Origin of the sequence: Candidatus Pelagibacter sp. (assembly GCF_052049575.1) — a bacterium.
GTDB lineage: Bacteria > Pseudomonadota > Alphaproteobacteria > Pelagibacterales > Pelagibacteraceae > Pelagibacter.
The window spans coordinates 341,321-397,537 of the sequence record NZ_JBNGZQ010000002.1; the positions used below are offsets into that span (position 1 = coordinate 341,321).

At 30.5% G+C, this 56,217-nt stretch carries 63 protein-coding genes and 1 pseudogene (1 of these 64 running past the window's edge); 19 read left to right on the plus strand and 45 right to left on the minus strand.

Going from position 1 to position 56,217, the window contains the following annotated elements; all coding sequences use genetic code 11:
• Positions 1-77 precede the first annotated feature (77 nt).
• From ACTT9C_RS05390 to ACTT9C_RS05420, 7 genes are all read right to left on the minus strand, one after another.
• The gene (locus ACTT9C_RS05390; RefSeq protein WP_085147542.1) at positions 78-353 is read right to left on the minus strand and encodes an HU family DNA-binding protein; all 276 of its coding nucleotides are present in this window, start codon (positions 351-353) and stop codon (positions 78-80) included.
• A 155-nt stretch (positions 354-508) separates the two neighbouring features.
• Positions 509-1,621, minus strand: a complete 1,113-nt coding sequence (gene rseP, locus ACTT9C_RS05395) for an RIP metalloprotease RseP (RefSeq protein ID WP_440923473.1) — start codon at positions 1,619-1,621, stop codon at positions 509-511.
• A gap of 7 nt (positions 1,622-1,628) precedes the next feature.
• Positions 1,629-2,417 carry a glutamine amidotransferase-related protein gene (locus tag ACTT9C_RS05400; RefSeq protein WP_440923474.1) on the minus strand — a complete coding sequence of 263 codons (789 nt, stop codon included), beginning with the start codon at positions 2,415-2,417 and terminating at the stop codon, positions 1,629-1,631.
• Positions 2,418-3,581 carry an iron-containing alcohol dehydrogenase gene (locus tag ACTT9C_RS05405; RefSeq protein WP_440923475.1) on the minus strand — a complete coding sequence of 388 codons (1,164 nt, stop codon included), beginning with the start codon at positions 3,579-3,581 and terminating at the stop codon, positions 2,418-2,420. It lies immediately after the preceding gene.
• Positions 3,582-3,587: 6 nt separating this feature from the next.
• On the minus strand, positions 3,588-4,586 hold the full coding sequence (locus tag ACTT9C_RS05410; RefSeq protein ID WP_440923476.1) for an MBL fold metallo-hydrolase: 999 nt from the start codon (positions 4,584-4,586) through the stop codon (positions 3,588-3,590).
• Between the two features lie 93 nt (positions 4,587-4,679).
• The gene (locus ACTT9C_RS05415) at positions 4,680-5,309 is read right to left on the minus strand and encodes a hypothetical protein (protein WP_440923477.1); all 630 of its coding nucleotides are present in this window, start codon (positions 5,307-5,309) and stop codon (positions 4,680-4,682) included.
• Positions 5,310-5,501: 192 nt separating this feature from the next.
• Positions 5,502-6,935 carry a helix-turn-helix domain-containing protein gene (locus tag ACTT9C_RS05420; protein ID WP_440923478.1) on the minus strand — a complete coding sequence of 478 codons (1,434 nt, stop codon included), beginning with the start codon at positions 6,933-6,935 and terminating at the stop codon, positions 5,502-5,504.
• A gap of 111 nt (positions 6,936-7,046) precedes the next feature.
• Between ACTT9C_RS05420 and ACTT9C_RS05425 the strand changes: the two genes are divergently transcribed.
• Both ACTT9C_RS05425 and aceA read left to right on the plus strand, forming a co-directional pair.
• On the plus strand, positions 7,047-7,208 hold the full coding sequence (locus ACTT9C_RS05425; protein ID WP_440923479.1) for a hypothetical protein: 162 nt from the start codon (positions 7,047-7,049) through the stop codon (positions 7,206-7,208).
• Positions 7,209-7,261: 53 nt separating this feature from the next.
• Complete coding sequence (aceA, locus tag ACTT9C_RS05430) at positions 7,262-8,536, plus strand: isocitrate lyase (RefSeq protein ID WP_440923480.1); 1,275 nt, start codon at positions 7,262-7,264, stop codon at positions 8,534-8,536.
• Positions 8,537-8,587: 51 nt separating this feature from the next.
• Here aceA and ACTT9C_RS05435 read toward each other — a convergent pair whose 3' ends face one another.
• The 5 genes from ACTT9C_RS05435 to ACTT9C_RS05455 all read right to left on the minus strand — a co-directional run bounded on the left by ACTT9C_RS05435 (position 8,588) and on the right by ACTT9C_RS05455 (position 12,829).
• Positions 8,588-9,355: an ABC transporter permease gene (locus tag ACTT9C_RS05435; RefSeq protein WP_440923481.1), complete on the minus strand. Its 768-nt coding sequence runs from the start codon at positions 9,353-9,355 to the stop codon at positions 8,588-8,590.
• Positions 9,345-10,280 carry an ABC transporter ATP-binding protein gene (locus ACTT9C_RS05440; RefSeq protein WP_440923482.1) on the minus strand — a complete coding sequence of 312 codons (936 nt, stop codon included), beginning with the start codon at positions 10,278-10,280 and terminating at the stop codon, positions 9,345-9,347. The genes ACTT9C_RS05435 and ACTT9C_RS05440 overlap by 11 nt, the downstream gene beginning before the upstream one ends.
• Positions 10,281-10,317: 37 nt before the next feature.
• Complete coding sequence (locus ACTT9C_RS05445) at positions 10,318-11,769, minus strand: sodium:solute symporter family transporter (protein WP_440923483.1); 1,452 nt, start codon at positions 11,767-11,769, stop codon at positions 10,318-10,320.
• Between the two features lie 127 nt (positions 11,770-11,896).
• Positions 11,897-12,076, minus strand: a complete 180-nt coding sequence (locus ACTT9C_RS05450) for a hypothetical protein (protein WP_440923484.1) — start codon at positions 12,074-12,076, stop codon at positions 11,897-11,899.
• Between the two features lie 354 nt (positions 12,077-12,430).
• Positions 12,431-12,829, minus strand: a complete 399-nt coding sequence (locus ACTT9C_RS05455; RefSeq protein ID WP_440923485.1) for a cytochrome c — start codon at positions 12,827-12,829, stop codon at positions 12,431-12,433.
• A 63-nt stretch (positions 12,830-12,892) separates the two neighbouring features.
• On the opposite strand from ACTT9C_RS05455, the gene ACTT9C_RS05460 reads away from it, so the two are divergent.
• Positions 12,893-13,420, plus strand: coding sequence for a cytochrome b (locus tag ACTT9C_RS05460; protein ID WP_440923486.1), 528 nt, complete (start codon positions 12,893-12,895; stop codon positions 13,418-13,420).
• Here ACTT9C_RS05460 and ACTT9C_RS05465 read toward each other — a convergent pair.
• Positions 13,415-14,125 carry a class I SAM-dependent methyltransferase gene (locus ACTT9C_RS05465; RefSeq protein ID WP_440923487.1) on the minus strand — a complete coding sequence of 237 codons (711 nt, stop codon included), beginning with the start codon at positions 14,123-14,125 and terminating at the stop codon, positions 13,415-13,417. The genes ACTT9C_RS05460 and ACTT9C_RS05465 overlap by 6 nt on opposite strands.
• A complete protein-coding gene (locus tag ACTT9C_RS05470) occupies positions 14,106-14,543 on the minus strand; it encodes a DUF4396 domain-containing protein (RefSeq protein WP_440923488.1) in 438 nt (145 codons plus the stop codon). Before ACTT9C_RS05470 ends, ACTT9C_RS05465 begins: the two co-directional genes overlap by 20 nt.
• 22 nt (positions 14,544-14,565) lie before the next feature.
• Here ACTT9C_RS05470 and ACTT9C_RS05475 point away from each other — a divergent pair.
• A pseudogene (locus ACTT9C_RS05475) lies at positions 14,566-15,240 on the plus strand (MBL fold metallo-hydrolase); the annotation flags it as partial.
• A gap of 8 nt (positions 15,241-15,248) precedes the next feature.
• On the opposite strand, the gene ACTT9C_RS05480 reads toward ACTT9C_RS05475, so the two are convergent.
• From ACTT9C_RS05480 to folE, 10 genes are all read right to left on the minus strand, one after another.
• On the minus strand, positions 15,249-15,638 hold the full coding sequence (locus ACTT9C_RS05480; protein ID WP_440923489.1) for a TlpA family protein disulfide reductase: 390 nt from the start codon (positions 15,636-15,638) through the stop codon (positions 15,249-15,251).
• A 6-nt stretch (positions 15,639-15,644) separates the two neighbouring features.
• On the minus strand, positions 15,645-15,959 hold the full coding sequence (locus ACTT9C_RS05485; RefSeq protein WP_440923490.1) for an AzlD domain-containing protein: 315 nt from the start codon (positions 15,957-15,959) through the stop codon (positions 15,645-15,647).
• Positions 15,952-16,644: an AzlC family ABC transporter permease gene (locus ACTT9C_RS05490; protein WP_440923491.1), complete on the minus strand. Its 693-nt coding sequence runs from the start codon at positions 16,642-16,644 to the stop codon at positions 15,952-15,954. Before ACTT9C_RS05490 ends, ACTT9C_RS05485 begins: the two co-directional genes overlap by 8 nt.
• Before the next feature lie 15 nt (positions 16,645-16,659).
• Positions 16,660-17,718 carry an ABC transporter ATP-binding protein gene (locus ACTT9C_RS05495; protein ID WP_440923492.1) on the minus strand — a complete coding sequence of 353 codons (1,059 nt, stop codon included), beginning with the start codon at positions 17,716-17,718 and terminating at the stop codon, positions 16,660-16,662.
• On the minus strand, positions 17,711-19,336 hold the full coding sequence (locus ACTT9C_RS05500) for an ABC transporter permease (protein WP_440923493.1): 1,626 nt from the start codon (positions 19,334-19,336) through the stop codon (positions 17,711-17,713). Before ACTT9C_RS05500 ends, ACTT9C_RS05495 begins: the two co-directional genes overlap by 8 nt.
• 118 nt (positions 19,337-19,454) lie before the next feature.
• Complete coding sequence (locus tag ACTT9C_RS05505) at positions 19,455-19,637, minus strand: hypothetical protein (protein WP_440923494.1); 183 nt, start codon at positions 19,635-19,637, stop codon at positions 19,455-19,457.
• Positions 19,628-20,656, minus strand: coding sequence for an extracellular solute-binding protein (locus tag ACTT9C_RS05510; RefSeq protein WP_440923495.1), 1,029 nt, complete (start codon positions 20,654-20,656; stop codon positions 19,628-19,630). The genes ACTT9C_RS05505 and ACTT9C_RS05510 overlap by 10 nt, the downstream gene beginning before the upstream one ends.
• 106 nt (positions 20,657-20,762) lie before the next feature.
• Positions 20,763-21,653 (minus strand): LysR family transcriptional regulator, encoded by an 891-nt coding sequence (locus ACTT9C_RS05515; protein ID WP_440923496.1) that lies wholly within the window; start codon positions 21,651-21,653, stop codon positions 20,763-20,765.
• Complete coding sequence (locus ACTT9C_RS05520; protein ID WP_440923497.1) at positions 21,653-22,654, minus strand: MDR family oxidoreductase; 1,002 nt, start codon at positions 22,652-22,654, stop codon at positions 21,653-21,655. Before ACTT9C_RS05520 ends, ACTT9C_RS05515 begins: the two co-directional genes overlap by 1 nt.
• A 2-nt stretch (positions 22,655-22,656) precedes the next feature.
• Complete coding sequence (gene folE / locus ACTT9C_RS05525) at positions 22,657-23,271, minus strand: GTP cyclohydrolase I FolE (protein WP_440923498.1); 615 nt, start codon at positions 23,269-23,271, stop codon at positions 22,657-22,659.
• A 76-nt stretch (positions 23,272-23,347) separates the two neighbouring features.
• On the opposite strand from folE, the gene hisI reads away from it, so the two are divergent.
• From hisI to ACTT9C_RS05540, 3 genes are read left to right on the plus strand one after another with little or no spacing between them, the layout of a single operon-like run.
• Positions 23,348-23,815 carry a phosphoribosyl-AMP cyclohydrolase gene (hisI, locus tag ACTT9C_RS05530; RefSeq protein WP_440923499.1) on the plus strand — a complete coding sequence of 156 codons (468 nt, stop codon included), beginning with the start codon at positions 23,348-23,350 and terminating at the stop codon, positions 23,813-23,815.
• Between the two features lie 4 nt (positions 23,816-23,819).
• Positions 23,820-24,458 carry a putative 2OG-Fe(II) oxygenase gene (locus tag ACTT9C_RS05535; RefSeq protein ID WP_440923500.1) on the plus strand — a complete coding sequence of 213 codons (639 nt, stop codon included), beginning with the start codon at positions 23,820-23,822 and terminating at the stop codon, positions 24,456-24,458.
• Entirely contained in the window at positions 24,448-24,825 is a 378-nt protein-coding gene (locus ACTT9C_RS05540) for a DUF2237 family protein (protein WP_440923501.1), read from the plus strand. Before ACTT9C_RS05535 ends, ACTT9C_RS05540 begins: the two co-directional genes overlap by 11 nt.
• Positions 24,826-25,008: 183 nt before the next feature.
• On the opposite strand, the gene ACTT9C_RS05545 is transcribed toward ACTT9C_RS05540, so the two are convergent.
• The 10 genes from ACTT9C_RS05545 to ACTT9C_RS05590 all read right to left on the minus strand — a co-directional run bounded on the left by ACTT9C_RS05545 (position 25,009) and on the right by ACTT9C_RS05590 (position 34,008).
• Positions 25,009-26,628 carry an electron transfer flavoprotein-ubiquinone oxidoreductase gene (locus tag ACTT9C_RS05545; RefSeq protein WP_440923502.1) on the minus strand — a complete coding sequence of 540 codons (1,620 nt, stop codon included), beginning with the start codon at positions 26,626-26,628 and terminating at the stop codon, positions 25,009-25,011.
• Between the two features lie 21 nt (positions 26,629-26,649).
• Positions 26,650-27,603: an electron transfer flavoprotein subunit alpha/FixB family protein gene (locus ACTT9C_RS05550; RefSeq protein WP_440923503.1), complete on the minus strand. Its 954-nt coding sequence runs from the start codon at positions 27,601-27,603 to the stop codon at positions 26,650-26,652.
• Positions 27,603-28,352, minus strand: a complete 750-nt coding sequence (locus ACTT9C_RS05555; protein WP_440923504.1) for an electron transfer flavoprotein subunit beta/FixA family protein — start codon at positions 28,350-28,352, stop codon at positions 27,603-27,605. The genes ACTT9C_RS05550 and ACTT9C_RS05555 overlap by 1 nt, the downstream gene beginning before the upstream one ends.
• Complete coding sequence (locus ACTT9C_RS05560; protein ID WP_440923505.1) at positions 28,352-30,784, minus strand: GcvT family protein; 2,433 nt, start codon at positions 30,782-30,784, stop codon at positions 28,352-28,354. Before ACTT9C_RS05560 ends, ACTT9C_RS05555 begins: the two co-directional genes overlap by 1 nt.
• 56 nt (positions 30,785-30,840) lie before the next feature.
• Complete coding sequence (locus ACTT9C_RS05565; RefSeq protein ID WP_440923506.1) at positions 30,841-31,314, minus strand: hypothetical protein; 474 nt, start codon at positions 31,312-31,314, stop codon at positions 30,841-30,843.
• Positions 31,286-31,855 (minus strand): NAD(P)H-dependent oxidoreductase, encoded by a 570-nt coding sequence (locus tag ACTT9C_RS05570; protein WP_440923507.1) that lies wholly within the window; start codon positions 31,853-31,855, stop codon positions 31,286-31,288. Before ACTT9C_RS05570 ends, ACTT9C_RS05565 begins: the two co-directional genes overlap by 29 nt.
• Complete coding sequence (locus ACTT9C_RS05575) at positions 31,855-32,256, minus strand: CoA-binding protein (RefSeq protein ID WP_440923508.1); 402 nt, start codon at positions 32,254-32,256, stop codon at positions 31,855-31,857. The genes ACTT9C_RS05570 and ACTT9C_RS05575 overlap by 1 nt, the downstream gene beginning before the upstream one ends.
• A 190-nt stretch (positions 32,257-32,446) precedes the next feature.
• On the minus strand, positions 32,447-33,220 hold the full coding sequence (locus tag ACTT9C_RS05580; protein WP_440923509.1) for an enoyl-CoA hydratase: 774 nt from the start codon (positions 33,218-33,220) through the stop codon (positions 32,447-32,449).
• Between the two features lie 6 nt (positions 33,221-33,226).
• Positions 33,227-33,601, minus strand: a complete 375-nt coding sequence (locus ACTT9C_RS05585) for a cytidyltransferase (RefSeq protein WP_440923510.1) — start codon at positions 33,599-33,601, stop codon at positions 33,227-33,229.
• The gene (locus tag ACTT9C_RS05590) at positions 33,601-34,008 is read right to left on the minus strand and encodes an AAA family ATPase (protein ID WP_440923511.1); all 408 of its coding nucleotides are present in this window, start codon (positions 34,006-34,008) and stop codon (positions 33,601-33,603) included. The genes ACTT9C_RS05585 and ACTT9C_RS05590 overlap by 1 nt, the downstream gene beginning before the upstream one ends.
• Before the next feature lie 105 nt (positions 34,009-34,113).
• On the opposite strand from ACTT9C_RS05590, the gene ACTT9C_RS05595 reads away from it, so the two are divergent.
• From ACTT9C_RS05595 to ACTT9C_RS05605, 3 genes are all read left to right on the plus strand, one after another.
• Positions 34,114-34,842 carry a methylenetetrahydrofolate reductase gene (locus tag ACTT9C_RS05595; protein WP_440923512.1) on the plus strand — a complete coding sequence of 243 codons (729 nt, stop codon included), beginning with the start codon at positions 34,114-34,116 and terminating at the stop codon, positions 34,840-34,842.
• Positions 34,835-36,193, plus strand: coding sequence for an aminomethyl transferase family protein (locus ACTT9C_RS05600; RefSeq protein ID WP_440923513.1), 1,359 nt, complete (start codon positions 34,835-34,837; stop codon positions 36,191-36,193). Before ACTT9C_RS05595 ends, ACTT9C_RS05600 begins: the two co-directional genes overlap by 8 nt.
• 146 nt (positions 36,194-36,339) lie before the next feature.
• Positions 36,340-36,882, plus strand: a complete 543-nt coding sequence (locus tag ACTT9C_RS05605) for a hypothetical protein (RefSeq protein WP_440923514.1) — start codon at positions 36,340-36,342, stop codon at positions 36,880-36,882.
• Here ACTT9C_RS05605 and ACTT9C_RS05610 read toward each other — a convergent pair.
• Genes ACTT9C_RS05610 through ACTT9C_RS05625 form a run of 4 tightly spaced genes read right to left on the minus strand, consistent with a single transcriptional unit; the run spans position 36,879 to position 40,284 of the window.
• Entirely contained in the window at positions 36,879-37,049 is a 171-nt protein-coding gene (locus ACTT9C_RS05610) for a hypothetical protein (RefSeq protein ID WP_440923515.1), read from the minus strand. The genes ACTT9C_RS05605 and ACTT9C_RS05610 overlap by 4 nt on opposite strands.
• A complete protein-coding gene (locus ACTT9C_RS05615; protein WP_440923516.1) occupies positions 37,042-37,653 on the minus strand; it encodes a DUF3726 domain-containing protein in 612 nt (203 codons plus the stop codon). The genes ACTT9C_RS05610 and ACTT9C_RS05615 overlap by 8 nt, the downstream gene beginning before the upstream one ends.
• Before the next feature lie 9 nt (positions 37,654-37,662).
• The gene (locus ACTT9C_RS05620) at positions 37,663-39,315 is read right to left on the minus strand and encodes a hypothetical protein (RefSeq protein WP_440923517.1); all 1,653 of its coding nucleotides are present in this window, start codon (positions 39,313-39,315) and stop codon (positions 37,663-37,665) included.
• A gap of 3 nt (positions 39,316-39,318) precedes the next feature.
• Positions 39,319-40,284, minus strand: a complete 966-nt coding sequence (locus ACTT9C_RS05625; protein ID WP_440923518.1) for a membrane dipeptidase — start codon at positions 40,282-40,284, stop codon at positions 39,319-39,321.
• 115 nt (positions 40,285-40,399) lie between these two features.
• Here ACTT9C_RS05625 and purE point away from each other — a divergent pair, with 115 nt between their 5' ends.
• From purE to ACTT9C_RS05655, 6 genes are all read left to right on the plus strand, one after another.
• Positions 40,400-40,873, plus strand: coding sequence for a 5-(carboxyamino)imidazole ribonucleotide mutase (gene purE / locus ACTT9C_RS05630; RefSeq protein WP_440923671.1), 474 nt, complete (start codon positions 40,400-40,402; stop codon positions 40,871-40,873).
• Positions 40,874-40,877: 4 nt separating this feature from the next.
• Positions 40,878-41,924: a 5-(carboxyamino)imidazole ribonucleotide synthase gene (locus tag ACTT9C_RS05635; protein WP_440923519.1), complete on the plus strand. Its 1,047-nt coding sequence runs from the start codon at positions 40,878-40,880 to the stop codon at positions 41,922-41,924.
• Positions 41,924-42,391, plus strand: a complete 468-nt coding sequence (locus tag ACTT9C_RS05640; protein WP_440923520.1) for a GNAT family N-acetyltransferase — start codon at positions 41,924-41,926, stop codon at positions 42,389-42,391. Before ACTT9C_RS05635 ends, ACTT9C_RS05640 begins: the two co-directional genes overlap by 1 nt.
• A gap of 118 nt (positions 42,392-42,509) precedes the next feature.
• Positions 42,510-42,716: a cold-shock protein gene (locus ACTT9C_RS05645; RefSeq protein ID WP_075519460.1), complete on the plus strand. Its 207-nt coding sequence runs from the start codon at positions 42,510-42,512 to the stop codon at positions 42,714-42,716.
• A 101-nt stretch (positions 42,717-42,817) separates the two neighbouring features.
• A complete protein-coding gene (locus tag ACTT9C_RS05650) occupies positions 42,818-43,564 on the plus strand; it encodes an aspartate/glutamate racemase family protein (protein WP_440923521.1) in 747 nt (248 codons plus the stop codon).
• Positions 43,564-43,980, plus strand: a complete 417-nt coding sequence (locus ACTT9C_RS05655) for a hypothetical protein (RefSeq protein ID WP_440923522.1) — start codon at positions 43,564-43,566, stop codon at positions 43,978-43,980. Before ACTT9C_RS05650 ends, ACTT9C_RS05655 begins: the two co-directional genes overlap by 1 nt.
• On the opposite strand, the gene ACTT9C_RS05660 is transcribed toward ACTT9C_RS05655, so the two are convergent.
• The gene (locus ACTT9C_RS05660; RefSeq protein ID WP_440923523.1) at positions 43,970-44,368 is read right to left on the minus strand and encodes a hypothetical protein; all 399 of its coding nucleotides are present in this window, start codon (positions 44,366-44,368) and stop codon (positions 43,970-43,972) included. The two genes, ACTT9C_RS05655 and ACTT9C_RS05660, sit on opposite strands and share 11 nt — an antisense overlap.
• 113 nt (positions 44,369-44,481) lie before the next feature.
• On the opposite strand from ACTT9C_RS05660, the gene ACTT9C_RS05665 reads away from it, so the two are divergent.
• Complete coding sequence (locus tag ACTT9C_RS05665) at positions 44,482-45,330, plus strand: DMT family transporter (RefSeq protein WP_440923524.1); 849 nt, start codon at positions 44,482-44,484, stop codon at positions 45,328-45,330.
• A gap of 6 nt (positions 45,331-45,336) precedes the next feature.
• Here the strand turns inward: ACTT9C_RS05665 and ACTT9C_RS05670 are convergent, their stop codons facing one another.
• From ACTT9C_RS05670 to ACTT9C_RS05685, 4 genes are read right to left on the minus strand one after another with little or no spacing between them, the layout of a single operon-like run.
• Positions 45,337-45,924, minus strand: coding sequence for a sarcosine oxidase (locus ACTT9C_RS05670; RefSeq protein ID WP_440923525.1), 588 nt, complete (start codon positions 45,922-45,924; stop codon positions 45,337-45,339).
• The gene (locus ACTT9C_RS05675) at positions 45,921-48,917 is read right to left on the minus strand and encodes a sarcosine oxidase subunit alpha family protein (RefSeq protein ID WP_440923526.1); all 2,997 of its coding nucleotides are present in this window, start codon (positions 48,915-48,917) and stop codon (positions 45,921-45,923) included. Before ACTT9C_RS05675 ends, ACTT9C_RS05670 begins: the two co-directional genes overlap by 4 nt.
• Positions 48,917-49,186 (minus strand): sarcosine oxidase subunit delta, encoded by a 270-nt coding sequence (locus ACTT9C_RS05680; RefSeq protein ID WP_440923527.1) that lies wholly within the window; start codon positions 49,184-49,186, stop codon positions 48,917-48,919. The genes ACTT9C_RS05675 and ACTT9C_RS05680 overlap by 1 nt, the downstream gene beginning before the upstream one ends.
• Complete coding sequence (locus ACTT9C_RS05685; RefSeq protein WP_440923528.1) at positions 49,187-50,443, minus strand: sarcosine oxidase subunit beta family protein; 1,257 nt, start codon at positions 50,441-50,443, stop codon at positions 49,187-49,189. It abuts the gene before it with no gap.
• A gap of 126 nt (positions 50,444-50,569) precedes the next feature.
• Here ACTT9C_RS05685 and ACTT9C_RS05690 point away from each other — a divergent pair, with 126 nt between their 5' ends.
• Positions 50,570-52,255: a formate--tetrahydrofolate ligase gene (locus ACTT9C_RS05690; protein ID WP_440923529.1), complete on the plus strand. Its 1,686-nt coding sequence runs from the start codon at positions 50,570-50,572 to the stop codon at positions 52,253-52,255.
• Here ACTT9C_RS05690 and ACTT9C_RS05695 read toward each other — a convergent pair.
• Positions 52,252-53,214 carry a glycerol-3-phosphate dehydrogenase gene (locus ACTT9C_RS05695; protein ID WP_440923530.1) on the minus strand — a complete coding sequence of 321 codons (963 nt, stop codon included), beginning with the start codon at positions 53,212-53,214 and terminating at the stop codon, positions 52,252-52,254. The genes ACTT9C_RS05690 and ACTT9C_RS05695 overlap by 4 nt on opposite strands.
• Positions 53,215-53,291: 77 nt before the next feature.
• Here ACTT9C_RS05695 and ACTT9C_RS05700 point away from each other — a divergent pair, with 77 nt between their 5' ends.
• The gene (locus ACTT9C_RS05700; protein ID WP_440923531.1) at positions 53,292-54,623 is read left to right on the plus strand and encodes an NAD(P)-binding domain-containing protein; all 1,332 of its coding nucleotides are present in this window, start codon (positions 53,292-53,294) and stop codon (positions 54,621-54,623) included.
• 7 nt (positions 54,624-54,630) lie between these two features.
• On the opposite strand, the gene ACTT9C_RS05705 is transcribed toward ACTT9C_RS05700, so the two are convergent.
• Positions 54,631-56,217 carry the 3' portion of an ABC transporter permease gene (locus ACTT9C_RS05705; RefSeq protein ID WP_440923532.1) on the minus strand. 567 nt of this gene lie beyond the right edge of the window, so the window shows 1,587 of its 2,154 coding nt (coding positions 568-2,154); its start codon lies off the right edge, out of view; its stop codon occupies positions 54,631-54,633.

Consider the following 56,217-nt stretch of genomic DNA (forward strand, 5'->3'; position numbering starts at 1 on the left):
ATTACGAAAATTGGGTATGCAGTATTTGCATATAGAAACAGCCTTAACGAGAGTTTCGTTAAGGCTGTAAAAAGACGTTATTTGTTGAATACTTCTTTTAAAGCTTTTGCTGGTAAAAACTTAACTTTTTGAGACGCAGCAATTTGGATCTGTTCTCCAGTTCTTGGGTTTCTTCCAACTCTAGCTTTTCTCTTAGCTACTTTATATGTACCAAAACCAGCAATTTTTACTGAATCGTCAGCTTTTAAAGCATCTAAAATTGTGTTGGTAATTGTATCAAAAGTTCTCTCAGCATCAGCTTTACTTAGATTTAATGCCCCAGAAATTTTGACTACTAGTTGTTTTTTATTCATTTTAGCTCCGGTTTTATTAGGTTAATTTCATTGTTGTCAAAAGTATTGATAAATCAAGACTTTTTTTAGTATAGTAAAAAAAGTTATACACAATATGTTGTGTAAATTTAAAAAATGTTGATTTTATTGAGTTTTTTAAACTTTTTTAAAAATTATTAATTGAACAATCCTAGGTCTTTAAGGTCGTTAAAAGTTGTGAAAAACATCAAAGATATTAGTAAAAATATTCCGATTCGAAAAAAACCCTCTTGCGTTTTTTGAGATAACGGACGACCTAAAACTTTTTCAAATGCATAAAACATTAAATGTCCCCCATCAAGCATTGGAATTGGAAACAAATTAACTAAACCAAGACTTATTGAAATATATGCCATCATGCTGATGAATGCCAAAACACCAAATTCTGCAACCTGTCCTGAAATTTTAGCTATTCTTATTGGCCCTCCAAGCTGAGAGGTATCAGCTTTACCGAAAATCATTGCACCAATATATTTCAATGAGGAAATTCCCACAAAATAAACTTCATGAGCGGCATGGTATATAGCTTGTGCAGGTCCTAATTTAACATGATTAATCTCATTATTATAAGCACCTAATTTTATACCAACTATTCTTTTGTTAAGTTTGTTTCCTAAATTATCCTCACCTGGAACAATGTTAGGTTTTACTTTTAAAATTAGCTCATCATATGAACGTTTCACTTTAAAATCTATAATTTCATCAGTGGACATAGTAATTAACTTAGAGACATCCATAATACTTTCAACTTTGTTGCCATCTATTTCTAAAATTACGTCATTTTGTTTTAATCCTCCAGCCATTGCAGGGCTATCTTTCTGAACTTCATTGATGACGGCTGGTGTAAAATCTTTACCAACAAAAGTATAAATTGAGAAGAAAATTACTAAAGCTAATACGAAGTTTGCTAAAGGACCACCAAAAACAATTAAGCTTCTTTGATATAGAGGTTTAAGAGTAAATAATTTTTTTTGGTCCTCTTCACTATATTTTTCTAAAATTTCTTTATGATCCGCTTGAGAATATACATTTCTATCTCCGAAAAATTTTACGTATCCTCCTAGAGGTATCCAGCATATTTTCCACCTTGTCCCAGATTTATCATTCCAACCAAAAATTTCCTTACCAAATCCTATAGAGAAATCAGTGACACCCACTCCAAATTTTTTAGCAAAGTAATAATGACCATATTCATGAATAAAGACGACAATTAAAATTAGAACAATAAAAGGTAAAATATAACTTAGCATTTTAAAATCAATTTATACTATCCATCCAATTTTTTAACTCAATCATTCTTTGAGACTTATTTGACACAGCAATTTCTTTTTTTATAAATAATATGTGATTTTTAATTTCTCTCTCATCTCTAAATACTTTTCTTGTTTGAATTAATCTGTCTTTCCTAAACTCAATTAAGCTTATCATTTTCTCATAAGTAATTTCAGGATGATACTGTAACCCATAAATTTTCGATTTTCCAACTGTGAAATATGAACTTTGTACTTTATTAATTTTATTTGATGCTAAACAAATTCCGTTTGTTGGTAATTTTACTACCTCATCAAAATTAAACGCTGGAGAATTAAAATTATTATTCTTATTCCTATAAATAGAATTATTTAATCCTTCATTATTAATTATAATCTCATTTGCTATTCCTATATGAGATTTTTCTGCTTTTTTTACCTCTCCTCCAGCAGCAGTTACTGCAACTTGCATTCCCCAACAAATCGCTAAAATATTTTTAACTTGTTTTTGGCATTCTCTCATAAATTCAATTTGTCTTTTTATCTCTGGTGTATTGTTATAGATGTTCAAACTACTTCCACCCCAAATTAATCCATCATATTTTGGAAGTTTATTTTTAACCTTATCTAAATTTTGATCCGAGGATGGATTAATAACATCAAAATGATAATTATTATTAAATACATTTAGACTATCTTTTAAACTCTCAGTATGTGTTTGAATGCCTACTTTTAAAAAATTTTGGTTTTCCTCTTTTAAATTTCCTTCAACTATTAAAATATTAAGATTTTTCATTTAAAACAAATTGCCAGACATGCTGTGTTGATACATTATTTTCATGTCTTCAATGCTCAATTTTTTTGGATTACCATTCGTTGATGGATCCTCTAAAGCCATTTTTGATAAACGATCAATTTGTAAATCTTTTTCATTTATGACACTTGATAATTTATGTGGAATTTCAAATTTTTCTCTTAAATCTAAAATCCATTTTAGAAAACCGTCAAAAGATTTATCTTTTAATTCAAGGTATTCTGAGATCTTTGCGACTTTACTCTCAATCACATCTCTGTTGAAAGTTAAAACATACGGCATGAAAATTGCGTTTGAGAGACCATGATGAAGGTTATTTAGAGCATTTACTGGATGGCTCAAAGAATGAATTGCACCTAAGCCTTTTTGAAATGCGGTTGAACCCATACTTGCAGCAGTAAGCATGTTCATTCTGGCTTCAAGGTTAGATCCATTTTTATATGCCTCTGGTAACCATTTAAAAATTAATTTCATACCTTCTAAAGCTATTCCATCAGCCATTGGATGATACCCTGGGGCACAAAATGCTTCTAAATTATGAGCTAACGCATCCATACCTGTTGCAGCTGTCATTTTTTTAGGTAAATCTTTTGTTAAAACTGGGTCTAAAATAACTATGGATGGTAAAAATTTTGGATGAAATATAATTTTCTTAACTCCTAGCTCTTCATTCAAAATAACAGATGCTCTCCCTGTTTCAGAACCAGTTCCAGCTGTAGTGGGCACTGCTATAATAGGAGCAACCTTATTTGTGTCAGCCTTGGTCCAATTATCACTAACATCCTCAAAGTCCCACAGTGATAAAGTTTGACCTACCATAAATGCAATTGCTTTTCCCACATCAAGACCACTTCCACCACCAAAAGCAATCACACCATCACAATTTTTTTCTTTATAATGTTTTACTCCATCACCTACATTTTTACCTGTTGGATTACCAATCACATCATGAAATAATTCAGCTGATAAATTATTACCTTTTAAATGTGATAAGGTATCTTTTACAATATTTGATTGTCTAAGTCCTTTGTCAGTCACCAATAAAGGTTTTTTTATATCTAAATTTTTACAAGCTAAGCTTAAATCTTTAATTCTATTTTCACCTACCCACATGGAAGTAGGATAATTCCAATTAAATTTTTCCATAAGTTTTTAGTTTATAATATCTGATATTTTTGAAATTTGACCAATCTTAAAAATAAGTGCATCCTCTTTATTAAACCCATATTTTTCAGCATTATCTTTAAATCTTATTGGTGGTTCCATAATTGGTTCTAATGATAATACAAATGTTCCCCAGTGCATCCCCAATACCTTTTTACTTTTCAAATCTCTGCCAATTTTAAGGGCCTCTTCTGGATTGGTATGATAAATAGATTTATCTTTATAAGGCATAATTGGATAAAAATTATATGCACCAATATTAATTATAGTTAAATCAATTGGTCCGTGTTCATTTCCTAAATCCTTATAAATATTTCCATATCCTGTATCGCAGGCAAATAATATTTTTTTTCCATTATATTCGATTAAAAAACTTCCCCACAAAGTTTTGTTGGTGTCTGTTAAACTTCTTTTTGACCAATGAACAGCTGGAAGAAAAGTAACTTTTAAATTTTTATTAATATTAATTTCATCATACCAATCCATCTCATTGATGTCTCTATAGCCATTAGTTTTAAAATATTTGCTAAGTTTTAGTGGAACTAAAACTTTGGAGTCCTTGAAAGGAAATCTTCTTATTGTCATCATGTCTTGATGATCATAATGATTATGGGTGAGTAAAAATAAATCTATGTTAGGTATCTCGCTTAATTTTAATGCTGGTTCAGTAAATCTTTTCGGTCCAAATATTAGTGGACCTGCATTTTTCGAAAAAACTGGATCAGTAATAATAGTAGTATCTCCTAATTTAATAATAAACGTGGCATGACCAATCCAAGCAATATAATCACTATCTTTATATTTTTCTAAGTTTCTCAATACTTCGTTTTTTTCTAAAACGTGCCCTTCGGAAATCGTCATATCAAGTTTCTTTTTCTCTTGATTAAAAATTTTATACGACCATTTTACATTTGGATCTCTTTTTGGTGAGCCTTCGGGATTCCTAAAAGTGCCGTCAGGGAGATGATGATAAGGTTTTTTTTCCATAGCAAATGTCAAATTGTTTAAACTTAAAACCAAAATTAGAAAATATAAAAAATTTATCATATATATTTTTATTTTATATGAATTTAAAATTTTTTATTCTTTTATAATCTCATACTCGAAATTTTGAGTAGTTTCATTAACCTGTAAAAGTTTCGCACCATTTTTGCTATGAAATTTTGTTGCCATTTCAGTTAGAGGAGAGAGCGTAACTAATCTATTTAAATGGTTAGATTTTTTAATCTTTTTGTAAACTTCCTTAACAATCAATTTTCCACCGCCTTTTTTTTTAGACCAAACTGTATAAGCAATGGCAATTTGGCCAACATTTTGACCTCTATGAGTGCTCTGTAAATGAGCATCTTGACTGAACTTGTCTAGTTCTTCAACATTCCTGGGTATTTCATTAGTATAGGCAAAACACATCACAGCATGAATTTCTTTTTTATATTTCACGCCATAAATTTTTCTTCCATAATTTCTTCTAAAAGAAACATCTAATTCAGGTCTAACTGGGTCTTCAGAGGTATTACAATCTTTTAGCTCTACTAATTCTGCACCTTTAACCCAACCAAAAAAATTATCAATATTTTTATTAATAATTTGTTTGTTTTTTCGGATCCTTGCTTTTATTCTTGGTTTAAATTTTTTTGAGTTTTTTAAATTATTATTATCTAAATACTTCTCTGCTAGTTTATTTCTTACATTTTTAAAAATTTCTTTCATTTTCTAATTTTTCTTAAATTTTAATTAAAAATATAGTAAAGCAAAAATTACCCCTAAAATTATTACTATAATCGTAGCAACAATATAGTTTATTTTAATATTAAATTTTTTATAAATTGTTTCATTTATTTTTTCCCAGAATAGAACTACCAAAAATATAGCAACTGCAGGTATGATAAATTTAATCATCGACTATGTGTTTTTGTCTCCAACGTAAACTGAGACACCTCTTGAATTAATATCAACATCAAATTTCTTGTGTAATGGAGGGAACGCCCTTTGTGAACAGTCTAATCTATCACACGTTCTACATGACACACCTATTGGTATTTCTGTAGACTTATCATTAATGTTTAAATTCTCCGAGTAGATGAATTCTTTTGCATATTTTGCTTCACATCCCAATCCGATAGACAAAATACTTTTTGATTGTCCAAATCTTCCAATCCCTTTTTCAACTGTTCTAGCAATACATACATACTTTTCACCATTAGACATTTTACTAACAGCAGCTTGAATTATACCAGGTCTTGTCAAAGCTGAATAAACGTTCCAACGCGGACAAGCACCACCATATCTTGGAATTTCTATTCCTGATAAGGAAAATCTTTTTGATATATTCCCAGCCATATCCACTCTTAAAAAATGAAAAGGTATCCCTGGTAATTTTGGATCTTGTAAACACGTTACTCTATGAGCTACCTGTTCAAAAGACGTAGCAAAAGTATTTTGTAATAACTCTAAATCATACTTAAGTTTTTTACATTCTGTATGAAAAAGTTTATAAGGCATTAAAATAGCAGCACCGCAGTAATTTAATAAAGCAATTTTTGTTAATTTTTTAGACTCATCAGATGGAAAAGTAAATTTTGACAAATATTCTTCGATTTCTTTATCAGCACCCTCTTGGGCAATTTGAGCAGCTGCATGAAGTTTTTTTGTTTCTAAAGAGCTGTAATCACTCAATAGTAGTTCTTTTTTATTTTTTTTGTAGAGCTTTGAAAAAGGTTTATTTTCCTCAGGAATAACATCTTTTACTTTTATGTCGTATTCTGATTTTAAATAGTCACAAAGAGCAATATATCTAGTCCTATTATTTTTTTGAACTTTCTCAAAAACATTATTTGCAAAATCTTCTAATTTTGGAAAATAGTTTTTATTTTCTTGTAAAAAATCTGAAATAACTTCACCAGGAAATGAATTCTTTCTATTATCGACAATTTTACCAGATATTGTTTCAATTTTGTTAATCATTTCATGATCCTTTTTTTTTAAAATATCCCCTAGTCTAACGATGGCTCTGCCAATTTTTGGATTAGTACCAACTAAATCTTTTACTTCTGGACCTAGAATATCTAAATCTTCGAACAATTTATCATCTAGTATTTCTGATAAAGTATTTTCTAAATTTATATCTGACTTTGAGGTTAATTGAGAAAGTTCAATATTCAATTTTTCACAAATTTTTAAAAGTAAATCTCCATCTATTTTTCTTTTTCCACCTTCAATAAGATTTAGATAACTAGGAGATATATTTAAATCCTCAGCCAATTTATTCGCTTGAAGCCCTAGCTGTCTCCTAAAAGCCTTGATTTTTGGTCCTATTTTTAGATTAAATTGACTCATATTTTCTATTTGTAAATTTTGTAAATTTATTTTTACAAGATTTTTCTTTAGTTTACAACAGTTTTATACTTTTTGATAGATTTTGTAAATTTTGTAAATTATAAAATTTACATGGACGAAAAATTAAAAAACAACGAAAATGAGGCTCAAATTATAAGACATGAGGACCTTGCAAGACATAATAGCAGAGGTATCTACATGAGAGATGATCATTGTGATTGGGGTTCAAGTGGAATGAAAGATTTGGTTGAGACACTTAACGACTCAAACTAATTTTCAAACTCTAAAATTCATTTTCAATTACTTGAACATTGCAAAGGTCAATTATGAGCGCAGAAAAGATTTCTTATGATTTAAAAAGATTTGCAGGAATTAAAAGAGATTATACTCCTGAAGAAGTTGAAAGACTTAGAGGCTCAATTAAAATTGAATATTCAATTTGTAAACAACAATCAACAAAACTTTGGAAATTATTAAATACAGAAAATTATGTTAATACTCTAGGATCTTTGTCAGGTAATCATGCGGTTCAACATGCAAAAGCTGGTTTGAAAGCAATTTATTTAAGTGGTTGGCAAGTAGCAGCTGATGCTAATAGTGCTGGAGAAATGTATCCTGATCAATCTTTATATCCTTATGATAGTGCTCCGAAATTAGTAGAATCTATGAATAACGCCTTAATTAGAGCTGATCAGATTCAGCACATGGAATTAAAAGATGGTGATATGAAAAAAGAGAAGAGAATTGATTACATGCTTCCAATCATTGCTGATGGAGAAGCCGGTTTTGGTGGACCTTTAAATGTATTTGAACTTGCAAAAAAATTTATTAAAGCAGGTGCTGCTGGTGTTCATTTTGAAGATCAATTAGCAAGTGAAAAAAAATGTGGACATATGGGAGGTAAAGTTTTGGTTCCAACTGGTACCATGATAAAAAATTTAAAAGCCGCTAGATTGGCAGCCGATATAGCAGATGTGCCGCTAATTATTTTAGCTAGAACAGACGCAAACGCTGCAAAATTAATTACAAATGATTACGATGAAAATGACAAACCTTTCTTAACAGGTGAAAGGTCTCCAGAAGGTTTCTATTATGTAAAAGCTGGAATTGAACAAGCTATATCAAGAGGCCTTGCTTATGCACCTTACTCAGATTTAATTTGGTGTGAAACGGCTACGCCAAATCTTGAGGAAGCAAAAAAATTCGCAGATGCAATTCATGAAAAATTTCCAGGAAAACTTTTAGCGTATAATTGTTCTCCATCATTTAATTGGAAAAAACATCTATCTGATGATGAGATAGCATCGTTTCAACAAAAAATTAGTCAAATGGGTTATAAATTTCAATTTATTACTTTAGCAGGATTTCATACACAAAATATTGCAATTTTTGAGCTAGCTGAAAAATATAAGAAAGAAGGTATGACGGCATACTCAAGAATTCAACAACAAGAATTTGCTCGTGAAAAAGATGGATATACTAGTGTTAAACATCAACGTGAAGTTGGTACATCTTATTTTGATGCTGTATCCAATACAATAAGTAGTGGAAAAAGTTCTACCACGGCAATGGCAGGTTCAACAGAGTCTGAACAATTCTAATAAAACTATCCTTCTTAATTAGAGTTATTAACTGGCCCAGAAATGGGTCAGTTAAGATTTGATTTTATAACCTTTTTTAAGAAGAACTGTAACTACTGTTATACAAATGGATAAAAATAAAAACATAGTTCCAATACTTATCCATATATTGAAATCAGAAACTCCATAAAAAGAAAATCTTAAACCATTTATTAAGTAAACAACTGGATTAAAATAAGTCACAGTTTGCCAAAATGATGGCAGCATATCTAATGAATATAAACTCCCACCTAAAAATACCATCGGTGTCACAAACAAAGTTGGAATTATAGACATTTGCTCAAAATCTGAGCTCATTAAACCTATTAAAAAACCAAATAAAGCAAAAGTAAATGCTACCAAAATTAATAAAAATATCATCAGCAATGGATATTTGACTTGGACATCGACGAAAAATAATGAAGTGATAAATATTATTATACTTACTATAAGTGTTTTTGTTGCACCAGCTCCTACAAAAGCAAGTACGACCTCTAATGTTGAAATTGGGGCAGCTAAAATTTCGTAAATTGTTCCGTTAAATTTGGGAAAGAAAATTCCAAAAGAAGTGTTACTGATTGATTGAGTTAATAAAGTAAGCATCAATAGACCTGGCACGATGTATGATCCGTAGCTTATTCCATCAATTTTTTCCACATACCCTCCAATTACTGAACCAAAAACTATGAAATATAGCGAAGTTGTTAATACTGGAGACAATACAGATTGAGTTAAAGTTCTTCTAAAACGATCCATTTCATGAAGATAAATTGCTCTAAACCCATAAAAATTAATTTTCATTTTTTTCCCTAACTAAGTTTACAAAAATTTTTTCCAAATTACTTTGTTCAGTTTTTAAATCTTTCAATTTTAGGCCTGCATCTTTTAAATCTTGTAATAAATTTGTAATTCCTGTCTGCTTTGTCTTAAGACTATAAGTATAATTCAAACTCATCAAGTCTGGTGCGAAAGATAAGTTGTATTTTTGAAGCGTTGTAGGTATTTGATTTATTTTTTCATGTAAATCGATTGTAAGTTTTTTATGGCCCATTTTTTTTAATAGTTCATTTGTTTCATCAACAATTACAATCTCTCCTTGATTTATAACTCCAACTCGATCAGCTATTGCTTCTGCTTCTTCGATATAATGAGTAGTTAAAATAATTGTAACACCAGTTTTTCTCAAATTTTCAACAACCTGCCACATTTCTTTTCTTAGTTCTACATCAACACCAGCTGTAGGCTCATCTAAAAATAAAATTGTTGGTTCATGAGATAAGGCTTTTGCTATTAAAACTCTTCTTTTCATTCCACCAGATAACTGCCGAAGTTTGAGATCTTTTTTATCCCATAAACTTAGTTGTTTTAAGACTTTCTCGATATGGTTTGGATCTGCTTTTTTCCCATATAGACCTCTTGAGTAAGAGACATTGTTAAAAACTGTCTCAAATTGCTCTAAAGTTAATTCCTGAGGAACTAAACCTATTCTTGATCGAGTTTCTCTGTAATTTTTTATGATATCATAATCATCTACAGTAACATTTCCTGAGGTTGGATTTACGATCCCACAAATAATACTTATCAAAGTAGTTTTACCTGCTCCATTAGGACCAAGCATTGCAAAAATTTCCCCTTTTCTAATTTTTAAATTTATGTTTTTTAAGGCATTAAAGCCATTGTCATAAACTTTAGATAGATTGTTTATTAAAATCTGATTATCCCGCATGGAAGCATTTATATAGTTATTAATTGATTTAATACAATCAACTTATATGAAGCTTTTTAGCTTTAATAATAAGCAAAGGCAGAAAGGTCGCTACAATAAAAGATAAAAAAAGCAAAGATTGTGACACTAAAGATGGAAATAAATCTTTTGGCATGAAAATTCCTACTAATAAACTTTTAGAGAAATCGGGTGAGGGAAACAGTAAAAATCCACCTATCAATCCAATCAAAATAGAAATATAAGCTAAATTTTCATTAATTGATTTATCATAAAAACTCAGAAAAACAGTTAATACAAAAGCACAACAAAACAGGTCTGCTAATAAAAAAAGATATAAAATATCAAATCCTTTTGATGCAATAATAAAAGAGATAAACGATAAAAATAAAATTATATATTTAGAAAAGTTTAAATAATTAGTTTTTTTACTCAAATTAAATACTGCTTTTCCATCTAAAATTACCAAACTCGAGATTGCATTAATTAATGTGTCCACAGTTGAAATTGTTAATGCCATCCCCAGTATAATTACAAATAAAGATAAAAAAATTGTTTGCTCTTTAAGTAACAATGAAAAAAATCCCAGATCTGGTCTAGTACTAGGGTCAATTGAGAAAGCTACCATTCCTGAAAAACCCATAAATAAAACAATAGGAATTATTATTAAAAAAGAAATAATTAAGCTTTTTTTTAAAGTTTGGTAATTTTTAGCTGCATACACACGTTGCCAATTACCTTGATGGAACAAATTAGTTGCAGCTACTGCTATAAAAAAAGTTAAGCCTGCAGTATAATTTGGAATGTAATTACTACTCAGAAGTTGAGGATTTTTTTTAATCACAAAATCAAAAGAAAATTTAGAACCTGTAAATGAAGTAATATATATAAACGAGATTATTAATAAAACTCCTATAACAATCATTTGAATATTATCAGTAAAAATTGAAGCCTTTAATCCACCATATAATGTATAAATTAGAGTGGACGAGAGAACTACTAAAGCTGTAATCCAAAATTCAGTACCAGATATATAATTAATCAAAACTGAAATTGCAGTTACCTCAGCGCACAAAAAAATGAACATATAAAATATGGTCATTAATAAAATTAACTTAAATAAACTTTTGGCAAATTTTCTTCTCATAAATTCTATTAAAGAAGATCCTTTGGGGAATTCATTCCTAATTTTTTTTCCTAAGTAAATTAAAAAAAATAGTGGAAATGCTGTTCCTAAAGAATAACCAATAACAGCTCCTATTCCTCCCCAGGTCGCAGCGGATGCAGGTCCAAATAAAATCCAAGCTCCTAATGCTGATGCTGTTAAACTGGTGGTTAATGAAAAGACACCAATATTCCTATTAGCAGTTAAATAATTATTTAACCCTTTGAATTTTTTAGTGTGATTAATTCCCAAAAAAGCAAATAACAAACTGATTGCAATTATTAAGATTAATGAAGTGGATTGATCTAAAAAAAAAGAATTATTCATTTATTTCCCTTTCTGAATTACCGGACAGGTTCTTAGGGTTTAATCTCAGTCTAAAAAGACACCCCTTAAAATATAATACTTTAATATTATTAAAAAAAAAGAGGAATAATGTTTAAAAATTAAATTTCTATTTTCTAAAACAGTTATTCACTAAAATTGCCATTAAAATCCACATCACAAATACCTCGCCATTTGTAAATGAATAATCAGCTCCAGCAAATCCAGCTATAAAATTTATTGCATAAATTATTACAGTTGAAATAACTAAACTAGTTACAAGATTTATAAGTCCGCTTAAGTAGTTCATAATTAATCTTAACTACAATTTGCTTGAATGCAAATCAAATTTCTATTTGAAGGGGAAGATTTTTTTGATGCTGGGATACTACAAAAGAGTCAGGTTGTATTCAAGAAATTAATTTTGATTTTTGTTAAATATATTCCTTGAATACAACCTATCTAAAATTTATCTTTTTTATACAAGGAGGTAGTTTTAATGAATCAAATGCCACCTGACACTTAGCTGGGTAGCTTTATATTTCATAAAAACATAAACGAAAAAAATAAAAGTCCATTAGGACTTAAATGCCAAAAAGGCGACTAAGGGGAGCTCTTTTGGTTGGAGAACGAAAGAGCGAACCCCTTCGTTTAATCTAAAAATTTAATGTGGTGCTCTAAACTTACTATGACAAGCTTTACAATTACTCCACATCATTTCTTTTAAGACAGCACTTACATCATCGGCATCTTCAAATAATGATGCTAATTTAATCATATCATCTGATGCTTTTTTCATTAAATTATTGAATTCTTTTTTATTTTCCCAAATAGATGGAAGAGCCTCAGTTTTAAAGCCTTCTTTTGTATTATCCGGAAAATATTCGATTAAAGTTTTATAATTTTCACTCATTTCTAACATTAAAGTTTTAGCTTTATCAAATTCTCCTTTACTAGCAAAAGTTTGAACCCTTTTTGCAGTACTATAATTCTTACTGAACAAAGCTTTTCTACCTTTTATAATCTCCTCTACTGACATTTCGGAATTTACTGGAGTCAACATCACGAAAAAAACTATAATGAAGAAAGTAATTTTTAATATATTTATGCTATATTTAAATGCCATATGGGATTAACAAACACTATAACAGAGTATGGAACTTTTTCCAAAATATTTCATTGGTTAAGCGCCGCGCTATTGATTGTTCAAATTCCACTAGGTTTTTACTTGGTTGACATGGATTTCAGTGAACTTAGATTAACAGTTGAAAGTCTACATGTAACGTTAGGCATAGGTATATTTTATCTGACTATATTAAGACTTATATATAAAACTTTAAATCCTACTCCGCCCTTGCAAAATAGTATTTTTACTGGGCAAAAATTAATAGCAAAATTAAATCATTATTTTTTATATATCTCAATTTTAACGATAACTATCTCAGGGGCTTTAAAAAAATTATATAATGGTGAGGAACTTGACATATTTTTTTTTAAACTTGAAATTAAAGACAATTTTGAGCTAGCAGATATATTTTATGAAATTCACATAATTGGAAACTTTACACTAATCGGATTGATAACATTACACATATCAGCTGTAATTATTCATAAATTATTTTTTAAAGAGAATTTACTCAAAAGAATTTTATAAAATAATACAAATTAATTTATCTTTAAATTTAAGTTTATTTTTATATTTTTGGTTAATTTCTTGTATTCCGCTATAAATTTGTTTTTCAGTTAAGGATATTAAAGTTGAAATATATCTATTTTTAATCATATCTAAATATTTTTTTTTATCTATCTTTACATTGTAAATAAATTTTTTTTTAATTCTACCTGGAAATATTTTTGTTATCAGCTTTAATATTTTCTTATCTCGTTCAAGAGATTTATTAAGTTTAATTTTCATTATTTTAAAAGTTGGAATTTCGTTTTTGCCAGTATCTAAAGTAAAAATTAAAATTTTACCTCCTGGATTTAATCTTTTTTTTAATTGGTGTAATATTTTTTTTATTTCTTTTAAATTGATTAAATGGATTGTTTGTTTAATCAAAATAAAATCAAATTTTTCTTTATTGATTTTAAAAAAATTTATCACATTAATTTTTCTAAATTTAATTCTTTTATCCTTGTCTTTATGACTAATTATATCTATTCCTAATGGTTTTTTTTTTAATCTTAATTTTGAACTCAAAGATCCTAAGATTTTACCTCTTCCACATCCAATATCTAAAATTTTTGACTTTGAATTAATATTCAGATTTTTAATTAAAAATTCATTAAACGAATTGATATAATTTTTCGATGAGAGCCAAGTTTTATTGTCCCAATTTTTAATGACAACTGATGCCATATTTTTTTAATCTCCAATAATTATATGGCCAAGGTGTTAAAAAACCAACGATAAGCATCAATGGTATGACCCACCACGTGAGTATCGCTCCACCAGTTAAAAAATAATCTGTTAAATTCATAGTTATTTCCATACTTATCATAGAAATAAAGCTCATACCTAAAGCTGTTTTTAAAGCTATTTTAAATGCTAAGTTTTGACGGATTAAAATAATCGTTTCAAGTATTATGCTTGTAATCAGTCCGTTGATTATTGCTAATATCATTATTGCTAAAACTGGGAACGGTATTTTGGTTAATTGAAAAAATAAAATTGTTCCAAAATCTCCAATTGAACATCCAAGCAAACACCATGCAGTATTTTTAGCACTTTGTTTCCATGTATGTGAGCAAGACCAATCAAATGTAGTGGATTTCATTCATATATGATAATATGTAGTTATGATTTTTAAACAACTATTTGATCAAAAATCTAGCACATACACATACTTAATTGCCTCATCTAAAGGAAGAGAAGCTTTGATAATTGATCCAGTTATAGAAAATGTAAGTGATTATATAATTTTATTGAAAGAATTAGATTTAAGATTAGTTAAAGTAATTGACACTCATATTCATGCTGATCATGTTACAGGTGCTTCAAAATTAAAAGATATTACTAAATGCTCCACAATAATGGGTGATCATACTCCGGCTAATGCTGTTGAAATTAAGGTAAAAGATGATGAATATATAAATTTAGAAAATTTAAAAATTAGAGCAATGTACACTCCAGGTCATACCTCTGATAGTTATAGTTTTTTGATGGATAATTATCTTTTTTCTGGTGATACATTGCTTATAAATGGAACAGGTCGAACAGATTTTCAGAATGGAAATTCGAAAGATGCATATAACTCAATTTTTAATAAACTACTTAAACTTCCTGATGAAACTTTTTTATACCCTGCTCACGATTATAAAGGTGAAAAAGTAAGCAGTATTGGTAAAGAAAAAAAACAAAATCCAAGACTTCAAGTAAATAGTGTAGATGAATATGTTGAGATGATGAGCAACTTAAACTTAAAAAAACCAGCTCAAATAGATTTTAACGTGAAAAGAAATATCAATTTAGGAAATTAACTTTAAATCGAAGCTTTTATAGCCTCGTATATTAAATTTTCGCTGGTTTCACCAATACTTCTGTAAACTTCTTTGTTTCCTTTAAATATTAAAAGTGTGGTTTGATACTGCACATTAAAAAAATTAGAAATTTCTTTATCTGTCACATCGAAGGCAAAATATTCAATATTGTCAAATTTAATATCAGATAACTCTCCATTTTTTTTTGCAGTGTTCAAAACTTTCATTTGACTTGCACAGGATGTGCAATACTTAATCCAAGAACTTACTATTACTATTTTTCCCTGTGATTGAGCTTTATCAAACAACTCTTTATTAAATGTTGTCTCTTTTTCTATTGAATAAACATTAGATGTAAAGAAAAGGAATAATAAAAATATAATTTTTTTCATATAATCTTATATCACAAATATCAAAAACCAATAAGAAGCTAATCCTGCAATAATTGTCGCAATTATATTTTTACTTATCAGTCCAATCAACATTGCAATTACTGCAGCCATAATTTTTGGATTATTTTCTAATTGAAAATCTCCTGTACTATCTAAAAAAATTGCAGGAAATATTATTGCTGGAAAAATTGCTGAAGGAACAAACGACAAAACTTCTCTAATTCTATCATTAAACATTTCTTTTTTTAATAATGCAATCATTGAAAATCTAGTTAAAAAAGTTATCAAACCACAGCTTATAATTAAAACCCAATTATTCATTTTTTTTAAAATTTGTTAAGATTGCTGCAACGATAAGTGCAGTTATACCAGCAACGATTACATATGCTTTATAGGGGATATAATTAAATCCAAATGTTGCTACTAGACCCGAAATAATAATTACAATTATATTTATAAATTTTCTAAGATCATTTACTAATAATGCCAAAAAAGTTAATGGCACTGCAAAACTTAAACCAAGTTTTTCAGGAATAAATGCTCCTAAAAAAATTCCTAAAAAAGTAGTTGATTGCCAAATAACCCAACAAGTAATACCACCACCAACTAAATGAAAATATCTATCTTTATCTTTATTTTTTTTTAAATATTCATTTGATCTTGCAAAAGCTTGATCAATTAAAAAATATGAAATTATTATTTTCCAAATAAGTTTCAAATCTGATAAATGCTCTGAAACAACGGCTCCGTACAAAAGATGTCTAGAATTAACTGCTCCAACTGAACTTATTATAACTAGAGAGGAGGCGCCTCCAGAAAATAGTTGAAGTAAAATAATTTGCGATGCTCCACCAAAAATTATTAATGACATTCCCATTGTCTCTATCGGGCTAAATCCTATATCAATTGAGAGAACTCCAAATATCAGACCGAAAGGAACAACTGGGATCATGAGAGGACTTACATCAAAAATCCCTTTAAAAAAAACTCTTGTTTTATTATTCATTTTAGAGAATTCTTATTAGAAGCAAACAATATGATCAATATGAATTGGTCTTTTGATACCAAATTTTTCATTCTCCTTATGTTGATGAATATGGTGTGAGTGAACAAAAACTGGGATTAACATTTTGGTACTTGATTTTAATGTATATATAAAACCTGCGCCTCTAAATTTTCTATCAACTATTTCTAATTGTAAGTTACTTTTGTCATCATGTTCAAGATCTTCAGGTTGAATTAATAGTTTTACCTTAGTACCAATAGGGAATGGTTTTATAAAGTTTCCAGTGATTGTGCCTAAATCAACATTATCAAGACTTTTTGGGCTTGTAACTTCTGCAGGAATGAGAATTCCTCTATTTAAGAAATTTACAACCTCAATTGAGTTTGGCAAATGATAAACATTATAAGGATCATCAAATTGTTTAAGTTCTTCATTTAATATTATTCCACATTTAGATCCTAGATAGAAAGCCTCGTATGAGTCGTGTGTTACAATTATTGTTGTGATTTTTGATTTTTTTAAAATTCTTTTAAGTTTTACTTGAATTTCTTCTTTGAAGCTCTGATCTACATTTGATAATGGTTCGTCAAGTAATAAAAGGTCGGGTTGAGTTATAAGAGATCTTGCTAGAGATGCTCTTTGTGATTCTCCAGCGCTGATTTCATGAGGAAATTTATTTAATATTAATGAAATATCTAATAAATCTATAATTTCCTTAAAACTCAGTTGTAAATTTTTTTTTCCTTTATTTCTCTCAGCACCTAATAATATGTTTTTTTTGACTGTATAATGAGGAAATAAACTATTTTCTTGAAAAGCAAGAGAAATATTTCTTTTTTCAGGTTCTACATGTTTTTTTTCTGATGATAATAAATTCCCTTTAAGTTCTATTGTGCCATTATTTGTTTTTTCAAGTCCAGCTATAGTTCTAAGTATAGTAGTTTTTCCAATTCCAGAAGGGCCTAGAAGACAAATTATATCACCTTCTTTTTCAATTGTAAAAGATACGTTTCTAACTTTAACTTTACCTCCAACACTAAAATCAACATTTTTTACTTCAAAAAAATTACTCATTGTTTTCTCTTAAAATATATTTTGAGCTTATTATAATGAATATAGATGCGATTAAAATTAAAAATAATGAAGGTACTGCTGCAGCCTCTAATAAATCTTCTGAAGCAGAAATATATGCTGTAGTCGCAAAAGTCTCAAAATTAAAAGGTCTTAAAATAAGAGTAATCGGTAATTCTCTAATAATCTCTAAGGAAATTAAGATCACTATAAATAAAAGTGAATTTCTTAAAAAAGGAACATGAATGTTAAAAAATGTTTTTCTTTTTGAGTAACCAAGTAAATATGCACTTTCATCAACTGAAATATTAATTTTCTCATAACCAGATTTTATTCCATTAAATGCTAAAGAATAAAATCTTATAAAATAAACCAATATTAGACCTAAAATAGATCCTATAAAAACTTTCTTTATCGACTCAAATCCTAAAGATTTAATTATGCTATTATCAAACCATGCAATAAAAGTTATAAATGCAATTGCTAAAATTACTCCTGGAATTGCATATCCTGAAATAGATAAGGTTGACAAGAAATTCAAAATTCTATTATTAGAAACTCTGTTCCCATAATTAGAAATTAGAGAAAATAAGATTAAAATAAAACTAGATAAGACAACTAAGCAAATTGTATTGATTAAAAGCTCTATAATTTTTAGATCAAATAAATTCTCTGGAAATTTAATTGTCCAATACATCATTTGACTTAATGGAAATAAAAAACTTAAAAAGAACAATAAAAAGCAAAAAGAAAATGCAAATAATGATTTTCCACTAGAGAGTTTGATTTTTTCTTTTTGTTTAAATCCTCCTTTAGAGTTAAAGTGATATTTGGCGTTTTTTCTAGAAAAGTTTTCAAGAATAAAGAGTACAAAAATGAATAACAAAAGAAAAAAAGATATTCGATTTGCAAATGCTAGATCATCAAACGCTATCCATGAGTTATAAATTCCAGTTGTAAGAGTGTTTATTGAAAAAAAATCAACTGCTCCGAATTCTGCTAAAGTTTCCATTGAAACTAATGATAAACCAGCGATAATTGCAGGCCGAGCAGCTGGTAGTATTATTTTATATAAAGATTTAAACTTTGAGAAACCTAAATTCTTTCCTAGATCAATTAAATTTTGTGATTGATATAAAAACGAAGCTCTCGCTAATATATACACGTAAGCGAACAACGAGAAAGATATTGATAATATTGCACCAAACATCCCATCAAATTTAGGAATACTTTGATTGTAATTTGCATTTCCAAAAAGATTTTTTAGAATTGAATACGCCGTACCATAATTTTCAAAAAAAGCAGTCAATGAATAAGCGTAAATATAAGGTGGTACTGCAAAAGATAATATTAATGACCATTTAAAAAAGTTACAAAATGGAAATTCATAAAAAGATACTATATATGCGGATCCCGTGCCTAATAAAAATGTTAGAATAAGAACACAAAATAATAAAATTGCTGAATTTAAAATATATTCAATTAAAAAAGTTTTTTTTAAAAGTTCGTAATAACCTGAAGTATCATCAAAGAAACTTGTAAACACAGTCACAATTGGTATGATTACAAACATAGATACCAAAAATGATGAAACAAACCAAATATTTAAAAATCTAAACATTATTGGTTTTTTATATATTAAAACGTTTTTTTGAAAAAGAATTTACTTGGTGCAAAAAGCTATTAAAAGTTAGTGTCCACCATAAATCCCCATCTATGATGGACACCGGAAAGAAAAATTAGAAATTAAAAACTTTAAGGAGATGCGGAACTTCCTTAGGTTCAATTTCCTCTAGTTTTCTTTTATTTATTCTTTGGTTGATTTTTTTACACTCCATAATACATGGGGAACATGCTTTGGAAGATTTATTTAAATCAACTTCTGAAATAAATTTTTTTTCTTGTTTCACGTTTACTTCCATCCAGCGGCAGTCATTACTTCTACTGCTGCAGCTTGATTTTTTCCATAAGAAGCTAACTTAGTTTTCATATCTTGTTTGAAATCTAAACCTAAGTTATTTACTACTAGTGGACTTGGTGAAACACCATCAATCATTGGGAACTCAAAAGTATTATTTGTAAAATGCTCTTGAGATTCTGGAGTTAATAAAAACTCTACAAGTTTGACGGCATTAGCTTTGTTAGGTGCACCTTTTACTAAAGCAGCACAACTTACATTCATATGCGTTCCTCTATCGTTTTGATTAGGGAAGAAAGCTTTAACTTTCTTAGCAGCTGCTTGTTGTTCTGCACCTTTTTTACCTGACAACATAAGTGCTAGGTAATAAGTATTTGCTACTGCAATATCAGCTTCTCCTGCTGCTACTGCCATGATTTGAGCTCTATCATTACCCGTAGGTGTTCTTGCCATGTTTGCAACAACTCCTTCAGCCCACTCTGCTGTAGCTTTTTTTCCATTGTTTTTAATCAATGATGCTACAAGAGATTTATTATAAATGTTGCTAGATTTTCTTATTACCAATCTGCCTTTCCATTTAGGATCAGCTAAACCTTCATAAGTCATTCCAGATAATTCAGCACCAGAAACTCTTTCCGGTGAATAATAAATTATTCTAGCTCTTTTTGCTATTCCAACCCACTTACTTGTTCTAAAGCTTTTTGGAACAGCGTCTTTAATTGCTGCAGATGTTAAACCACCTTGAAGTGCACCTTTTGCATCCATAGCTCCACATCTTCCAGCATCAGCTGTTATGTATAAGTCAGCGGAAGAGTCAGCACCTTCGCTCAAGATTCTTTTTTCTAAAGCACCTGATTTTCCATTTATCAAATTGACCTTAATACCAGTCATATTTGTAAACTTGGAATAAAGCTCACCGTCTGCTTTATAATGTCTTGCATTAAAAACGTTCACCTCATTTGCAACAGCGATAGCTGATACAAATAAAGAAGCAATTAATGCTAATATAGATATTTTTTTCATTAATTTCCTCGTTATTAGTTTATTTGAGAATGATTATTATTCTCAGTGAAAATGAGAACTATTCTCATTGAGAATGATTATCAATCGCAAAGATGTCGCAGGCTAACTAAGACTTCCAGTCGCCTATTTTGCTGAATAAAAAGTTCCTAAAAGCCTGAACTCTGGCTGTGTTTTTTAAAGATTGTGGATAAACGAAGTGTGCCTCTGTGATTGGTCCTTCAGATTTAGGTAAAACTTTAATAATATTAGTCGAATTGCTTACTAAATATTCAGGCAGTGCTGCTAAACCTACTCCAGACTCCACTGCTAGTAAAAGTCCCATAACACTGTTTACCTTCATTATAGGTTTTCTTTTTTTTCCGTCATGCATCCCTAACTTTAATGCCCACTCTGGATTATAAACTGGTGAAGGTGCTCCTTTGCCAAATGATATGAATTTGTGTTTATTTAAGTCACTCACATTTTTTGGCATACCGTATTTTTCTAAATATTTGTTAGACCCATAAATATAATATTTTAGATCTATAAGCTTTTTTTGAATATAATTTAATTGTTTAGGTCTTCTCATAAAAATACCAATATCTGCTTGTCTTGTACTTAAGTCCAACTCCTTATCCTCAAAAATCAACTCAATTTCAACCTCGGGATTTAACCGCATAAATTCCTCAATTCTAGGTGTTAACCAATGAGTTCCGAAACTTCTAACTGTTGTAATTGTCAATTTTCCTGTTGGTTTATTTTTTTGATCTCCTAGTGAAGTTTCCACTTCTTTGAGTTTACTTATAACTTCGTGTGCAGTCTTAAATACATACTCTCCATTTTCGGTGAGCGTAAGACCTCTTGCGTGTCTTTCAAATAATTGAACTTTTAAGTCTTGTTCCAAAGATTGAATTTGTCTACTTATCGCAGATTGACTAAGATTTAGATTTATAGTTGCGTTAGTAAAACTTCCTGCTTCTGCAACTGCATGAAAAATTTTAAGTTTATCCCAGTCCATTATTTATTTAAATCAACTAAAACTCTTCCAGAAATTTCACCCTTTAATATTTTAGGATAAGTTTCAATTAACTCCTCCAAGCTAACAGTTTGAATAGATTTTTCTATTAAGCTGAAATCGATTAATTTTGCAGCCTCTCCCCAAATAAATTCTCTTCTTTTGATGCTACAATTAGCTGAGTCCATTCCCCAAAGTTTTATTCCTCGTAACATAAAAGGAATTACATTAGTATTTAATTCATTTGTGCTTGCATTACCACATACTGCAATAATCCCATTTGAATTGGTTTGGACAATTGCATTAGCTAAAATTTTACCACCAACTGTATCTACCACTCCATCCCATAAACCTTTATCTATAAGTTTTGGATCTTTATCAAATTCAGCACGATTTATAACACTTTTAGCACCTAATGATTTTAAGTAATCCGCTTTAGAATCTTTGCCAGAGACCGCACTAACATTGTATCCCATCTTATTTAATATCATTACCGCAATACTTCCAACTCCACCAGTTGCACCTGTAACTAAGACATCATTTACTTTTGCACCAAGTAATATTTCTTCTCGAGCTTTTATTGCAAATGCTGCCATTAAAGATGTAAAACCCGCAGTTCCCAAGATCATTGCCTGTTTAGTTGTTAAATCACTTGGTTTCTTTACTAAGAAATCACCATTCACTTTTGCTATTTGAGAATATCCACCATAAAAAATTTCCCCAACTCTAAAACCAGTTAAAATTACTTCATCTCCTGACTTAAATTTTGAATTTTCACTTTCTATAACAGTTCCAGAAAAATCTATGCCTGGGATATGAGGGAACTCTTTTACTAACCTACCACCATTTTTTAAAATCATTCCATCTTTAAAATTAAGATCCGAATAATCAACTTTGATAGTTACATCACCATGTTTTAAAAAACTTTTGTCTAATGATTTTACTTCTCTTGTAAAGTTGTCACCTTCTTGATTTAAAACTAATGCTTTAAATTGGTCTGACACTTTTAATCTTTTGAATTGCTTATTAACCTTAAATATCTATTTTGATAACTTAAATCTTCTTTGAATTGACCTAAATAATAATTTGTGACTGTTGTAGCTTGTTCCTTTTTAATACCTCTCATAGTCATACATTGATGAGTTGAGTCTATTGTGACTGCTACTCCTTTAGCATCTAGAGATTGCATTAGTGTATTCGCAATCTGCATAGTTAATCTTTCTTGGGTTTGTAATCTTTTAGAAAAAACCTCTACTACTCTTGCTAATTTACTTAATCCAACAACTCTCTCATTAGGTATGTAAGCCACATGAGCTTTACCAATTATTGGTGCCATATGATGTTCGCAATGACTTTGAACAGAAATATTTTTTTGAATGACCATGTCATCATACCCATCCACATCGCCAAAAGTTTTATCTAAAACTTGAATGGGATCTTCCTTATAACCTTTAAAATACTCTTTAAATGCTTTAACAACTCTTTTTGGAGTTTCTAATAATCCTTCTCTATTAGGATCTTCACCCATCCACGACAAAATAGTTTTAAAAGCCTCTTCTGCTTCTTTGTCAGAAATTTTCTTCGAATTTTGATTATTATCAATGTCCTTAACTAACTTCATCGAGGGGTTTATACATATAAATGCGCATTTTTAAAATATTTAATATATCTCCATATGTGCTACATAATCACCAAATATGTTCAAAAAAAGAGAAAATGTGGTTGAAATTGAAGAGGGAAATCTCCTTTCACCCAAATTTGATAATGATGGTTTAATACCTGTCGTTACAATGTGCTCTCAAACAAAAGAAATTTTAATGCATGGTTATATGAACGTTGAAGCATTAAAAAAAACAATTGAAACAAAAGAAGCTCACTACTATAGCAGATCAAGGAAAACTATTTGGCATAAAGGTAAAACCAGTGGTTTTATTCAGAAAGTAACTGAAATCAAAATTGATGATGACCAAGACTCAGTTTGGCTTACTGTTGATATTGGAAACGGAGCTAGTTGTCACGTCGGTTATAGATCTTGTTTTTATAGATCTATACCACTTGGGCCAATTGAAAATGGTAGAGAAGTTAAGATGAAATTCACTGAAAAAGAAAAAAAATTTGACCCAGAAAGAGTTTATAAAGGTCAACCCAACCCAACAAAGATTTAATTAGATGGAGATTAAATATCAAAATTTAAGAGTATTAGGTCCGGCAATATTAAAAGTCAAAATACCAGATGAAATATTAAATAAATTAAATGACTACATTGATAAAATAATCAATGATGACTCAAAATTAAAAAAATTAAATTATGGTGAGGCGCTTGTAGGTGATGTAACTCAGGAATTTTTATTAGAAGTAGAATTTGTTAAATCATCGGGTTGGTTAGAATTTTTGGGAAATTCTTGTAAGATTTATACGGAATTAAATGAAGGAAAAAAAATATCAAAATTTAATTTATTAAAAACTTGGGTTGTTAGACAATTTCAAAATGAATATAATCCGACTCATTGGCATGGTGGTCATATTTCTGGAGCTGGATTTCTTAAAGTTCCTCAATCATTAGGACAAAGTACTCAGCAAAAAAAATCAAAAAAATATAGAGGTGGAAACTTACAACTAATACACGGAGCAAGAATGTTTACTTGTCCTTCAACATTTAATATTACTCCAGAAGTTGGTGATTTTTATTTATTTCCTAATTATTTAATGCATACGGTCTTTCCATTCAAAGGTACTGAGGAGGAAAGACGTTCTATCTCATTTAATGCTTCAATTGATGAGGATATATATAATGTATATGGAAAATAAAATTCAAAAAAATGTCCTTGGAGAAAATTTAGAATTATGTTCCAAAAATCCTCTTACTGGTTGGTATAGAGATGGTTGTTGTAATACTGATGAAAATGATCATGGGTTACATACTGTTTGTGCAAAAGTTACAACAGAATTTTTGGAATGGTGTAAAGAAGCTGGAAATGATTTAATCACACCTCATCCAGAGTTTGGATTTCCAGGTTTAAAAGATGGAGACGGCTGGTGTGTTTGCGCAACTTGGTATGCAAGAGCAGTAGAGGCTGGAAAAGGTTGCCCAATTTTTTTGAAACGAACTCATGAAAATACATTGAAAGTTTTACCAATCGAAACACTTAAAAAATTTGCAATAGATCTTTCATAAGATAAATTTGGATCATGGGTGAAGATATTTTATCAGTTATATATCTTTTATTAGTGATTACACTGGTCTTCCCAGGTTTTTATTATGCAAATAAAAATAAAAAAGTTTTTTTGAAAAATCTTATTATCTGGCTAGGTATTATTGGAATAGTAATAATTTTTGCTAATTTTCTAAGATAGCTAATTACATATTTCCATACTTTGGTCCACCACCTCCTTCTGGAGTGACCCAAACTATATTTTGAGAAGGTTCTTTAATATCGCAAGTTTTACAATGAATACAGTTCTGAGCGTTAATAACAAATTTGTTTATATCATTTTCTTTTTGAACCTCATAAACTCCTGCTGGACAATATCTTTGTGCTGGTTCGTCATATTTCTCAAGAGTATATTTTATAGGTAAATCTTTATCTTTGAGCTGTAAATGCACTGGCTGATTATCCTCATGATTAGTCCCAGTCAAATAAACTGAGCTTGTTTTATCAAAAGTAATCACATTGTCAGGTTTAGGATAATTAATTTTTGGCATTTTATCTGCAGGTTTTAAAGTTTCATGATCGGAATGCTTATGTTTTAATGTAAATGGAAGTTTTCCTCTAAATAGAATTTGATCAATTCCTGTAAAAATTATACCTAAAATTAAACCCCAATTAAAACTAGGTTTTACATTTCTTGCTTGATACAGTTCTTTATGTAACCAGCTTTTTTTAAATAATTCCTCATATAATGATAAATCTTTTTTAGACTGAATATGTTCATTGATAGCCTCTGCAGCTAAAATTCCACTTTTCATTGCAGTGTGAGATCCTTTTATTTTTGGCATATTTAAAGTTCCCGCGTCACATCCAATAAGTAATGCACCTGGCATAAACATTTTTGGTAAACTTTGAATACCCCCTTCAATTAAAGCTCTAGCGCCATAAGAAATTCTTTTTCCACCTTCTATAATTTTTTTTATAGATGGATGTGTTTTGAATCTTTGAAACTCATCAAAAGGAGAAAGATGAGGATTTTGATAATCTAAACCTATTACATATCCTAGAAAAACTTGTTTGTTTTCAGCATGATAAATAAAACTCCCACCATAAGTGTTATTATCTAAAGGCCATCCGGCAGTATGCATCACCAATCCCTCTTCATGATTTTTTTCATCTATTTCCCAGATTTCTTTAAATCCAATTCCATATTGTTGAGGATCTTTGTCTTTATTCAGATTAAATTTTTTAATCAATTGTTTTCCTAAATGACCACGACAACCTTCAGCAAAAACTGTGACCTTGCCTATAAGTTCAATACCTGGTTCAAAACTATCTTTTTTATTTCCTTGTTTGTCTACACCCATGTCCTGAGTGGCCACACCTTTAACAGAGCCATCGTCATTAAATAAAATCTCACTAGCTGGAAATCCTGGAAATATTTCTACACCGAGTGTTTCTGCTTGCTCAGCAAGCCATCTACATAAATTTGCAAGACTTATAATATAATTTTTATGATTTTTTTGAACAGCAGGTAACAACCACGTGGGCCAACTTAAAGATTTTGTTTTTCCTAAAAATAAAAATTTTTCCTTAGTGACTTTTGTTTTTATAGGTGGATTTAAATTTTTCCAATTCGGAATTAATTCGTCCAGTGCTCTAGTTTCAAAAACATTTCCACTTAATATATGGGCACCTATCTCAGATGCTTTCTCTAAAACACAAATATTTAAATTTGAATTTAATTGTTTTAATTTAATAGCAGTTGTTAATCCTGATGGTCCTCCACCAACAATTACAACATCGTATTCCATTGACTCTCTGGACATAACAATTTTTTACAGATTATATTATTTTTGTATAGTGTTTAATTTGTTCAGTTCCTCAATAAATTGAGGTACTGCTTCAAAAAGATCAGCTTCTAGACCATAGTCTGCAACACTAAAAATTGGAGCTTCACCATCCTTATTGATTGCGACAATCACTTTGCTTTCTTTCATTCCAGCTAAATGCTGAATAGCACCAGAAATACCAATGGCGATATATAAATCTGGAACAACAACTTTTCCAGTTTGACCCACTTGATGATCATTGCTTATATATCCAGCATCGACAGCTGCTCTTGACGCTCCAATAGCAGCATTTAATTTATCAGCAACTGAAGTGATTAATTTAAAATTGTCTCCACTCTGCATTCCTCTTCCACCAGAAACAACCACTCTTGCAGTTCCAAGTTCTGGTCTATCTGATTTAATTTCCTCTCTTTTTACAAATTTTGTATTATTAAACTCTTCACTTGGTTCAGCTTTTTCAATTGGTGCAGATCCGCCTGAACTCTCACATGGATCAAAAGAAGTTGGTCTAATAGTAATACATTTTTTTGGATCCTTGCTTTTTACTGTTGCAAATGCATTTCCAGCATAAATTGGTCTTAAAAATGTATCTGCAGAAATTACCTTGATAATATCACTGACTTGAGAAGTATCTAAAGAAGCTGCAATCCTTGGCATCAAATTTTTACCAAATGTATTAGCTGAACAAACAACATGTGAATAGTTTTCTGCCAATTTCACTATCACTGGCGCAAAATTTTCTGCCACAAAGTTTTCGTAATGAGCTGCTTCTACTTGAATTACTTTTTTGACCAAAGGTAACTCTGATAATTTTTTTGCTGCATCTCCACAGTTATTACCAATAATTACAGCATGAAGATCGGTATTCATTTGAGAGGCTGCAGTTACAGCATTAAGTGTAAAAGGTTTGAGTTCTTTATTGTTATGTTCTGCAACTAATAAAACTGACATTATATTACTTTAGCCTCATTTTTTAATTTTTGCACTAGCTCAGCCACACTTTTTACTTTTATACCAGCTTTTCTTTTTGGTGGCTCTTCAACCTTAATTTGCTCGATTCTTGGTGATGTATCTACTCCTAAATCTGACGCATTTATTTGCTCAATAGGTTTCTTTTTAGCCTTCATTATGTTGGGCAAAGACGCATATCTTGGTTCATTAAGTCTTAAATCACAAGTTACAATAGCAGGAATATTAATCTCTATTGTCTCTAATCCCTCATCAATCTCTCTCGTAACTTCAAGTTTTTTATCCTTAATCTCTATTTTTGAGGCAAATGTTGCTTGAGGCCAATTTAGTAAAGCACTTAACATTTGACCTGTTTGATTACAATCATCATCAATTGCTTGTTTTCCCATAAAAACTAAATCTGGTTTTTCTTTTTCAACAATTTTTTGTAATAATTTGGAAACGGCTAAAGGTTCTAAAATTCCATCAGCTTTAATAAGAATGCCTCTATCAGCTCCAACCGCTAATGCTTTACGAACAGTTTCTTGAGCTTTCTCTTCTCCAACACTTACTGCAATTACTTCGGTCGCTTTTCCAGACTCTTTGATCTTTACCGCCTCCTCGATTGCATTATCATCTGGTGGATTGGTAGACATCTTAACATTTTCAGTTACCACACCAGTGTTATCCTCCTTAACTCTGACTTGAACATTGTAATCTATAACTCTTTTTACTGCGACTAAAATTTTCATTAGGCTCTCAAAAGTTTATTTTCAGCATCATACGGACTTTCCTCTACTATTGTAGCCTCATACATTTTTCCTAGAATATCAACTTTAAGTTTTTCCCCAACATTTGCTAAATCAGGTTTCACCATGGCTAAGGCAATAGATTTATCTAATCTAAATCCATATTCCCCTCCTGTTGCTCGCCCAACGACTTTGTCATCTTTATAAATTGGATTGTTACCTAAAACATCTGAATCTGTTGTGTCATGAACCTCTAGTGTTACTAACTTGTTATCAAAACCCTTTTCTCTCCATTTGTTTAGTGCATCAAGTCCTATGAAATTGCCCTTGTTTGGATGAATAAATCTATCTAGGCCAGACTCATAAGGTGAATACTCAATTGATAGTTCAGTTCCCACGAGTTTATAAGATTTTTCTACTCTTAAACTGTTCATCGCTCTGATACCAAAAGGTTTAAGACCAAGATCCTTACCTGCTTCCATTAATTTATCAAAAATATGGTTTTGATATTCAATTGGGTGATGTAATTCCCAACCAAGTTCACCAACAAAATTTACTCTCATAGCATTTACTGGAGCATATCCAACATTAACATTTTTTGCAGTTAACCATTTAAAGTTTTCATTTGAAAAATCATCAGTCGAAACTCTTTTCATAAGTTCTCTAGCTTTAGGACCAGCCACAACAAGCACACCTGTACTATTTGTTAAATCCTCAAATATAACTGAACCATCAGTAGGCATCCATTTTTGAATCCAATCATGATCTAATCTTAAATTTGCTCCAGCTGATACCAAATAATAACTATTTTCAGCTTCTTTCATAATTGTAAACTCAGAGTGAACACCACCTTTAGTATTTAGTGCATGACACAAATTAATTCTTCCAATTTTTTTTGGAAGTTTGTTAGCTACTAAGTAGTCTAAAAATTCCTCTGCTTTTGGACCCTTAATTCTACATTTTGCAAAGGCTGTCATATCCAAAAGTCCAACATTTTTTTTAACATTCTCACATTCTTTTTTAATTGCATCAAACCATTTTGATCTTCTAAATGACCAATGATCTTTTTGTTCCATTCCATCAGTTGCAAAAAAGTTTGGTCTTTCCCACCCAAATTTTTGTCCAAAAACAGCACCAAGATTTTTCATTCTTTCATAACAAGGAGATGTTCTTAAAGGTCTTGCAGCTGGTCTCTCTTCATCAGGATAATGAACAATAAATACATGACTGTAAGCTTCTTCATTTTTTGCTTTAAGATAAGATTTTGTTGCGTAATTTCCGTAACGTCTTGGTTCAACACCAAGCATATCAATCGTCGGTTCACCATCAATAATCCATTCTGCTAATTGCCAGCCCGCTCCACCTGCTGCAGTTATTCCAAAACTATGTCCCTCATTAATCCAAAAATTTTTAAGTCCCCAAGCTGGACCAACAATAGGATTACCATCTGGTGTGTAACATATTGCACCATTATAAACTTTTTTCACTCCAACTTCTCCAAATGCTGGAACTCTATGTATTGCTCCCTCAATATGTGGAGCAAGTCTATCTAAATCTTCTTGAAACAATTCATATTCAGAATCTTTTGAGGGACCTTCAACATAACATGCTGGTGCACCATCTTCATAAGGACCTAGTATTAACCCACCAGCCTCTTCTCTCATGTACCATCTACTATCACTATCTCTTAATACACCCATTTCTGGAAGACCTTCTTTTTTTCTTTTTTGTATCTCTGGATGTGGTTCAGTCACAATATATTGATGTTCAACAGGTATGACTGGAATATCTAATCCAACCATTTCACCAGTTTGTCTTGCAAAATTTCCCGAACACGAAATCACATGCTCGCATTCAATTGATCCTTTATCTGTTTCAACAATCCATCCTTCTTTATTTTGTCTCATAGATAATACTGTTGTATTTCTATAAATTTCTGCTCCTCTGTTCCTTGCTCCTGTAGCTAGCGCTTGAGTTAAATCAGCGGGTTGAATGTATCCATCTTCAGGATGTTGAATTGCTCCAACTAAATCATCAGTATGACAAAGCGGCCAAATTTCTTTTACTTGTTGAGGTGTCAAAAATTTTACATCAACACCAATTGTTTTAGCTACACCAGCATATTGATGGTACTCATCCATTCTATCTTTTGTACTAGCTAAACGGATATTTGAAACAACACTGAAACCAACATTCTTACCAGTCTCCTCTTCTAATTTTTTATAAAGATTTACTGCGTACTTGTGAAGTTGACCAACAGAATAACTCATATTAAAAAGAGGTAATAATCCTGCTGCATGCCAAGTTGAGCCAGAAGTTAATTCTTTTCTTTCAATTAAAACAACATCAGACCAGCCTTTTTTTGCTAAATGATAAAGAGCACTTACTCCAACTACTCCTCCACCGACTACGACAACTTTTGCTTTAGATTTCATTAAACGATTCCTACTAAATTTTTATTCATAACGAAACAAAATTGTATTATGGATAATCAGATTGAACTTCCTAGTGCAATTGGGCTAGAAACCATTGTGGTCAACCAACAATCTTTGAGAGGTCCGTCAGCAGTATATTTTTCCACTTGCCAGTTGAACTTATGGTAAATCTTATCTTTATCTAAAATTATCACCTCAAATTGTGCCCATTTGTCACCACCTCCTACCTTCGTAATTGTATGGCTTAAATGATTAAGTAGCATTTGGTATGAGTTGCCTTTAATCATCATTTTAAAATTTGGTAAGGGGCCAGTGCTTTTTTTGTTGCTGGGATGGGCAAAATTCCACGTTTGTTCGATCCCGCTATCTTTATAATTTATGTCATTTTTTTTGAGTCCATTTAATTGGATCTCTACAACTTTTGAAGGTTTTATATTGCTATTAGGTTTGAGTAATTCAGCTTTTGTTATTGAAATTGAAAAGACGAGAATTATTAAAACTTTAAATATTATTTGCAGTTTTTTTAACATCTTCTAAAAATTTTTTTCTTTTTTTATCCTCAACAAATGGTACTGCAAAGTATCTTCGATATACCACATCCGTTATGCCGCATATATTGAAAACACCTCTTCTTAATCTTTTTGTTGGCATATTTAAAAAAAATGTTCTTACAGCGAATTGTGGGGAGCCATAAGTACAAAAAACTACAGCTTTTTTTCCTTTTAAATTTCCAAGAGGATAACCATAATTTCCAAATAATTTCTTAAATCTAAATGCCCAAGGTGGTGCAAGAACTTTATCAATCCATCCTTCCACAATTGCTGGCATTCTAAAATTCCATATAGGTGCGATTAATACTATTACATCCGAACTTTCTATTCTTTTTCTATGATCCAAAATCTTATTGTCTGGTTCTTCGCCAGAAAAAACTGGATCAAATTTTTCTTTATATAAGTCAACTATATCTACTTGATGGCCGTTATTTTCTAGAGTTTCCTTAAAAGTATCTCGAATTGCCGCATTAAAAGATTTTTCATCATAATGACCATAAACAACAAATATTTTTTTCATTAATTAAAATACTTTTCGTACTCTATTTTCGTACATTTGTTCTCAATGTATATAATATCATTTGTCTCAACAATTTTTTTTGCCTCTTCATTTCTTATATCTAATTGTAACCATAAAACCTTAGCTTTTACTTTAATTGCATCTTTTGCAATTTCAGCTGCTTCATTTGAAGGCCTGAATACGTCAACTATTTCTATTGGACCATCAATCTCCTTAATATTTCCAAAAACTTTCTCACCTAATATACTTTCTCCTTTCATGGATGGATTTACAGGATAAACTTTAAAACCGTAATCTTGTAAGTATTTCATTACAATTGAAGATGTTTTTGTTAAATCTTTACTTGCACCTACTAGAGCAATATTTTTATATTTTTTTAAAATTTCTTTTATATTTTCCACTCTATTTACTTATTACTCTTTATCTTTTCTTCACAAAACTTCTTAGCTTCTTCAATAGTCATTGGTTGATCCAACTTTTGACTACCTGCAATACAAGCATCAATAGATCTATTAAAATTATGATCCCTAAAGGTAAAGATAAAATATATACCAATTATGATTAAGATAATTGTTAGAATATTTTTTACTTTCACTTATTTCTCCATTTAGGTTTTCTTTTTTCCAAAAAAGCTGAAATGCCTTCTTTTGCATCCATAGCCATCATATTGTATGTCATCATTTGACTGGTGTACGAGTATGCTTTTCTAAGTGGCATTTCTAACTGCTTATAAAAAGCTTGTTTTCCAATTTTAATTGTTAAATTTGATTTTGATGCAATTTTTTTTGCAATTTTCATCGTCTCGCTATTTAATTTTGATTTTGAAAAACAATCATTAATCAAACCAATTTCCTTTGCGTAATTTGCATTAATTGGCTCACCAGTAAGAAGCATCTTCATCATAGGTTTTCTATTAATCTTTCTGCTAACTGCAACCATAGGGGTGCTACAAAACAATCCAATATTTACTCCTGGTGTTGCAAAAAGAGCATCTTTAGTACTGTAAGCTAAATCACAGCTCGCAACTAATTGACATCCTGCTGCATAAGCTGCGCCATGAACTTTTGCAATAACAGGTTTTTTACCCTCAACTATTTGAAGCATTAGCTTTGAACAAAGATTAAATAATTTTTTATATCTTTCTTTTTTCTTTAAGTCTTTTACTTCTTTTAAATTATGACCTGCACTAAAACCTTTTCCAGCACCCTCAAGGATAATAACTTTAACCTTTTTATCTTTGTCTAATTTTTTTAAAACATTAATTAAATCTTTCAAATTTTTGTAAGATAAAGAGTTATATGTTTTTGGCTCATTAATAATAACTCTCGCTATATCTTTATTCTGATTAATGATTTTGATATTCATTAAAAACTATTTAAGTTTACCGTCTTCTCTCATCTTTGCTCTTATCTTGGTGGCTGAAATTTTTTGTATTTCCTCAGGTAAAACAATTTCCTCTATTTTATAACCAACGCCTCTTCCATAACAAATGTTTGTAATATTGGGTACTAACATAATTTTAAAACGTCCCTCGAATTCTGGATTAAGTTTATCTTCAATATTTTTTTTTACTGTTTCAAAGTCAAATGGATTATCATCAACACCTTGTACATCTCTAATTTGTATGCAAACTTGTTCAGTTTTTTTAATTATTTCTTTAAATAAGGTATAATGACCATCATGAAAGGGCTGCCACCTTCCTAACATCTGTGCAGTTGGTTTTTTATTGTCCCATTTATAAGACATTATACTATTTCCTTTAATATTTTTGGTGCCCAATTTTTAGCATCTTGAGTGGTAACATGATAGTTATACTTCTCTGGTTTTACGAACATTTTATTAGTATCATCAAACCTACCTTCTTTAATAGTATCGACCCAAATAATAAAATCTGCTGGAAACAGTGCTCTTGCAGCAGGGGTTGGACAAACAAAATCTGCAACAACATGATTACCTTGATCTCTAAACTCTTTTGCTTTTGCCCACATTCTTTTCGCCTGCCTAGTTCTTCCCTCTGCTGAGAAATCCCAATCATTTGCTTCTTTTCTCACTTCATCAGCATTGAGCCACTTTGCTTTTAATAATGGAACTAACTCAGAGGCTAAAGTCGTTTTACCTGAGCCTGGCAAACCCATAATTAATATAATCTTCATGACTTAAGATAGTTAACAATCCACTCGATTTTAAGCAACAAATATCATTGCGTCATTTGATAAAATTCTTTGACAGCTTTTTCAAAAAAGATAATGATCTATAAAATGAATTTTTCTCTAGAAATAAGCCCAACAACAGATCTCGACACTGTTCCGCCTGTAAATGATATTTACATAACAATGTTACCTGGTGGGGATTATAGAGAGACAGCTCAACAGGCAGTTGAGTTAGTTAAAAAAGGTTTTAATCCTGTTCCTCATTTTCCTGCAAGATCAATGCAAGATGAAAAGCAACTAAAAGATTATGTTTCTAGGTGTAAAGACGGTGGAGTTAAACAAGTTTTAGTAATTGGTGGCGGAAGAGAACCGATGGGAAAATTTGATAGCTCGTTTCAACTTTTAGAGACTGGTTATTTTGAGAAGATGACAATAGGAATTGCTGGACACCCAGAGGGGAGTCCTGATATATCCGACTCAGATTTAGAAAAAGCTATGATAGATAAAAAGCCTTATGCTGATTATATAGTAACACAGTGGTTATTAGATCCCCAGCCTATTATAGATTTTGTTTCTAAACAAAGCGTACCAGTGCATGTTGGAATTACTGGGCCTCTAAAAATATCAAGCTTAATTAAATTTGCTAATATTGTTGGAGCAAAAAATTCCTTAAATTTTCTTAAATCTAATTTTACTAAGGCGTTAGATTTATTAAAACCTAAAGACCCTAATGATCTAATTGGGAAAGTTAAATCGCATACTGATTTCTTCCACATTTATACATTCGGCGGCTTGAAGGAAACAAACAAGTGGTTGAAGGAGAATGGTTATGTCTAAAGAATTTGACTATACTAAACTAAAGCATGTTACTTCTGTTGATCAATCAGATCGAAAAGTACCATACAATTTAAGACAAAGTGGGCCTACAAAAGTTGAAATGTTAATTTCAACAAGGGTAAGAAAGTCACCATATTGGCATCTATCTATGCAAGCAGGTTGTTGGAGAGCAACTGTTTATAACAGAATTTATCATCCAAGAGGATATGTGAAACCTGAGGATGGTGGTGCAATGGTTGAGTATGATGCAATTGTAAATCATGTAACTATGTGGAATGTTGCTGTTGAGAGACAGATCCAAGTAAAGGGTCCTGATGCAGAAAAATTTGTTGATTACGTGATAACTCGAGATGCAACAAAAATCTCTCCGATGCGAGCAAGATATGTAATTTTATGTAACGCTTACGGAGGAGTTTTAAATGATCCAATACTTTTAAGAATTGCAAAAGATGAATTTTGGTTTTCTTTATCAGACTCGGACATTGGAATGTATTTACAAGGTGTTAATGCAGACGGTAAATTTAATTGCACGATAGAGGAAATTGATGCATGTCCTGTTCAAATTCAAGGGCCTAAATCAAAAGCTTTAATGAAAGATCTTTGTGGAGATCAGGTTGATTTTGACAATATGCCTTTTTATGGCTTAGCTGAAGTTAAGATTGCAGGAAGAAGTTGTGTAATTTCACAATCAGGTTTCTCAGGTGAAGCTGGGTATGAAATCTATTTAAGAAATGCTACTCTATATGCAGAAGACATGTGGAACGCAGTTCTTGAATCTGGAAAAAAACATAAACTTATGGTTATAGCACCTGCACACCACAGAAGAATTCAAGCTGGAATTCTTTCTTGGGGTCAAGACATGGATCAACAACATAATCCCTATCAATGTAATTTGGGCTATCAGGTTTCATTATCTGGTAAAGGAGAATGGAATAAAAAAGCTGACTATGTTGGTAAATCTGCTTTAGAAAAAATGGGCAAAGAACTTAAAGAAGGAAAAAAGCCATATAAACTTCAATTAGTCGGATTAGAGTTGGGTGGAAAACCTATTGATGATTATGCGCCAGATTTTTGGTTAATATCAAATGAGGGTGGCGGAAATCCTGTCGGATTTGTAACTTCACCATGGTGGCATCCTGAGAAAAAAACAAATATTGCTATGGGATATGTCCCTTTTGATGGAACATTGAATGCTAATGGTTTTCCCAAAGGTAAAGTTGGAAAGAAATTTAAAGTCCATTTACCAGAGAAATATTCAGATAAAACTGGAACACCTGTTGATGCTGTTATAGTTGATATTCCATTTAAGGAATCTTATAACGCTAACACAAGAGAAGTGGTATCAGGTTAATTATTTTTTTAGGGGAGTTTGCGCTCCCCTTAAAATCATAAATGACAAAGAGTTTCATTATTGTAGTTTGCATTATCATTGCTATTGCATTATTACTATTTCCGTTGATTGTATCTTACAAAGAACAAAAAAATAAAAAAAAATAAATGTTTGCAGAATTTTTAAATATAATTTTTAAATCTATAAAATTAGATAAAACACTTTATAGCGATAATAAAAATTTTGGTGAAGCTTCAATATATTTTGCGGGTTTAATAATGATATTAGATGGTGTAGCTGGAGCTGTGGCTGCAAATACTGTTGTAAAAACAGCTATTGGAATGTCTGGTCTTACGGCCATTTTAACATGGTTTATTTGGGCAATTTTTATTTATGTAATCGGTGTAAAATTATTTCCAGATAAACAAACAAAAGTACCTTTTAAAAAAGTTCTGGTAGCAGTTGGTTTTGCTCATGCACCAGGTTTGATAAGATTTTTTGCATTAACTCCCGAATTGATGATACCTATAATTTTTCTTACCCAATTTTGGATTTTTGCTGGTTTAATCATATCAACTAAACAAATCTTGAATTTAAAATCAAATTTTAAATCATTTGGGATTGTATTTTTGTCTTTTTTAATTATTGCATTCCTGTCGATATCATTCGTTATGAGTAGAATGAATGCGTTACCAATAAATAGTATCTAAATTGGAAAGATTGTTTTCGAAACTCTGCATGATTTACAAATTTTAAATCCAGTCAAAATTAAATTTTGGGTAACACTCTCATCAATTTTTTTACATTCATCACAGATATCATTTAACTCATCAACGTTTGTGTCATTCTGATCTTTTATATTGTCATCTTCAATCATTATCGGTTAAACCCGCTCCTGCTGCACCTTTTTTTAAACTTTCTGTTTCTTCAACAAAAGTTTTCTCTGATAATTGATATAAACTTTTCCAATCTCGCTCTGTAAAGTTGTCATTATTTTCTAAGATTTTTACCTCTACTTTGTTTGCAATATTTGGACAATTTTTATTTAATAAGTTTGTGGAAATATTAACATTAATATTTAACAAAAATTCGTTTTTTTCAAACTTAAAAAAAATTTTTTTACCGATAACCTCTGAGCTTCTACTAAGAAATGGTAAAAATAGTAATGGATATGCAATTTTAGAAAAATTAATAGTTTTTATTTTTTCAATTTTTTCAATTTGATCTAAAAAACTTACACCTAAAATAATTGGGCAGTAAGAAAATTCAGAACATTCATTATTTTCATTAATTAGACTAAGATTCTCAAACTTTTTGTCTTTTTTTTCATTTAAATATTTATTTAAATTTTTAATTCCCTCAAAGTTAAACATTTCTAGTAACCTTACACTTTTTCCAACCTCTTCGCTTATTCCCCAAGAATAACCTAATGCTCTACTTGCGCGTTTAGAGGTTGTTTCAATTTCACTCAAAGATTTCATAAAATTTAATCAACGATAGACCCAATGCTGATTATAATCTTTTAATTCATGCGGAAGTGGTGCTCCTTGAAACATGCAAATTCTTAACCACTTATCTGACCTAGGATCAAATTTAAGTGCACCAAAAAAAGATAATTTTAATCTTAGCATATCGATTGGGACAACGTTTTCATTAATTGTATTATCTTGAATTTCAGCATAAGGAAATTTTTCAATGATAAATGCACGTCTTACAACATGTCTTAAATCTGCATTATTCATTAAAAATTTATCAATAGTTAAATCATCTTGACATGAAATTAACTGATCATTAAGTATTTTAATGTCTCTAGCAATTGCAAGAGGTTGTTCTAATTCTGCACCTACTTCCTCAAAACGATCTGCATACCTAGGCTCTTCCTTATTTTTAGAAATAAACCAAAAATTTCTTAAATTTGATTTATCTTCAAAATCAATTTTAAGAATATCTGGATACCTTTGCTTTAAAATATTTTTTAGGTCCAAAACTGTTCTTTCTGCGGGAATTCTAAAATACTTTTCCTCATCTGAGCTCATTTTTTTTATTAATGGCTGAACAATTTTATCAAAAGGTTCCATCATCATAGATACGATATACTCAATGGTTTCCTCACAAGATTCTTTCTCTAACCATAAATATATTTGATTGAAAGGATATGGGGTTGAAAAATCTAATTGATTTTCGATAAATTCTAAAAATTTTTTTAAATTAAAAAGTAACGAATTTATTTTTTTGATTTGGAACTCGCTTTCAGAATTCCAACTGGTAATATTTTTTAAGGAACCTTTGACACATTTTTTGAATAAATATGCATCTTTTGAATTTACATTTTTAATTTCTCTAATTTCTTTTAATGCGATTTCTCTTGATAAAATCCAATTATTTAACAAAGTAGGATGATTTACAATAAAAGGTGCCATTCCTAGTCCAGTTGAATTTCCAATGCCAAGGTTTCTGCAAATTTTTGTGTCTAAATGAACAGCTTTCTTTGGATTTTTATGCTTTGCTACATGATTAACTTGATCAAAAGTGAATTGCCTTACTAAATAGACCAACATCATCTCTAATCTAAACGGTCCATTAATTTCTGCCCTATTTTTAATTCTAAATCGATCTGCTAAACCAAACTTTCCAGAACCATAAACAGCAGTAGTTCTATATAAGTATCCAACTTTTTCTAATAAATTTAAATCTGGCTGATTACCTTCGCTTAACTTCTCAACTACGTGATTAAAAACTCTAACCGATTTATTTGCTCTAGATAAAGTTAGTTCTTTATATGAAAGTCTACCAACTTCTTGCCTTGGAACTTCATTTTTCAATCTTTCAATATCTTTTTTTGAGGGAACCCCATCATGCAAAGTAAATGCAGCATCCCATTTTGTTGCAATAACTCTATCTGATCTATCATTATCTTCTATCTTGTTAGCAAAACAAACTAATGAGTAAACTCTTTTATCTTTTTTGAAGGAATATATCGCTACACCATATCCACCAGGATCTAAGTTGAATAAATCTCTGTTGTATTCCCAGTCTTTGAATTCATCTAAAAAACTTCTTAGAAATGATAATTTAGATTGATGAAAAGACCCTAGTCTAGACAATTTCATTATTATATTTGGATCTCTTAATTCGACTTTCATGCTCTAAATGTTTCTATAAAAATTATACCAATTGTTACCTAATATCCCATTAGTTTCTTCCTCAGAAAATCCAACTTTTCTTAATCCCTTCTCTATATTGAAAAAACCCCTAGCATCCTCAAACCAACCTGGTTGTTTAGGGAAGCCAGGTTTGTTTTTTGAGCCTTCCCCATAATTTTTATTTTTAGACCAGGTACCGTTCCTCATCCATTCTACGATTTCATCAGGCTGATTCAAACATAAGTCTGATCCAATACCAATATTTTTGATATTCATTATATCTGACGTTCTAGCAATCATTTCACAAAAGCTATCTAAAGTACAATCAGTATTATTCTTTAAATGGTGAGGATATAAAGAAAAACCCAAAATTCCTCCACTATCACTTAAAACTTTTAATAGCTCGTTAGATTTATTTCTTTTAGCAGCATGCCAAAAGCTGGGGTTAGCATGTGTGATTGCAATTGGTTTCTCACTTATTTCAATTGCGTCTAATGTGCTTTTTTCAGCAGAGTGGGACATATCTATAACTATTCCAACTCTGTTCATTTCTTTAATAACTTCACGTCCAAAATTAGTTACTCCACTATCAATTTTTTCATAACAGCCAGTTGCTAGAAGAGATTGGTTATTATAAGTTAATTGCATAAAACGACATCCAAATTTATGTACTTTTTCTACTAAAGATATGTCATCCTCAATTGGTGAGCAGTTTTGGAATCCAAAAAAAATTGCAGTTTTTTTTTCTAATTTAGCTTTTTCAATATCTTTGAAATTTGTACCTTGAAAAATTAAATCTGAATTTTTTTCAAAAAGTTTTTCCCACTTTTTAATTTCATTTAAAAATTCATTATAATCCTCATGATAGACAATTGTTACATGAACAGCATCTAGCTCAGCTTGTCTATTAATTTCAAAAACTTCTCTTGTCCAATTACAATACTGTAAATTATCAATTTTATATTTCATGAGTTTAATTTTATTAAACCATATCAATATGTATTTGAAATTCTATTAATTTATTGAAATTTCAACAATTTTTTGAAATAAAGTTTCAATAAATATATTCATGAATAAAAAGAGTCTGAAAGTTTCAATAGTGATGGGCAGTCAATCTGACTTTAAAACAATGAAGTTAGCAAAACAAATTTTAAAAAAACTTAAGGTTCCCATAGAAACAAAGATTATTTCTGCACACAGAACTCCAATGAGAATGTATAAGTACGCATCTGATGCAGAAAAAAATAATATTGGGGTAATTATTGCAGGTGCAGGAGGCTCAGCACATTTGCCTGGAATGATAGCAGCACTTACTCAAATACCTGTATTAGGTGTTCCAATTGAGAGTAAAAAACTCAAAGGCTTAGACAGCTTGTTATCTATTGCTCAAATGCCAAAAGGAATTCCTGTAGGGACTTTAGCGATAGGAGAAGATGGAGCAATTAATGCAGCTATACTTGCTGCTTCAATTATTTCTAATAGTAATCCTAGCGTTAAATCTAAACTTAGAAGTTGGAGATTTTCTCAAACAAAATCAGTTAAAAAAAATCCAAAATAATTCAATGTCTGAAATTAGATTAGGAATTCTTGGTGGTGGTCAATTAGGTAGTATGTTGTCAGTTGCGGCAAAAAAATTAAATATCAAAACTTTGGTTTACTCAGATGATCAAGATGCACCTGCACAAAATTTCTGTGATGAATTCATGTTTGGTGATTACAAAGATAAAAATAAAATTAACGATTTTGTAAAAAAGGTAAGTATAGTTACATATGAATTTGAAAATATTCCTTATGAAACTTTAAATGAAATAAATAAATTCAAAACTGTCAATCCAAAGCCATCTATAAATAGATTAATACAACATCGTTTAGCTGAAAAAGATTTTGTGAATAAATTAAATATCAGAACCACAAGATATGTTAGTATTGAAAAAAAATCAGATTTAGAGACCCTTGATGATTTTTTGCCAGGAATTTTAAAAACATCAACCATGGGTTACGATGGAAAAGGTCAATATCCTATTAAATCACTAAGTGAGTTAAATGGATTAAATATAGATTTTTCAAAAGAATATATTCTTGAAAAACTAGTTAAATTAAAAAAAGAAATCTCAGTTATAATCACAAGATTTGGTATTAACAGATACGAAATTTATGAGGCAATCGAAAATATTCATGAAAACCAAATTTTAAAGAAATCTAAAATCCCTGCTGATATTAGCAATAAACTTGTTGATCAATCTAGAGAGTGGAGTAAACAAATTTCCGAGGAATTAAAATACATTGGTACACTTTGTGTAGAATTTTTTATAGATAGAAATGATAATCTTTATGTGAATGAAATTGCACCCAGAGTTCATAATTCTGGCCATTTAACTATTAATGCTTTTAATATTAGTCAGTTTGAAAATCATATAAGAGCAGTTTGTTCTTTAGAGCAAATTCCTTTAAAGAAATTACATAATGCAGAAATGATAAATCTTATAGGTAATCAAATTACCCCATATAGACAAAATATAAATTTAAAAGATAATGAATTTTTTTTCGATTATCAAAAAAAAGAAATAAAAGATAAAAGAAAAATGGGTCATTTAACAAAAATTTTATAATGTTTAAAACTATTGAGGGAAACTTTGAAAATTCGGATGTTAATGAACTTTTAAAAAAACATTTTGTAGAACTAAGGGCAGCTTCTCCTGAGGGAAGTGCGCATGTTTTGGATATTGAAGGTTTAAAAGTACCATCTATTAAGTTTTGGAGCTTATGGGATGATGATAAATTGATAGGTTGTGGTGCCCTTAAAATTCTAGAAGAAGATCATGGTGAATTTAAATCAATTAGATTACATGATGATTTTAGGAACAAAGGGAATGGAATGAAACTTATTGATCATTTGTTTGATGAAGCTAAAAAATTAAATATTAAACGAATTAGCATAGAAACTGGAGCAGGAATATTCTTTAAACCAGCAAGAAAATTATTTAATTTATGTGGATTTAAGCCTTGTAAACCGTTTGCACATTATAAAGAGGATAAAAATTCTATTTATTTATCAAAGTTAATTAACAACACTTAAAAATAAAATTTTAAGTATTGATCTATTTTGTTGACAAAAGTAATTAAATTATAAAGAAAGTCACTATTACTTAAATATAAGTAATAAATTAACAAACAAAAAAGTAAGAAGAAAAAATATGAGTCTACAAGGAAAAGTAAAGTGGTTCAATCCAACCAAAGGTTTTGGTTTTATTGAAAGAGATGATAAAGAAAAAGATGTGTTTGTACATGTTTCAGCAGTAAGAGATGCTGGTATGAACGGTTTAGATGAGGGTCAAGCTTTGACTTTCGATGTTGAAGATGGTCCAAAAGGTCCTTCAGCAGTTAACTTAAAAACTGCATAATTTTCATTACATAGATTATTGGCTATAAGATTTACAATTTGACAATATTTGTATATTTGTAGCCAATAAGAAAAATTTAAAATCAATAAAATAAAAATAGAATGATTGGAATTTTAGGTGGCATGGGCACACAAGCTGGCCTAGACTTTTGTAATAAACTTGCAATTCTTTACCGAGGAAAAATTGATCAAGAATATCCTTTATTTCTTCTTTTCAACAAATCAAATATTCCTGGACGACCAGAGTCAATAGGTGTTCAAACTAAGAATTTATCAAATCGAAAAAAAAATAAAAAAATTGAAAAAAAATACTCGTTAGTTTTAAAAAGTTTATTACATGGATGCAATATACTTAAAAAAAGTAAATGTAAATTTATTGTTATTCCATGTAATACAGCACACTATTGGTATGATGATTTAAGAAAAAGAGTAAAATTACCAATTATAAATATGCCAAAAGAGGTATTCATTCACACAAAAAAAACATGTAAGAAAAATTCACCAATTGGACTATTAGCAACTGAGGGTACTTTAAACACTGGTGTCTACAATAAATTTTTTGATAAAAATTATAATCTTGTTTTTCCAAATATTTCTTTACAAAGAAATTCTGTAAATAAAGCAATAAAATTTGTCAAAATGGGAAATGTAAAAGCTGCCAGCAAAATTATTAAACCTGCCATAAATTATTTGATTAAAAAAAAATGTAAGAAGATAATTTTAGGGTGTACTGAATTACCGATAGCCATATTTGCATTCAAATCTTTTAAAAAAGTAAAGACTTCAAAAATTTTTTTAGATCCAAATTTGATATTAGCCAATGCGGCAAAGAAAAAATATCGTAAATAATGAAATCTAAAGATAAACCGTATATTTTATATGTAGCTGAAAGAATATATTTAGAGGTTTCAGAAATTAAAAAAAAAAATAATGGTTTTTCTAATATAGATGCCATAGATGGTTTTATTGGATCTGAAACCTATAAAGAAGTAAGTAGTGGTAAATTTCATGACAATTGGTTTGAGGAACTAAAGAAAAAAAATGAAAAAATTCCTGAGGAGACAATGAGATTACTAAAGATTCAAAGAGAAATGATGATCAAACAATTAATTCAATACCCTGAACTTTATTACACTAAAAGCCATTTTCCCCTGGAAATTTCTCAGCGTGCATTTGATCACTTATGGAGAATGTGTGAAAGTTATGAATTATGGTGTAAAGAAACTAACCAAAAAAAATTAATTCTTTTAAATCTTACTGATTAATTTTTTGTTTTATTAGCTTTTGATGAGTTAATTCAACTCTTTTTTCAACTAAAAGTTTAAAATCTTTAATTATTTTTGGCTCATTATTTTGTTGGACAAGTTTTTGATGAACTATTTTTACTCTTTTTTCAATTAAGTTTTTAAAATCTTTATTAATACGATTTTCTTCATTATTTTTTGATACTTCTTCTGTGATGTAGTTAAGAGAACTCTTGCCTGTTTTTTTTTTAAATTCATAATCAATTGCTAATTGAGCGGTTGCTTTGACTAAATTTCCCGATGTTGCTACTGTGATTGCCGGACCCAATACAGCCGGTAAAGGGACGAAACCAGTTAAAAATAAAAATGACGTAAGAAACAAACTGAGTTTTAAAAATTTTTTAATCACAGTCTAAAGTTATTTGATTTAGCTAGATGCCACAATAATTAAATTGTCCAAAATAAGTTTTAATACTAATAGAATATTATGGTAATTCATCATATTTTATTACAATTTTTAACATGATCAAAATTTTTCCTTTTATTTTTATTATTCTTTGGTCATCTGCATTTATTACTACTAAACCGATCATCGATAATAGTGATCCATTTGCTGCCTTGGCTTTTCGTTTTTTTTTTGTGGCAGTTGGGTTTTTGATATTCTCACTTTATTCTAAATATTCAATTATAATAAAAAGAAAAAACTTAATTGAGTCAGTCCTTAGTGGTGTTCTATTCCATGGTTTGTATCTGGGAGGGGTTTTTTATTCAATTTCTATTGGCATGCCCACAAGTATTGCAGCATTAATTGTAACTCTTCAGCCAATTTTGACAAATATCCTGAGTGGACCAATATTAAATGAAAAGGTGACTTTAAAACAATGGTTTGGTGTTTTGCTTGGATTTCTTGGAGCAACACTAGTTTTGGGTTTAGATTTAGGATCAAAGATTCCATTGCTGGGATTAGTTGCTACATTAATAGCACTCATTTCAATAACAGCATCAACAATCTGGCAAAAAAGATTAAGTAATAATTTACCTCTGTCAGTTAGTAATTTTTATCAAGCTGTAGGAGGATGTTTTTTTCATATTATTGTTGTTATATTTTTTGCAAAACCCTACATAGCCTTCACAAAAACATTTCTTCTTTCAATGGGTCATCAAATATTTCTTGTGTCTTTTGGTGCTTTTACAATTTTAATGTTTTTGATAAAAAAAAATTCTGCAAGTAAGACTGTTTCAATTTTTTTTCTTATTCCAGCAACATCTGCTTTAATGGCTTGGTTCTTTTTAGAAGAAAGCTTAACAACAATTGATCTTCTAGGTTTTTTGATAACGTCAATAGGAGTTTATATAGCTACTAGAGATTAATCTAAGCTATTTATTTTCATAACCAAACTCTAATGCTGCATCAGTAATAGAATGGTATAACGACTCTCCAAAACTTCTTAGAGCAAATAATCTTACTTTAAATGGTTTATCATTTAATAAGTCTACTGTGAACGCAATATTATTATAAAGAGAATTTATCGAATTATTTTTCTTTAATTCATCAAAATTAAATGGTGATCCTTTTTTTAAAACTTCTATTACATGATTGCCCTCTATATCAATTACAGCTCTTGAGTGAGATAAATCAGTAACCGCAAAATCTGTTTCTTTACATGTTGAAGAAATATCGTTTATTAAATCTTTTTTGAAAGAGACTAATAACCAATTTTTTGGACCATTCCATAAAATTCTCGTGTTATCATTAAAACTAACATTTAAAGGAGTGTCTTTAGGTTTTAAACCGTCAATATCTATACTTTCAATTGGTATCTTAGAATTTTTGAACTGTACAATTTGCACAATTAATAAATTTTTTTTCTCTGAGATTTTTAAAAGATCATCCCCTTTTTTGTCCTCAAAGTCTCCAAATTGTCCTTGATGGTGAACATTGGCTAGTGCAGAAATTAAACTCATGATCTAACTCGTTCACCTTTTGGGTCAACATAATGTGAAGACACTATCTCGACTGGGATTACTTTGTTTTTTAGCGGGGACATAACAAATAACTTTTCTCCGATCATATTCTTACCATCCTTTAAAATTGCTAAAGAAAATGGATTATCATATTCAACACTCCAGCATGAAGCTGAAATATAACCTAATTTTGGGTTTGGAAGTGGTGCATTTGAATCTTTAACTAAATGAGATCCCTCTGGTATGCTTGTTTTTTTATCTAATGGGACAACACCAACAATTTTTTGTCTATCTTCAGCTGCAAAAGCTTTTCTAGATAAAGATCTTTTTCCAATAAAATCTTTCTTTTTGCTCAATAGTCCCTCAAGTGAATTGTCATAAGGAATAGTTCTTCCATCAAGCTCTGAGCCTGCAACATGCCCCATCTCAATTCTTAAAGTTGATAGTGCTTCTGTTCCATATGGTTGAATTCCAAACTCTTCTCCAGCTTCTATTATTTTTTCCCACATAAAATATCCATTGTCTGACTCAACATTTACTTCGTATGCAAGTTCACCAGAAAATGAAATTCTAAAAATTTTTGCTTTTACTCCGAATAAATCACCTTCCATGTAACCCATAAAAGGAAGTCCTTCATTTGTAACATCAGATTTTGGAAAAAGTTTTTTTAATAATTCTCTTGATTTTGGTCCAGCAATTGCTGCTCCCGCCCACTGTTCTGTCGTTGAAACTACATTTACATTTAATTCTGGCCAAACAAGTTGTAGGTAATATTCTAGATGCGATAGAACATTAGCAGCTTGAGCAGTTGTTGTAGTCATATGGTAATGATTTTCTGATATTCTTGTCGTTGTTCCATCATCCATAACTATTCCATCTTCTCTCAACATCACACCATATCTTGCCTTGCCAACTGGCAATTTTAACCAAGCATTTGTGTAAACTCTATTTAGAAGCTCTGCCGCATCTGGTCCTTTAATATCAATTTTACCTAAAGTGGTTACGTCACAAACACCAACATTAGTTCTAACATTTTTAGCCTCCCTTTTTGACGCCTCAAATAAATTCTCTTCACCACGTTTGTAATACCTTGGTCTTAACCATACACCAGCATCAACAAAGACTGCATTATTTTTTTCATGCCATGAATGCATTGGAGATTTTCTTGTTGGTTTTGAATGTTTTCCTACTTCCCTTCCAACAATTGCTCCAATAGAAACTGGTGAGTAAGGTGGTCTAAATGTTGTGTGCCCAACTGCTGGCACAACTTTATTTTCAATTTTCGACACTAGTTGTAAACCATTAAGATTACTTGTCTTACCTTGGTCAGTAGCCATACCAAGTGTAGTGTATCTTTTTACATGTTCAATAGACCTATACCCTTCTTTAAGAGCTATCTCTATGTCAGAAACTGCAACATCATTTTGGAAATCCAAAAATCTTTTGTAGTTTTTTCCCTTTGGTAAGGGTACACACCAAAATTTATCATGTAATGTAGATTTCTTTTCAACAACATTAGGAAAAGAAACCTTGTTCTCATTATTTGTTATTTTTTTTGATAAAAGATTTCCTTTTTCAAATGAATCTTTTAATGTCTCCTCTAAAGTGTAAATTCCATTTGCAGCCCCTAAGGTTTTTTCATTTTGTTTAGATATACCAGGAACAAATGCATCAATATCTTCATTAAATTTTGTTTTATTTCCAGATTGTGATGCCAAATGAATTGTAGGTGTCCAAAACCCAGAAACACAAATACAATCACACTCAATATTTTCAATTGATCCAAGTTCCTCTTTGTTATCTGAAATTTTAGCTACATCAGCTGATTTTACTTTTTTATATCCTTGAGCAGCTACAACTACATATGAATTTTTAATATTGATATTCATATTTTTTGCTTCTTCGATAATCTCTGATTGAGGTTCTTTTCTTGTATCTAAAATTATTGGATCAATACCATTCTTTTTAAATTCAATTGCTGTCTCATAACCACTGTCATTATTTGTAAAAACAAGCGGTTTTTTTCCAACTAATACTCCATACACTTTCAAGTATTCCTTAGCAGCTGAGGACAACATTACGCCTGGAGTATCATTATTGCCAAATACAATAGGTCTCTCTATTGATCCAGAGGAGATTAATACTTCTTTTGCTCTAATATACCAAAGTCTCTGCTTTGGATGAAATTTTTTTGTTTTTGGTAAATGGTCACTAATTCTTTCAGACATCACTAACATGTTATGATCATAATAACCAAAAACTTGAGATCTGTTTTTTACAGTCACATTAGGCATTTCTTTAAGCTCTGAAATGATACTGTCTGCCCACTCTTTACCTGTTTGGTTCCCTATATTTACTTCACTAGTTAATAAAGTTCCTCCAAATCGTGATTTGTCCTCAGCCAGAATAACTTTCGCACCATTTTTTGCAGCTGAATAGGCACTTGCTAATCCTGAAGGACCTGAACCTGTAATTAACAAATCACAATATTCATATTTATGTTCATATCTTTCTTTGTCATGTTTTATAGATGCTGTGCCCAAACCAGCAGCTCTTCTGATAAAAGGCTCATAAATTTTATACCAAAAACTTTTTGGCCACATAAAAGTCTTGTAATAAAAACCAGCTGGGAGAAATATCTTTAAAAAATTATTTATAGCACCAACATCAAAATTCACACTTGGCCAACAATTTACACTTTTTGCTTCTAAACCCTCAAAAAGTTCCTGTTCAGTAGCTTTTATATTTGGTTCTGTTTCACCATTTCTATATAATTGAACTATCGCATAAGGCTCATCAACTCCGGCACCAAAGAAACCTCTGGGTCTATGATATTTGAAGCTTCTTCCAATAAGATGAACTCCATTAGCAATTAATGCAGAGGCAAGGGTATCGCCCTCATAACCAAAATAATTTTTACCGTTGAATTTAAAAGAAATTTTTTTATCTCTATTTATTAATCCACCACTTTCTATTCTAAAACTTTGTGTCATTATGAAATTTCTTCATTTGCTTTTAGAGTTTTAAAAATTTCATGAGTAGCTGTATCTCTCTGAACTTTTATCCATTGTCTGCAACCTGATAAATGTTGCCATAACTCCCAATGCTTTCCTCTTAAGCTTTTCCTATTATAAACAAAATTATCCCAATCTTGATCAGATATTTCTTTTCCTAATTCTGGCCGTTTGACAGTTGCATCGCCTCCGTATGAAAATTCATTCTGTGATCTCATTCCACAGTGTGGACATTTTATATGGAGCATTTACGAAATCCAGGTTTTGGTACCAAGCCCCTTTTCGTCAAGTAAGTGACCAGTGTTAAATCTATTTAAACTATAGCCTGCATTTAATTCATGAACTCTATCTTGTGCTATTGTATGAGCAAATGTCCAACCAGATGCAGGTGTCGCTTTAAATCCACCATAGCACCAACCACAATTTAAATACAAACCTTCTATATGAGTTTTGTCTATTATTGGTGAGCCGTCCATAGACATATCCATTATTCCACCCCAGGTTCTAAGCATTTTTAATTTACTTAGGAAAGGCATCATTGCAATTCCTTCAGTTAGAACATGTTGCAGAGTTGGAAGATTACCTCTTTGTGCATAACTATTATAGCCATCAAGATCACCACCCATAACCATTTCACCTTTGTCAGACTGGCTTATATAAAAATGTCCAGCACCAAAAGTAACTACTTTATCTAAAACTGGTTTTACTGGCTCAGATACACATGCTTGTAGAAGATGTGTCTCAATTGGCAATGTCATATTTAATTTTTCAGCTAAAATATTTGTACTACCTGCAACACATAATCCAATTTTTTTTGCTTTAATGTCTCCACGAGAAGTTCTCACTCCATTAATTTTTCCTGCAGACACATCAAATCCAATTACTTCACAATTTTGAATTATGTCTACACCCATATCATCTGCCTGACGTGCATAACCCCAAGCTACAGCATCGTGTCTTGCTGTTCCCGCACTAGGCTGCATTAATCCACCAAAAATTGGAAATCGTACATTCTCAGAAAAATCAGCCATAGGAATAATTTCTCTCACTTCTTCCCTATTTAAGAGAACTGCATCGATACCGTTTAATCTCATTGAATTTCCTCTTCGAGCATAAGTATTCATTTGTGCATCTGAGTGAGCAAGATTTATTATTCCCCTTGGAGAAAACATCACATTGTAATTTAAATCTTGACTCATTCTTCTCCAAAGATCCATTCCAAATTCGCTGAATAATGCATTGTCATCATGCATATAATTTGATCTAATTATTGTAGTGTTTCGACCAACATTACCACCACCGATCCAACCTTTTTCGATTATAGCAACATTGGTAATATTATGCTCTTTAGCTAGATAATATGCTGTTGCTAAACCATGTCCGCCGCCACCGATAATAACAACATCATACTCTTTCTTAGGAGTTGGGTCTTTCCAAGCTAAGTCCCAATTTTCATGATTTGAAAGGGCATTTTTAACAAGACTAAAAACTGAATATTTTTGCATGATTAAATTTTATAATAATGAATATAAATAGTTCATATTTTTTTTATATATAATTTTTAGATATTTCCAAAGGCTTTAAAAAGAGATACTAATCGACCAGTTTTTTATTATTTATTATAAAATTCAATGAGCGACATAAAATCAGATATCCAAATTGCTCGTGAAGCAAAAATGCTTCCAATAAAGGAAATCCTAGCGAAAGTAAATGTTCCAGACGAAAGTTCAGCTTTTAGCCCGATGGGCAGACATATTGCAAAAATAAACTTAGAATACATAGATACATTAAAAGATAAGACGGACGGTAAATTAATTTTAGTTACGGCAATAACTCCAACTCCTGCTGGCGAAGGTAAAACAACCACTTCCGTCGGATTAAACGATGGACTAAATAAAATTGGAAAAAAATCTATTGTATGCTTAAGAGAACCAAGTCTAGGTCCATCTTTTGGTATGAAGGGTGGTGCTGCAGGAGGAGGATATGCTCAAGTAGTCCCAATGGAACAAATTAATCTTCACTTTACTGGAGATTTTCACGCAATAACATCAGCACATAATCTTTTATCTGCTTTAATTGATAATCATATCTACTGGGGAAATAAATTAAACATAGATGTCAGAAGAATTGTTTGGAAAAGAGTTATGGATATGAACGACAGAGCTTTAAGATCAATTAATATTAATCTTGGTGGTGTTGCTAATGGTTTTCCAAGAGAAGATGGTTTTGATATCACGGTTGCTTCTGAGATAATGGCTATCTTTTGTCTTGCTAATAATCTTGAAGATTTAGAAAAAAGGATCGGAAATATTACAGTAGCATACACTCGAGAAAAAAAACCAATCTACGCTAAAGATTTAAATGCACATGGACCAATGACTGTTTTGCTTAAAGAGGCAATCAGACCTAATATTACACAAACACTGGAAAATAATCCTGCGATAATTCATGGTGGACCATTTGCAAATATTGCTCATGGATGTAATTCTGTAATTGCAACTAAAACTGGATTAAAACTTGCTGATTACGTTGTAACTGAAGCAGGTTTTGGTGCAGATTTAGGAGCTGAAAAATTTTTAGATATCAAATGTAGGAAATCAAATTTAAAACCAAGTTGCGTTGTTATAGTAGCTACTGTTAGAGCCTTGAAGATGCATGGTGGTGTTGCAAAAGATAATTTAAAGAATGAGAATGTAGATGCACTAAAAAAAGGATTAATAAATCTTGAAAGACATATTGAAAATGTGAAAAAGTTTGGTTTACCTGTAGCAGTAGCTATAAATCATTTTATAAAAGACACTGATAAAGAAGTAAATGCTTTAGTAGAATTTTGTAAAAAGCTAGGGGTTAAAGCAAGTATTTGTAAGCATTGGGCTGATGGTGGTGAAGGAACAAAGGATTTAGCTAAACATGTAACAGATTTATGTGAAAAGAATGAATCTAAATTTAAATTTTTATATGAAAGTAAAACTCCACTTTTCAAAAAAATAGAGACCATAGCAAAAGAGATTTATAGAGCTAATGAAGTTATTGCTGATACTAAAATCAGAGATCAACTAAAAAACTTTGAAGAAGCTGGTTATAGTGAATTACCTATATGTGTTGCAAAAACTCAATATAGTTTCTCAACAGATCCAAATCTGAAAGGTGCTCCAACTGGTCATTCGCTACCAATTAGAGAGATTAGGTTATCATCTGGCGCGGAGTTCATTGTTGTTGTTTGTGGAACAATCATGACAATGCCCGGACTTCCTAGAGTGCCAGCAGCTGACTCTATCAAGCTAAATAAAGACGGTGATATAGAAGGTCTATTTTAAACTTTTAACTTAAGTTTTTTATTTTCTTTAATTGTCTTAAGTAAATTAATCATTAGTGGAATTTTGTTCTTATCAATTTTTTTTAAAATAAATGGTGTGATCTCTCTTGCGAGTTCTTCACCTTCAACAGTTTCTTTAGGCATAAATCTTTTTTTTGCAGTTTTAAATGTAAATCCTTTACCTAAAAAACTACCCATTTTACTATTTCTTCCGCCAGCAGCACTAACGTAAAGATCACCCACTCCAGCGAGCCCAAGGATTGTTTCATCCTTACCTTTAAAATATCTATTTAAATATCTCATTTCAAGAACTGCTTTTTGAAATAGATTAGATGAAGAGTTAAGGCTTTGACCGGCTCCAATGATCATTGAATATATATTTTTTATTGCTGAACAGACCTCTACTCCTACTACGTCCCGGGAGTACTCTGTTAAATAATATTTTGTAGAAATTTTTCTTCCTATAGATTTTGCAATGTTAATATTTTTATTTGCTATAATAACACTAGTTTGATTTTTTCTGGCTAATTCCCTTGCCAAACAAGGTCCTTTAAGTACTGAAATATTTTTTAGATCATAGTTTTTTTGAAGCTGTTCTGAAATTGTTAATATCTTATTCTTTTTTTTTTCAAATTTTAATCCTTTAGTCAGAACCAAAATTGGTGATTTAACTCTTAAATTTTTTAATTCTTTGCCAATAAAGTCAATACCTGGAAGACTTAAGGCTATTACTATTAAATCAAAATTTTCTTTTAATAAATTTTTAGAAAATTTTCTAAATTTTAATTGTTTTGGTAATTTTATCTTAAGAGCAGAGTGAAATTTTTTTTTAGAAGATAAATCTTTAATAAATCTTTTGCTATAGGGCTCAGTAATTGTAACATTATTTTTATTTTCTAAACTTGGGATTGTAAATGCAGAACCCATTGCACCTCCACCAATAACTAAGATATTTTTCATAACAAATAATTATTTTATTGTAATTGTCATCATTTTGTTAGTAAAATACAGAAATAATTATTTAATTTAGTAGATTAATGACAAAAGTAGCGATAATTGGTGCAGGACCTTGTGGACTATCAATGTTACGGTCTTTTGAACTTGCGGAAAAAAATGGTGAAAAAATCCCTGAAGTTGTTTGTTTTGAAAAGCAAAACGATTGGGGTGGCTTATGGAATTATAGTTGGCGAACAGGATCTGATCAATTCGGTGACCCTGTGCCTAACAGTATGTATAGATATCTTTGGTCAAATGGACCAAAAGAATGTTTAGAATTTGCTGATTATTCTTTTGATGAACATTTTGGAAAGCCAATACCATCATTTCCACCTAGAGAAGTTTTATATAACTATATTGTTGGAAGAGTAAGTAAAGGAAATTTAAAAAAAAAGATTAAATTTAACACAAGAGTAATAAATACTATTTTTAAAAACGACAAATTTGAACTTAGTTATCAAGATAAAGTTAACAATAAAATATTAAAAGATAATTTTGATTTTGTTGTTGTTTCTACAGGTCATTTTTCTGTTCCATTTATTCCAGAATACAAAGGAATGGATACATTTCCTGGAAGAATAATGCATTCTCATGATTTTAGAGATGCAGAAGAGTTTAGAAATAAAAATGTAATAGTACTAGGCAGTAGTTATTCGGCAGAAGACATCGCACTTCAGTGTAATAAATACGGAGCTAAAAGTGTTACCATTGGTTATCGACATAACCCAATGGGATTTAAATGGCCAAATGGAATGAAAGAGGTTCATTATCTTGATAAATTAGTAGGAAAAAAAGCAATTTTTAAAGATGGTACTGAACAAGAGGCTGACGTCGTAATTTTATGTACCGGTTACCTTCATCATTTTCCATTTTTAGAGGAAAATTTACAATTAAAAACTAGAAACAGACTTTATCCACCAAAATTATATAAAGGAGTGGTTTGGCAAGATAATCACAAACTTTTATATCTTGGTATGCAAGATCAATTCCATACATTTAATATGTTTGATTGCCAAGCATGGTACGCAAGAGATGTTATTATGAATAAAATCAAAATCCCTAGTAATAGTGAAGTTGAAAAAGATATTAATAAATGGGTTGCAATGGAGGAAAAGCTAGAAAACCCAGATCAAATGATTGATTTTCAAACTGAGTATACAAAAGAGCTTCATGAAATGTCTGATTATCCAAAAATTGATTTTGAGTTAATTAGAAAACACTTTAAAGAGTGGGAACACCATAAAGTTGAGGATATTTCAACTTATCGAAACAAATCTTTTTCATCTCCTGTAACTGGTTCAGTTGCTCCTATTCATCATACGCCATGGGCAGCTGCTATGGACGACTCCTCAAAAACTTTTTTAGACAAATAATTTTAGATTAATCAATACCTAGATGTTTTTTTCTTTTTTGGACATAGGCTCTAATTAAATTATCAAAAATTAAAGCTATGAAAGCTACACAGATACCAAGCGTTAACCCAATTCCAGCACCTTTTTTATCCGATAATGCTTTTAATATATATTGACCTAAATCTTCTGTTCCAATAAATGCTCCTATAATTACCATAAATAAAGCAAAAACAATTGTTTGATTTATACCAAGCATCATATGTGGGAATGCCAAAGGAAATTCAATTTTAGTCAATCTTTGAAATTTATTTACACCCGACATAGTTGCTGCATCATGCAGACCAGCTGGAACACTTCTTAATCCTTCGATTGTATATCTTGTAGCAGGTATCGTTGCATAAACTATAACTGCGATAAGTACAGACGTATCTGTAATACCAAATAACATCATTACTGGAATTAAATATACAAAAGATGGGAATGTTTGAAAAATATCACAAACACCTAGCATAAAGTTTGCTGAATGTTTATTTTGGAAACACAAAGTTCCTACTGTAAATCCAATGATACAAGAAACAACAACTCCAAAAGTTGCCATATATGCCGTAACTAAAGCTCTATCCCACCAGGGACTGAATGCAATAAAAAGTGTCAAAGCACAAACTACCAATGCTGAACGTAAACCACCAATTAAATATCCTGCACCAACAACTAAAACTATTGTAGCGATTGCAGGCATTCTTAAATACAGTGCTCTCATTGGCTGAAGTACATCTTGTATCAACCATGTATTGAACGCTTTAATATAGACAAAGAAAGTCTCAAAAATCCAATCTACTCCTTTATTCCAAAAATCAGCAGTTGATATTCCTTTGTTATGTGGAATTTCAAATAAATAATTGAAAGTATCTTTAAATAAAAAAGTTCCAATGTAAGCTAAGATTATTCCAACAACAAATATAACTCCAAAAAATAAAAGATTTTTGTTTCTTTGATAGAAGGTAAGATTACCAAAATAATCTGTTTGTTTATTTGCCCAAGCTAAAGACATTTTATCTAAAAGAATTGCAATTAAACTGATACATAAGCCAGCCTCTAAAGCTAGTCCAATATTTAATTGGTTCAAAGCTAACAATAAATTAAACCCTAAACCTTTTGCTCCAATAAATGCAGAGATAACCGCCATTGAAAAACACACCATGATGACTTGATTAACTCCAATTAAAATATCTCTCCTAGCAGTTGGAATTAATACTTTAAACATTAATTGAAAATTATTACATCCGCTCATCCTTCCAGCTTCAATAACTTCCGGAGGCACTGCTCTTAGACCTAAAAGAGTTAATAATATCATCGGTGGTATTGCTACAACCATAGTAATAATCACAGCAGCATGGTCACCTACTCCAAAAAGAACTAATGCTGGAACCAATACAGCATATTGTGGCATCGTTTGCATTACTAGCAATATTGGATATAAAGCTTTTTCTACACGTTTACTTTTAAAAGCTGCTATTCCTAATCCAAGTCCAAAAATAAAAGATAATGGAGCAGCGACTAATATAAATGAAAGAGTTTGCATGGAAGGTTTCCACTGACCAAACACAGAAATGTA

What these genes read in the sequence shown, in the direction of transcription:
- ACTT9C_RS05690 (WP_440923529.1), top strand. Translation starts at nt 50,570, where the DNA reads ATGAGCGACATAAAATCAGATATCCAAATTGCTCGTGAAGCAAAAATG.
- ACTT9C_RS05560 (WP_440923505.1), bottom strand. Translation starts at nt 30,784, where the DNA reads ATGAAATCTAAAGCAAAAGTTGTCGTAGTCGGTGGAGGAGTAGTTGGA.
- ACTT9C_RS05640 (WP_440923520.1), top strand. Translation starts at nt 41,924, where the DNA reads ATGTTTAAAACTATTGAGGGAAACTTTGAAAATTCGGATGTTAATGAA.
- ACTT9C_RS05635 (WP_440923519.1), top strand. Translation starts at nt 40,878, where the DNA reads ATGTCTGAAATTAGATTAGGAATTCTTGGTGGTGGTCAATTAGGTAGT.
- ACTT9C_RS05480 (WP_440923489.1), bottom strand. Translation starts at nt 15,638, where the DNA reads ATGAAAAAAATTATATTTTTATTATTCCTTTTCTTTACATCTAATGTT.
- ACTT9C_RS05410 (WP_440923476.1), bottom strand. Translation starts at nt 4,586, where the DNA reads ATGGAAAAAAAACCTTATCATCATCTCCCTGACGGCACTTTTAGGAAT.
- ACTT9C_RS05685 (WP_440923528.1), bottom strand. Translation starts at nt 50,443, where the DNA reads ATGCAAAAATATTCAGTTTTTAGTCTTGTTAAAAATGCCCTTTCAAAT.
- ACTT9C_RS05590 (WP_440923511.1), bottom strand. Translation starts at nt 34,008, where the DNA reads ATGAAGATTATATTAATTATGGGTTTGCCAGGCTCAGGTAAAACGACT.
- ACTT9C_RS05670 (WP_440923525.1), bottom strand. Translation starts at nt 45,924, where the DNA reads ATGAGTTTAATTTCTGCACTAGCCAATGTTCACCATCAAGGACAATTT.
- ACTT9C_RS05490 (WP_440923491.1), bottom strand. Translation starts at nt 16,644, where the DNA reads ATGAATAATAAAACAAGAGTTTTTTTTAAAGGGATTTTTGATGTAAGT.
- ACTT9C_RS05405 (WP_440923475.1), bottom strand. Translation starts at nt 3,581, where the DNA reads ATGGAAAAATTTAATTGGAATTATCCTACTTCCATGTGGGTAGGTGAA.
- ACTT9C_RS05565 (WP_440923506.1), bottom strand. Translation starts at nt 31,314, where the DNA reads ATGTTAAAAAAACTGCAAATAATATTTAAAGTTTTAATAATTCTCGTC.
- ACTT9C_RS05435 (WP_440923481.1), bottom strand. Translation starts at nt 9,355, where the DNA reads ATGAAAATTAATTTTTATGGGTTTAGAGCAATTTATCTTCATGAAATG.
- ACTT9C_RS05415 (WP_440923477.1), bottom strand. Translation starts at nt 5,309, where the DNA reads ATGAAAGAAATTTTTAAAAATGTAAGAAATAAACTAGCAGAGAAGTAT.
- ACTT9C_RS05505 (WP_440923494.1), bottom strand. Translation starts at nt 19,637, where the DNA reads ATGGAAGTAAACGTGAAACAAGAAAAAAAATTTATTTCAGAAGTTGAT.
- ACTT9C_RS05465 (WP_440923487.1), bottom strand. Translation starts at nt 14,125, where the DNA reads ATGGCATCAGTTGTCATTAAAAATTGGGACAATAAAACTTGGCTCTCA.
- ACTT9C_RS05390 (WP_085147542.1), bottom strand. Translation starts at nt 353, where the DNA reads ATGAATAAAAAACAACTAGTAGTCAAAATTTCTGGGGCATTAAATCTA.
- ACTT9C_RS05455 (WP_440923485.1), bottom strand. Translation starts at nt 12,829, where the DNA reads ATGTTGACTCCAGTAAATTCCGAAATGTCAGTAGAGGAGATTATAAAA.
- ACTT9C_RS05645 (WP_075519460.1), top strand. Translation starts at nt 42,510, where the DNA reads ATGAGTCTACAAGGAAAAGTAAAGTGGTTCAATCCAACCAAAGGTTTT.
- ACTT9C_RS05470 (WP_440923488.1), bottom strand. Translation starts at nt 14,543, where the DNA reads ATGAAATCCACTACATTTGATTGGTCTTGCTCACATACATGGAAACAA.
- ACTT9C_RS05460 (WP_440923486.1), top strand. Translation starts at nt 12,893, where the DNA reads ATGGGATTAACAAACACTATAACAGAGTATGGAACTTTTTCCAAAATA.
- rseP (WP_440923473.1), bottom strand. Translation starts at nt 1,621, where the DNA reads ATGCTAAGTTATATTTTACCTTTTATTGTTCTAATTTTAATTGTCGTC.
- ACTT9C_RS05680 (WP_440923527.1), bottom strand. Translation starts at nt 49,186, where the DNA reads ATGCTCCATATAAAATGTCCACACTGTGGAATGAGATCACAGAATGAA.
- ACTT9C_RS05515 (WP_440923496.1), bottom strand. Translation starts at nt 21,653, where the DNA reads ATGGACTGGGATAAACTTAAAATTTTTCATGCAGTTGCAGAAGCAGGA.
- ACTT9C_RS05655 (WP_440923522.1), top strand. Translation starts at nt 43,564, where the DNA reads ATGAAATCTAAAGATAAACCGTATATTTTATATGTAGCTGAAAGAATA.
- folE (WP_440923498.1), bottom strand. Translation starts at nt 23,271, where the DNA reads ATGAAGTTAGTTAAGGACATTGATAATAATCAAAATTCGAAGAAAATT.
- ACTT9C_RS05485 (WP_440923490.1), bottom strand. Translation starts at nt 15,959, where the DNA reads ATGAATAATTGGGTTTTAATTATAAGCTGTGGTTTGATAACTTTTTTA.
- ACTT9C_RS05665 (WP_440923524.1), top strand. Translation starts at nt 44,482, where the DNA reads ATGATCAAAATTTTTCCTTTTATTTTTATTATTCTTTGGTCATCTGCA.
- ACTT9C_RS05615 (WP_440923516.1), bottom strand. Translation starts at nt 37,653, where the DNA reads ATGAAATCTTTGAGTGAAATTGAAACAACCTCTAAACGCGCAAGTAGA.
- ACTT9C_RS05600 (WP_440923513.1), top strand. Translation starts at nt 34,835, where the DNA reads ATGTCTAAAGAATTTGACTATACTAAACTAAAGCATGTTACTTCTGTT.
- ACTT9C_RS05580 (WP_440923509.1), bottom strand. Translation starts at nt 33,220, where the DNA reads ATGAATATCAAAATCATTAATCAGAATAAAGATATAGCGAGAGTTATT.
- ACTT9C_RS05650 (WP_440923521.1), top strand. Translation starts at nt 42,818, where the DNA reads ATGATTGGAATTTTAGGTGGCATGGGCACACAAGCTGGCCTAGACTTT.
- ACTT9C_RS05585 (WP_440923510.1), bottom strand. Translation starts at nt 33,601, where the DNA reads ATGTCTTATAAATGGGACAATAAAAAACCAACTGCACAGATGTTAGGA.
- ACTT9C_RS05595 (WP_440923512.1), top strand. Translation starts at nt 34,114, where the DNA reads ATGAATTTTTCTCTAGAAATAAGCCCAACAACAGATCTCGACACTGTT.
- ACTT9C_RS05500 (WP_440923493.1), bottom strand. Translation starts at nt 19,336, where the DNA reads ATGTTTAGATTTTTAAATATTTGGTTTGTTTCATCATTTTTGGTATCT.
- ACTT9C_RS05695 (WP_440923530.1), bottom strand. Translation starts at nt 53,214, where the DNA reads ATGAAAAATATCTTAGTTATTGGTGGAGGTGCAATGGGTTCTGCATTT.
- ACTT9C_RS05675 (WP_440923526.1), bottom strand. Translation starts at nt 48,917, where the DNA reads ATGACACAAAGTTTTAGAATAGAAAGTGGTGGATTAATAAATAGAGAT.
- ACTT9C_RS05700 (WP_440923531.1), top strand. Translation starts at nt 53,292, where the DNA reads ATGACAAAAGTAGCGATAATTGGTGCAGGACCTTGTGGACTATCAATG.
- ACTT9C_RS05440 (WP_440923482.1), bottom strand. Translation starts at nt 10,280, where the DNA reads ATGCGGGATAATCAGATTTTAATAAACAATCTATCTAAAGTTTATGAC.
- aceA (WP_440923480.1), top strand. Translation starts at nt 7,262, where the DNA reads ATGAGCGCAGAAAAGATTTCTTATGATTTAAAAAGATTTGCAGGAATT.
- ACTT9C_RS05555 (WP_440923504.1), bottom strand. Translation starts at nt 28,352, where the DNA reads ATGAAAATTTTAGTCGCAGTAAAAAGAGTTATAGATTACAATGTTCAA.
- ACTT9C_RS05620 (WP_440923517.1), bottom strand. Translation starts at nt 39,315, where the DNA reads ATGAAAGTCGAATTAAGAGATCCAAATATAATAATGAAATTGTCTAGA.
- ACTT9C_RS05570 (WP_440923507.1), bottom strand. Translation starts at nt 31,855, where the DNA reads ATGAAAAAAATATTTGTTGTTTATGGTCATTATGATGAAAAATCTTTT.
- ACTT9C_RS05605 (WP_440923514.1), top strand. Translation starts at nt 36,340, where the DNA reads ATGTTTGCAGAATTTTTAAATATAATTTTTAAATCTATAAAATTAGAT.
- ACTT9C_RS05535 (WP_440923500.1), top strand. Translation starts at nt 23,820, where the DNA reads ATGGAGATTAAATATCAAAATTTAAGAGTATTAGGTCCGGCAATATTA.
- ACTT9C_RS05495 (WP_440923492.1), bottom strand. Translation starts at nt 17,718, where the DNA reads ATGAGTAATTTTTTTGAAGTAAAAAATGTTGATTTTAGTGTTGGAGGT.
- ACTT9C_RS05425 (WP_440923479.1), top strand. Translation starts at nt 7,047, where the DNA reads ATGGACGAAAAATTAAAAAACAACGAAAATGAGGCTCAAATTATAAGA.
- ACTT9C_RS05445 (WP_440923483.1), bottom strand. Translation starts at nt 11,769, where the DNA reads ATGAATAATTCTTTTTTTTTAGATCAATCCACTTCATTAATCTTAATA.
- ACTT9C_RS05510 (WP_440923495.1), bottom strand. Translation starts at nt 20,656, where the DNA reads ATGAAAAAAATATCTATATTAGCATTAATTGCTTCTTTATTTGTATCA.
- hisI (WP_440923499.1), top strand. Translation starts at nt 23,348, where the DNA reads ATGTTCAAAAAAAGAGAAAATGTGGTTGAAATTGAAGAGGGAAATCTC.
- ACTT9C_RS05450 (WP_440923484.1), bottom strand. Translation starts at nt 12,076, where the DNA reads ATGAACTACTTAAGCGGACTTATAAATCTTGTAACTAGTTTAGTTATT.
- ACTT9C_RS05610 (WP_440923515.1), bottom strand. Translation starts at nt 37,049, where the DNA reads ATGATTGAAGATGACAATATAAAAGATCAGAATGACACAAACGTTGAT.
- ACTT9C_RS05540 (WP_440923501.1), top strand. Translation starts at nt 24,448, where the DNA reads ATGGAAAATAAAATTCAAAAAAATGTCCTTGGAGAAAATTTAGAATTA.
- ACTT9C_RS05545 (WP_440923502.1), bottom strand. Translation starts at nt 26,628, where the DNA reads ATGTCCAGAGAGTCAATGGAATACGATGTTGTAATTGTTGGTGGAGGA.
- ACTT9C_RS05550 (WP_440923503.1), bottom strand. Translation starts at nt 27,603, where the DNA reads ATGTCAGTTTTATTAGTTGCAGAACATAACAATAAAGAACTCAAACCT.
- ACTT9C_RS05420 (WP_440923478.1), bottom strand. Translation starts at nt 6,935, where the DNA reads ATGAGTCAATTTAATCTAAAAATAGGACCAAAAATCAAGGCTTTTAGG.
- ACTT9C_RS05625 (WP_440923518.1), bottom strand. Translation starts at nt 40,284, where the DNA reads ATGAAATATAAAATTGATAATTTACAGTATTGTAATTGGACAAGAGAA.
- ACTT9C_RS05400 (WP_440923474.1), bottom strand. Translation starts at nt 2,417, where the DNA reads ATGAAAAATCTTAATATTTTAATAGTTGAAGGAAATTTAAAAGAGGAA.